Source organism: Demequina gelatinilytica, from assembly GCF_000971115.1.
GTDB lineage: Bacteria > Actinomycetota > Actinomycetes > Actinomycetales > Demequinaceae > Demequina > Demequina gelatinilytica.
This window is the reverse complement of sequence record NZ_BBLV01000002.1, coordinates 113014-168872: the sequence shown is the minus strand read 5'-3', so window position 1 is coordinate 168872 and position 55859 is coordinate 113014. Positions and strand designations below refer to the sequence as shown.

The 55859-nt window shown below is 72.4% G+C and carries 56 protein-coding genes (2 of these 56 only partly in view); 42 read left to right on the top strand and 14 right to left on the bottom strand.

Translation table 11 applies throughout. The features are described 5' to 3' along the window. A protein-coding gene (locus AOM00_RS02170) for a tyrosine-protein kinase domain-containing protein (protein ID WP_062516230.1) crosses the window boundary here: on the bottom strand, positions 1-821 show its 5' portion. 556 nt of this gene lie to the left of the window's left edge; only the first 821 of its 1377 coding nucleotides appear in the window; the start codon lies at positions 819-821; the stop codon falls past the left edge of the window. A gap of 161 nt (positions 822-982) precedes the next feature. Here AOM00_RS02170 and AOM00_RS02165 point away from each other — a divergent pair, with 161 nt between their 5' ends. Further along, positions 983-2404 carry a sugar transferase gene (locus AOM00_RS02165; protein ID WP_062516229.1) on the top strand — a complete coding sequence of 474 codons (1422 nt, stop codon included), beginning with the start codon at positions 983-985 and terminating at the stop codon, positions 2402-2404. Positions 2405-2458: 54 nt separating this feature from the next. Here AOM00_RS02165 and AOM00_RS02160 read toward each other — a convergent pair whose 3' ends face one another. Then, positions 2459-3820: a hypothetical protein gene (locus tag AOM00_RS02160; protein WP_062516228.1), complete on the bottom strand. Its 1362-nt coding sequence runs from the start codon at positions 3818-3820 to the stop codon at positions 2459-2461. A gap of 156 nt (positions 3821-3976) precedes the next feature. Here AOM00_RS02160 and AOM00_RS02155 point away from each other — a divergent pair, with 156 nt between their 5' ends. Both AOM00_RS02155 and AOM00_RS02150 read left to right on the top strand, forming a co-directional pair. Continuing rightward, positions 3977-5089 carry a glycosyltransferase gene (locus AOM00_RS02155; protein ID WP_062516227.1) on the top strand — a complete coding sequence of 371 codons (1113 nt, stop codon included), beginning with the start codon at positions 3977-3979 and terminating at the stop codon, positions 5087-5089. Beyond that, the gene (locus AOM00_RS02150; RefSeq protein ID WP_082096434.1) at positions 5086-6186 is read left to right on the top strand and encodes a glycosyltransferase family 4 protein; all 1101 of its coding nucleotides are present in this window, start codon (positions 5086-5088) and stop codon (positions 6184-6186) included. Before AOM00_RS02155 ends, AOM00_RS02150 begins: the two co-directional genes overlap by 4 nt. Here the strand turns inward: AOM00_RS02150 and AOM00_RS02145 are convergent. Further along, positions 6156-7319, bottom strand: a complete 1164-nt coding sequence (locus tag AOM00_RS02145; RefSeq protein ID WP_062516225.1) for a glycosyltransferase — start codon at positions 7317-7319, stop codon at positions 6156-6158. The two genes, AOM00_RS02150 and AOM00_RS02145, sit on opposite strands and share 31 nt — an antisense overlap. Positions 7320-7450: 131 nt before the next feature. Between AOM00_RS02145 and AOM00_RS02140 the strand changes: the two genes are divergently transcribed. Genes AOM00_RS02140 through AOM00_RS02120 form a run of 5 tightly spaced genes read left to right on the top strand, consistent with a single transcriptional unit; the run spans position 7451 to position 11787 of the window. Further along, a complete protein-coding gene (locus AOM00_RS02140; protein ID WP_062516224.1) occupies positions 7451-8377 on the top strand; it encodes a sulfotransferase domain-containing protein in 927 nt (308 codons plus the stop codon). Between the two features lies 1 nt (position 8378). Then, positions 8379-9302, top strand: coding sequence for a sulfotransferase (locus tag AOM00_RS02135; protein WP_062516223.1), 924 nt, complete (start codon positions 8379-8381; stop codon positions 9300-9302). 43 nt (positions 9303-9345) lie between these two features. After that, complete coding sequence (locus AOM00_RS02130) at positions 9346-10164, top strand: sulfotransferase domain-containing protein (RefSeq protein ID WP_062516222.1); 819 nt, start codon at positions 9346-9348, stop codon at positions 10162-10164. Continuing rightward, positions 10161-11069, top strand: coding sequence for a sulfotransferase family protein (locus AOM00_RS02125; RefSeq protein ID WP_156158985.1), 909 nt, complete (start codon positions 10161-10163; stop codon positions 11067-11069). The genes AOM00_RS02130 and AOM00_RS02125 overlap by 4 nt, the downstream gene beginning before the upstream one ends. A gap of 1 nt (position 11070) precedes the next feature. Then, positions 11071-11787, top strand: a complete 717-nt coding sequence (locus AOM00_RS02120) for a sulfotransferase family protein (RefSeq protein ID WP_062516220.1) — start codon at positions 11071-11073, stop codon at positions 11785-11787. A gap of 92 nt (positions 11788-11879) precedes the next feature. Here the strand turns inward: AOM00_RS02120 and AOM00_RS02115 are convergent, their stop codons facing one another. Together AOM00_RS02115 and AOM00_RS02110 are read right to left on the bottom strand one after the other, a co-directional pair. Further along, on the bottom strand, positions 11880-12809 hold the full coding sequence (locus tag AOM00_RS02115) for a putative endonuclease domain-containing protein (RefSeq protein WP_062516219.1): 930 nt from the start codon (positions 12807-12809) through the stop codon (positions 11880-11882). Between the two features lie 136 nt (positions 12810-12945). Continuing rightward, positions 12946-14412 carry an oligosaccharide flippase family protein gene (locus AOM00_RS02110; protein ID WP_062516218.1) on the bottom strand — a complete coding sequence of 489 codons (1467 nt, stop codon included), beginning with the start codon at positions 14410-14412 and terminating at the stop codon, positions 12946-12948. Positions 14413-14572: 160 nt separating this feature from the next. On the opposite strand from AOM00_RS02110, the gene AOM00_RS02105 reads away from it, so the two are divergent. From AOM00_RS02105 to AOM00_RS02060, 10 genes are all read left to right on the top strand, one after another. Then, positions 14573-15535, top strand: coding sequence for a nucleotidyltransferase family protein (locus AOM00_RS02105; RefSeq protein WP_169746796.1), 963 nt, complete (start codon positions 14573-14575; stop codon positions 15533-15535). Next, positions 15532-15828, top strand: coding sequence for a PqqD family protein (locus AOM00_RS15555; RefSeq protein WP_062516216.1), 297 nt, complete (start codon positions 15532-15534; stop codon positions 15826-15828). Before AOM00_RS02105 ends, AOM00_RS15555 begins: the two co-directional genes overlap by 4 nt. A gap of 28 nt (positions 15829-15856) precedes the next feature. Beyond that, positions 15857-17413 (top strand): tyrosine-protein kinase domain-containing protein, encoded by a 1557-nt coding sequence (locus AOM00_RS02095; RefSeq protein ID WP_062516215.1) that lies wholly within the window; start codon positions 15857-15859, stop codon positions 17411-17413. 4 nt (positions 17414-17417) lie between these two features. Next, a complete protein-coding gene (locus AOM00_RS02090) occupies positions 17418-18812 on the top strand; it encodes an arsenate reductase/protein-tyrosine-phosphatase family protein (RefSeq protein ID WP_062516214.1) in 1395 nt (464 codons plus the stop codon). Beyond that, entirely contained in the window at positions 18809-19108 is a 300-nt protein-coding gene (locus AOM00_RS02085) for a PqqD family protein (RefSeq protein WP_156158984.1), read from the top strand. The genes AOM00_RS02090 and AOM00_RS02085 overlap by 4 nt, the downstream gene beginning before the upstream one ends. A 134-nt stretch (positions 19109-19242) precedes the next feature. Next, the gene (locus tag AOM00_RS02080; RefSeq protein WP_156158983.1) at positions 19243-20121 is read left to right on the top strand and encodes a hypothetical protein; all 879 of its coding nucleotides are present in this window, start codon (positions 19243-19245) and stop codon (positions 20119-20121) included. A gap of 116 nt (positions 20122-20237) precedes the next feature. After that, positions 20238-20711, top strand: coding sequence for a hypothetical protein (locus AOM00_RS02075; protein WP_062516211.1), 474 nt, complete (start codon positions 20238-20240; stop codon positions 20709-20711). Positions 20712-20773: 62 nt separating this feature from the next. Continuing rightward, positions 20774-21274: a hypothetical protein gene (locus AOM00_RS02070; RefSeq protein ID WP_062516210.1), complete on the top strand. Its 501-nt coding sequence runs from the start codon at positions 20774-20776 to the stop codon at positions 21272-21274. 119 nt (positions 21275-21393) lie between these two features. Then, positions 21394-22152, top strand: coding sequence for a hypothetical protein (locus AOM00_RS02065; protein ID WP_156158982.1), 759 nt, complete (start codon positions 21394-21396; stop codon positions 22150-22152). Between the two features lie 91 nt (positions 22153-22243). Then, a complete protein-coding gene (locus AOM00_RS02060) occupies positions 22244-22750 on the top strand; it encodes a hypothetical protein (RefSeq protein ID WP_156158981.1) in 507 nt (168 codons plus the stop codon). On the opposite strand, the gene metX (AOM00_RS02055) is transcribed toward AOM00_RS02060, so the two are convergent. Together metX (AOM00_RS02055) and AOM00_RS02050 are read right to left on the bottom strand one after the other, a co-directional pair. Beyond that, the gene (metX, locus tag AOM00_RS02055) at positions 22740-23966 is read right to left on the bottom strand and encodes a homoserine O-acetyltransferase MetX (RefSeq protein ID WP_062516207.1); all 1227 of its coding nucleotides are present in this window, start codon (positions 23964-23966) and stop codon (positions 22740-22742) included. The genes AOM00_RS02060 and metX (AOM00_RS02055) overlap by 11 nt on opposite strands. After that, positions 23963-25318, bottom strand: a complete 1356-nt coding sequence (locus AOM00_RS02050; protein WP_062516206.1) for a bifunctional o-acetylhomoserine/o-acetylserine sulfhydrylase — start codon at positions 25316-25318, stop codon at positions 23963-23965. Before AOM00_RS02050 ends, metX (AOM00_RS02055) begins: the two co-directional genes overlap by 4 nt. A 349-nt stretch (positions 25319-25667) precedes the next feature. Between AOM00_RS02050 and AOM00_RS02045 the strand changes: the two genes are divergently transcribed. Then, on the top strand, positions 25668-26174 hold the full coding sequence (locus AOM00_RS02045; protein WP_156158980.1) for a hypothetical protein: 507 nt from the start codon (positions 25668-25670) through the stop codon (positions 26172-26174). Between the two features lie 23 nt (positions 26175-26197). Here AOM00_RS02045 and AOM00_RS15550 read toward each other — a convergent pair whose 3' ends face one another. Next, positions 26198-27193, bottom strand: coding sequence for an acyltransferase family protein (locus AOM00_RS15550; RefSeq protein WP_169746795.1), 996 nt, complete (start codon positions 27191-27193; stop codon positions 26198-26200). 253 nt (positions 27194-27446) lie between these two features. Here AOM00_RS15550 and AOM00_RS15545 point away from each other — a divergent pair, with 253 nt between their 5' ends. Then, the gene (locus AOM00_RS15545) at positions 27447-28241 is read left to right on the top strand and encodes a hypothetical protein (protein ID WP_062516203.1); all 795 of its coding nucleotides are present in this window, start codon (positions 27447-27449) and stop codon (positions 28239-28241) included. Positions 28242-28260: 19 nt separating this feature from the next. Here the strand turns inward: AOM00_RS15545 and metX (AOM00_RS02030) are convergent, their stop codons facing one another. After that, positions 28261-29457: a homoserine O-acetyltransferase MetX gene (metX, locus tag AOM00_RS02030; RefSeq protein ID WP_082096426.1), complete on the bottom strand. Its 1197-nt coding sequence runs from the start codon at positions 29455-29457 to the stop codon at positions 28261-28263. A gap of 180 nt (positions 29458-29637) precedes the next feature. On the opposite strand from metX (AOM00_RS02030), the gene AOM00_RS02025 reads away from it, so the two are divergent. Continuing rightward, the gene (locus AOM00_RS02025; RefSeq protein WP_156158979.1) at positions 29638-31074 is read left to right on the top strand and encodes a C40 family peptidase; all 1437 of its coding nucleotides are present in this window, start codon (positions 29638-29640) and stop codon (positions 31072-31074) included. A 123-nt stretch (positions 31075-31197) separates the two neighbouring features. Here AOM00_RS02025 and AOM00_RS02020 read toward each other — a convergent pair whose 3' ends face one another. After that, positions 31198-31719 carry an inorganic diphosphatase gene (locus tag AOM00_RS02020; RefSeq protein WP_062304568.1) on the bottom strand — a complete coding sequence of 174 codons (522 nt, stop codon included), beginning with the start codon at positions 31717-31719 and terminating at the stop codon, positions 31198-31200. Between the two features lie 76 nt (positions 31720-31795). Between AOM00_RS02020 and dacB the strand changes: the two genes are divergently transcribed. From dacB to AOM00_RS01940, 16 genes are all read left to right on the top strand, one after another. After that, positions 31796-33232: a D-alanyl-D-alanine carboxypeptidase/D-alanyl-D-alanine endopeptidase gene (dacB, locus tag AOM00_RS02015; RefSeq protein WP_169746794.1), complete on the top strand. Its 1437-nt coding sequence runs from the start codon at positions 31796-31798 to the stop codon at positions 33230-33232. Continuing rightward, the gene (gene tilS, locus AOM00_RS02010) at positions 33222-34292 is read left to right on the top strand and encodes a tRNA lysidine(34) synthetase TilS (RefSeq protein ID WP_228373376.1); all 1071 of its coding nucleotides are present in this window, start codon (positions 33222-33224) and stop codon (positions 34290-34292) included. The genes dacB and tilS overlap by 11 nt, the downstream gene beginning before the upstream one ends. A 14-nt stretch (positions 34293-34306) precedes the next feature. Continuing rightward, positions 34307-34846: a hypoxanthine phosphoribosyltransferase gene (gene hpt / locus AOM00_RS02005; RefSeq protein ID WP_062516309.1), complete on the top strand. Its 540-nt coding sequence runs from the start codon at positions 34307-34309 to the stop codon at positions 34844-34846. 209 nt (positions 34847-35055) lie between these two features. After that, a complete protein-coding gene (locus tag AOM00_RS02000; RefSeq protein WP_062516200.1) occupies positions 35056-35895 on the top strand; it encodes a type IV toxin-antitoxin system AbiEi family antitoxin domain-containing protein in 840 nt (279 codons plus the stop codon). 174 nt (positions 35896-36069) lie between these two features. Continuing rightward, complete coding sequence (gene ftsH, locus AOM00_RS01995) at positions 36070-38121, top strand: ATP-dependent zinc metalloprotease FtsH (RefSeq protein WP_082096424.1); 2052 nt, start codon at positions 36070-36072, stop codon at positions 38119-38121. A 2-nt stretch (positions 38122-38123) separates the two neighbouring features. Beyond that, positions 38124-38690: a GTP cyclohydrolase I FolE gene (gene folE, locus AOM00_RS01990; RefSeq protein WP_228373375.1), complete on the top strand. Its 567-nt coding sequence runs from the start codon at positions 38124-38126 to the stop codon at positions 38688-38690. Between the two features lie 13 nt (positions 38691-38703). Beyond that, positions 38704-39531: a dihydropteroate synthase gene (folP, locus tag AOM00_RS01985; RefSeq protein WP_062516198.1), complete on the top strand. Its 828-nt coding sequence runs from the start codon at positions 38704-38706 to the stop codon at positions 39529-39531. After that, positions 39528-40562: a 2-amino-4-hydroxy-6-hydroxymethyldihydropteridine diphosphokinase gene (gene folK, locus AOM00_RS01980; protein WP_062516197.1), complete on the top strand. Its 1035-nt coding sequence runs from the start codon at positions 39528-39530 to the stop codon at positions 40560-40562. Before folP ends, folK begins: the two co-directional genes overlap by 4 nt. A 34-nt stretch (positions 40563-40596) precedes the next feature. After that, positions 40597-41064, top strand: a complete 468-nt coding sequence (locus AOM00_RS01975) for a DUF3180 domain-containing protein (RefSeq protein WP_062516196.1) — start codon at positions 40597-40599, stop codon at positions 41062-41064. 122 nt (positions 41065-41186) lie between these two features. After that, positions 41187-42323 (top strand): glycosyltransferase, encoded by a 1137-nt coding sequence (locus AOM00_RS01970; RefSeq protein ID WP_062516195.1) that lies wholly within the window; start codon positions 41187-41189, stop codon positions 42321-42323. Beyond that, the gene (locus AOM00_RS01965) at positions 42320-42802 is read left to right on the top strand and encodes a PH domain-containing protein (RefSeq protein ID WP_062516194.1); all 483 of its coding nucleotides are present in this window, start codon (positions 42320-42322) and stop codon (positions 42800-42802) included. The genes AOM00_RS01970 and AOM00_RS01965 overlap by 4 nt, the downstream gene beginning before the upstream one ends. Further along, a complete protein-coding gene (locus AOM00_RS01960; RefSeq protein WP_062516193.1) occupies positions 42799-44445 on the top strand; it encodes a PH domain-containing protein in 1647 nt (548 codons plus the stop codon). Before AOM00_RS01965 ends, AOM00_RS01960 begins: the two co-directional genes overlap by 4 nt. Then, complete coding sequence (locus tag AOM00_RS01955; RefSeq protein ID WP_062516192.1) at positions 44438-45367, top strand: Rossmann-like and DUF2520 domain-containing protein; 930 nt, start codon at positions 44438-44440, stop codon at positions 45365-45367. The genes AOM00_RS01960 and AOM00_RS01955 overlap by 8 nt, the downstream gene beginning before the upstream one ends. After that, positions 45367-46227, top strand: coding sequence for a pantoate--beta-alanine ligase (panC, locus tag AOM00_RS01950; protein WP_062516191.1), 861 nt, complete (start codon positions 45367-45369; stop codon positions 46225-46227). The genes AOM00_RS01955 and panC overlap by 1 nt, the downstream gene beginning before the upstream one ends. 135 nt (positions 46228-46362) lie before the next feature. Then, positions 46363-46836, top strand: coding sequence for an aspartate 1-decarboxylase (gene panD, locus AOM00_RS01945; protein ID WP_062516190.1), 474 nt, complete (start codon positions 46363-46365; stop codon positions 46834-46836). A 148-nt stretch (positions 46837-46984) separates the two neighbouring features. Further along, positions 46985-48679 (top strand): L-aspartate oxidase, encoded by a 1695-nt coding sequence (locus AOM00_RS01940; protein WP_062516189.1) that lies wholly within the window; start codon positions 46985-46987, stop codon positions 48677-48679. 135 nt (positions 48680-48814) lie between these two features. Here AOM00_RS01940 and AOM00_RS01935 read toward each other — a convergent pair whose 3' ends face one another. After that, entirely contained in the window at positions 48815-50497 is a 1683-nt protein-coding gene (locus AOM00_RS01935) for an FAD-dependent oxidoreductase (protein ID WP_062516188.1), read from the bottom strand. 151 nt (positions 50498-50648) lie between these two features. After that, positions 50649-50909 (bottom strand): metal-sensitive transcriptional regulator, encoded by a 261-nt coding sequence (locus AOM00_RS01930; RefSeq protein ID WP_062304715.1) that lies wholly within the window; start codon positions 50907-50909, stop codon positions 50649-50651. Positions 50910-51014: 105 nt separating this feature from the next. Here AOM00_RS01930 and nadC point away from each other — a divergent pair, with 105 nt between their 5' ends. The 3 genes from nadC (at position 51015) to AOM00_RS01915 (ending at position 53791) form a co-directional block, all read left to right on the top strand. Further along, positions 51015-51956 (top strand): carboxylating nicotinate-nucleotide diphosphorylase, encoded by a 942-nt coding sequence (gene nadC, locus AOM00_RS01925; protein ID WP_062516187.1) that lies wholly within the window; start codon positions 51015-51017, stop codon positions 51954-51956. A gap of 178 nt (positions 51957-52134) precedes the next feature. After that, positions 52135-53598 carry a lysine--tRNA ligase gene (gene lysS / locus AOM00_RS01920; protein ID WP_082096450.1) on the top strand — a complete coding sequence of 488 codons (1464 nt, stop codon included), beginning with the start codon at positions 52135-52137 and terminating at the stop codon, positions 53596-53598. A gap of 1 nt (position 53599) precedes the next feature. Next, positions 53600-53791: a hypothetical protein gene (locus tag AOM00_RS01915; RefSeq protein ID WP_062516185.1), complete on the top strand. Its 192-nt coding sequence runs from the start codon at positions 53600-53602 to the stop codon at positions 53789-53791. Between the two features lie 19 nt (positions 53792-53810). Here the strand turns inward: AOM00_RS01915 and AOM00_RS01910 are convergent, their stop codons facing one another. Further along, positions 53811-53999 carry a hypothetical protein gene (locus AOM00_RS01910; RefSeq protein WP_062516184.1) on the bottom strand — a complete coding sequence of 63 codons (189 nt, stop codon included), beginning with the start codon at positions 53997-53999 and terminating at the stop codon, positions 53811-53813. Between the two features lie 267 nt (positions 54000-54266). Here AOM00_RS01910 and AOM00_RS01905 point away from each other — a divergent pair, with 267 nt between their 5' ends. Continuing rightward, positions 54267-54590, top strand: coding sequence for a histone-like nucleoid-structuring protein Lsr2 (locus AOM00_RS01905; protein ID WP_062516183.1), 324 nt, complete (start codon positions 54267-54269; stop codon positions 54588-54590). Then, the gene (locus AOM00_RS01900; protein ID WP_062516182.1) at positions 54587-55654 is read left to right on the top strand and encodes a lactonase family protein; all 1068 of its coding nucleotides are present in this window, start codon (positions 54587-54589) and stop codon (positions 55652-55654) included. Before AOM00_RS01905 ends, AOM00_RS01900 begins: the two co-directional genes overlap by 4 nt. 29 nt (positions 55655-55683) lie before the next feature. Here AOM00_RS01900 and AOM00_RS01895 read toward each other — a convergent pair whose 3' ends face one another. Continuing rightward, positions 55684-55859 carry the 3' portion of a thioredoxin family protein gene (locus tag AOM00_RS01895; protein ID WP_062516181.1) on the bottom strand. Its footprint extends 64 nt past the window's final position, so the window shows 176 of its 240 coding nt (coding positions 65-240); its start codon lies off the right edge, out of view; it ends in the stop codon at positions 55684-55686.

The window sequence follows — 55859 nt, the reverse complement described above, 5'->3', positions numbered from 1 at the left end:
CCCTCCGAGGGCACGGAGGACGTCAGCACGAACCTCTTCTCCGCGCGGTCGGCGTCCAGGAACTGGAGGTTGGTCCGCAACGTGCGGAAGGACTCGGCGCGGATGCTCAGCGCGTCCTCATGCACGATGAGCGGCCGCTGCCGTGCCCTCGGATCGAAGGCGATGCCGCCCAGCACCGGAGCATCGGTGATGCGCTCGAGGTCGCGTTCGTTGCGCACGCGCGTGTCGAGCGCGGCCCGCAGCAGCGCCACGCCCACACCGATCGCGATCCCGATCACCAGGCCCAGGGCCACGTTGAGCGACTTCTTGGGCGACTGCGGGTGCACGGGGACCTCGGCCTCCTGCACCACGGTGAGGCGCACGGGTGATCCCGCCTCGGCGTCGGTGGTCTCGATCTCCTGGACCGTCTCGATGAGCTGGTTGGCGGTGGCCGTCGCGAGCGAGGCCGCGAACACGGGATCCGCGTCGACGGCCGTCACGTCGATCACCGTCGTGTCCAGCGGTGCGCTCGCGCTCACCTGCGCGCGCGCCTTCGAGACCGGCCAGTGCAGCGCGAGGTCGTCGATCACGGGCTGCAGCACGGCCGAGGTCTTCACCAGGTCCGCATACGTCTTCACCCGCTGCTGCGTGAAGGAGTTGCCCTGCGCCAGGTCGCCGATGCTCTCCGAGTCCGAGGTCGAGACGAACACCGTCGCTGTGGCGCCGTAGGTGGGCGTCGCGAGCAGCGCGTAGGTGAGGCCCACGCCGCCGCCGAGCACCGTCAGCACCACGAGCAGCACCCAGTTCTTGCGCAGGATGCGGATGTAGTCGCCGAGCTCCACGCGTGCCTCCCGGGGCCGGTTGGTGGCAATTGCGGCAATTGTCACACGTGGCGGGCCGATGCGGGAGGAGCGGGGCCGTTCCGGTGGTCGTTCCGATTCATCCAGGTATGGTGAGGTTTGTGACGACGGGTGCATCTCACCGGGTAGACGCCGCCGAACGCATGTACGGCGGTCACGGCTGGGCGGGCAGGTACCAGCGCCGGCTGTTCGTCTCGGATGTCTTCGTGGTCGCGCTGGTCATGGTCGGCGCGCACGCCGCCCGGTTCGGCTGGGACCCGCTCTACCGCGTCGCCGGACCCTCCGCCCCCGCGTACGGCGTGGTGAGCCTGGTGATCGCGACGCTGTGGGTGGTCGCGCTCGGTTCCACCAAGTCCCGCGAGCCGCGCGTGCTCGGCCACGGGCCCCAGGAGTTCCAGCGGGTGGTCGCCGCCGGCTGGTGGACCTTCGCGGTGGTGGCGATCGTGGGCTTCCTCACCCAATGGGACGTGAGCCGCGGGTACCTGGTCTTCGCGATCCCCGTGGGCACCGTGATCCTGCTCATCTACCGTCTGGTGTGGCGCAAGTGGATCCACGCGCAACGCGACCTGGGGAACCTCCGGGCGCAGGTGCTGGTGGTCGGGCCCGTGAAGATGTCCGAGCAGATGATCGCGCGCCTGCGCCGCAAGCCCCGCGCCGGCTACGCCGTGATCGGCGCGTGCGTCCCCGACGGCACCGAGCCGTCCGTCGAGGAGGTGGGCGGCGTGCCGGTGCTGGGCTTCGTGGGCGAGGCGGTCGACGTCGCCAAGCGCATGAACGCGGAGTTCGTGCTGATCTCCGGGACGGATCAGGTGTCGCTCGGGGACGCGCGCCGCATCGGCTGGCAGCTCGAGAACACCGGCATCGGGCTCATCGTGGCCCCCGCGATGGTGGACGTCGCCGGCCCGCGCGTGCTCATGAGCCCCGTCGAGGGCCTCCCTCTGCTCCACGTGGACACCGCGCAGTTCCGCGGTGCCAAGTACATCGCCAAGACCATCTACGACCGTGTCTCCGCCGCGCTGCTCCTCGCTGCCATCTCCTTGCCGATGCTCGCGGTCGCGATCGCGATCAAGGTCACCAGCCCCGGTCCCGTCCTCTTCATCCAGCAGCGCATCGGGAAGGACGGCTCGCCGTTCGGCATGTACAAGTTCCGCTCGATGGTGGCCGATGCCGAGGCCAAGGCGGCGGACGTCATGGGTGGCGAGCTCACGCCCTTCTACAAGAACGAGGACGACCCCCGCATCACGCCGCTGGGCCGCTTCATGCGCCGCTACTCGGTCGACGAGCTCCCGCAGCTGATCAACGTCCTCAAGGGCGACATGTCGATGGTCGGGCCTCGCCCCCAGGTCGCGGCGGAGGTGGCGCACTACGGCGACCTCGAGCGCCGCCGCCTGCTGGTCAAGCCCGGCATGACGGGGCTGTGGCAGGTGTCGGGCCGGTCCTCGCTCACGCCGGCCGAGTCGATCCGGCTCGACGCCTACTACGCGGAGAACTGGTCGATCGGCGGCGACGCGATCATCATCCTGCGCACGGTCGCGGCGGTCCTGGGCAAGTCCGGGGCGTACTGAACCGTCGCGCCGGCCGCCGCGCGACCCGGAGGGGCACGATGCGCGGCGTCCCGGTCAGCCGTGCCCCACGCGGTGCGTGGAGGCGGGCGCACCGGCCCTGCCTCGTCTCCCCGCGCCCCCGGCGCCTCCCGCGGCGAGCGCGAGGCGCCGTCCCCGACGTGGGCCCGTCCGCGCATCGTCCCGCGCCTTGCGCTCGACGGCGGCCAGGGCCTGCTCGACATCGAAGCGCGGCAGCAGGTACAGCGCCGCGAAGTAGGCGAGCACCACGAAGTTCTGGTTGGTGGTGGGGGAGACCGCGACCGTGGCCCCGAGGATGTACACCACCGAGGTGGTCGAGCCCCCGAGCGCATGCACCGCGAGCAGCCACAGCGCGACGCCCACGATGCCGTGCGCGAGCAGGAACCCGCCGGTGCCGGCGAACTCCTCGAAGCGGACGCCGGCGGTGGTCGCGACATCGCCGCTGTACGCGCTGATCGACCCCTCGCCCCACAGCAGCTGGCCGGGGTCCATCTGGGACACCACGGTGTACGCCCCGAAGCGGTGCAGGAAGGATCTGTTGCCCTGCTCGACCAGCGTCGACTCGTTGGTGACGGCCCACCCGGCGCTCACCGCGAAGAACGCGAGGACGGCGAGCCCCGACGGGATGTGGTTGATGAGCCGCCGCGCGCGCACCAGGAGGTAGAGGCCGGGCAGCACGAAGGTGGTCTTCGACAGCGACAGCATGATGCCCAGCCCCGCGGTGAGGGCGTGCCGCGTGCGGTACCTGCTGCGCGGATCGAGGTAGATCACCATGAGCGTGCCCACCAGGAGCGACGCGAAGAACCCGCCCTCGCGCGACAGCCCGGAGACGCGGACGCTGTCGCCGATCACGGCGTAGAAGTTGGTGAACGTCTGCGTCGCGTGCTCGCCCCACACGGCCTCCGACAGCGCCTTGGGGCCAAGCGTGCGTGCGAGCTCGCGCGAGCCCGCGGTGCCGATGGTGACCAGCGTCCACTGCACCACGGCGAGCGCGACGCTCACCGTGATCCAGCGGTACAGGTGGAACAGCCCGCTGCGATGCGCGAACACCAGGTAGAGCACGCTGATGATCAGGGCCGCCACCTTGACCAGGTTGGACAGGGAGTGCACGGACAGCACTGCAGCCGTCACGACCGTGATCGCGAGCGGGTAGGGCGCGGGCTTGAGGTTCCACACCCAGCGCACGAACCTCGGGTGGAGCACCGCGACCACCACCTCGAGGTACAGCGTCACTCCGCCGAACAGCGGGGAGAAGATCTGCGCGACGAAGAGGAAGAAGAACAGGTGCGACATCACGTGGTCGACCGGGCGCAGCGAGTCCGCGCCGGGGGCGCGGCGAGCGCGTGAACGGGTGAGCGCGGCGGCGCGCTCGCGGCGGGTGGCGGCGCGGCTACCCATCGCCCCGGGCACGCCCACGCGCGGTGACGGTGCGATCCAGGGGGCATCCGGCCATGCGGTCAGGCTAGCCGCGAACGGTGCGTCCGTCATCCTGGTTTGGGCTGGTTTGCGCACGTATGTGACTAGCATGGGCGGGACGGAACGGAGGCGCGAGCGATGACCGGTCTCATCGTCCATGAGTGGATCGCACGGCTCGGCGGCTCCGAGAAGGTGGTCTCCGAGCTGGTCGCGATGCGCCCCGGCTCCGACGTCGAGGTCCTGTGGGTGGACGACCCTGGCGCGCTCGCAGGCGTCCAGGGCCGCATCGTCGAGAGCCCCCTCGCGCGCACGCCGCTGCGACGCTCGAAGGCGGCCTCGGTGCTCGCGATGCCCGCGGTGTGGCGCATGGGCGCCCGCCGGCGCGACTACGACTGGGTGCTGGTGAGCACGCACGCCTTCGCTCACCACATCAAGGTGCCCGACGGCGTGCCCAAGCTGGTCTACGTGCACAGTCCCGCGCGCTACCTGTGGGTCCCCGAGCTGGACCCCCGCGGCAGCGGCCTGGTGGCACGCACGCTCGCCCCGCCGCTCAAGGCGCTCGACCGCGCCCGCGCCCAGGAGGCCACGTCCATCGTCGCCAACAGCAGGTTCGTGAGCGAGCGCATCCAGCATGCCTGGCAGCGCGAGTCCGGCGTCATCTACCCGCCCGTCGCGGTCGCGCGCATCCAGGGCACGGACTGGGACGCGCGGCTGAGCGAGGGCGAGGCCCGCGCGCTCGCGGCGCTGCCCGGGCCGTTCGTGCTGGGCATGTCCCGCTTCATCGACTACAAGCGGCTCGACCGCGTCATCGAGATCGCGGAGGCCGCCGGCATGCCCGCCGTCATCGCGGGGGACGGGCCCAACCGCGCTGCCCTCGAGGCGCAGGCGCGCGCGGCCGCGGTGCCCGTGCGGGTGGTGATCGCGCCCTCCGACGCGATGCTCTACGGGCTCTTCGCGCGTGCCGCGGCGCTGGTGTTCCCCGCGGTGGAGGACTTCGGCATCGTCCCCGTGGAGGCCATGGCGGTGGGCACCCCGGTGATCGCGAACCGTGTGGGCGGGACCGGTGAGTCCGTCGAGCACGGGGTGAGCGGGTTCCTGGTGGACCCCGACGACACGGCGGAGGTGGTGGCCGCGCTCGACGCCGCGGGCACGCTGGACCGCGTCGCGATCGCCGCCTCCGCGCGCCGCTTCGACACCGCGGTGTTCCACCAGCGCATCGAGGGCTGGGTGGGCGAGAGGGTGGTGGCATGAGGCCCGTGCGGCGCCTGGTGGTCAACGGCGCCTTCCTCGCACAGAAGGTCACCGGCCAGCAGCGCTACGCGCATGAGCTCCTGCGCGCGCTCCAGCGCGAGTACCCCGGGCGCGTCACGGTCGCGCGGCCTCCTGGCTGGGTGGGCGGGAGCAAGGTGGGGGCGTGGCTGTGGGTGCAGTCGCTCGGGCTGCGCGCGGGACGTGGCGCGGCGCTGCTGTCCCTGACCAGCCGCGGGCCGGTGCTCGCGCGGCGCCACGTGGTGGTGGTCCACGACCTCTTCCCGCTCGACCACCCCGAGTGGTACACGGCGCTGTACGGCATCCTGCACCGCGCCGTGCTGCGCCTCCACCTGCGCCGCAGCGCCGCCATCGTCACCGTGAGCGAGCCTGTCGCCGCTCAGGTCCGGGCGCTGGCGCCCGAGGGCACGCCCGTCATCGTCGCCCCCAACGCCGCTGCCGACGTGTTCCTGCGCCACCTGCCGTCGGACGCGACGGTCGCGCGGGTCGAGGCGCTCGGGCTGGTCCCAGGCGCGTATGCGCTCGCGGTCGGCTCGCGCGACCCCCGCAAGAACGTGGCCGTCCTGCTCGAGGCGCTCGCCTCCCTTCCGGACGATGCGGTGCGGCCCGGCATGCTCGCGCTCGTGGGCAGCGGGGACGGCTCGGTCTACGCGTCCTCCGGCGACGTCACGGACGCCCGCGGCTGCGCCGTCGCGACCGGGTACGTGAGCGACGACGACCTCGCGGCGCTCTACGCCCACGCCGGCGCGGTCGCGTTCCCCAGCCTCGACGAGGGCTTCGGGCTGCCCGCGGTCGAGGCCCTCGCATGCGGTGCGCCCCTGGTGGTCTCCGACATCCCCGTGTTCCGCTGGGTCTGCGGCGAGGACGCGACCTACGTCGCACCGGACGATGCGCGGGGTTGGGCGGCGGCGCTCGTGGATGCCGCCGCGGGGCGCCTTCCGCGCCCGAACGTCGAGACCATCCACGCCTTCCAGCTGCGGTTCTCGTGGACCCGCAGCGCGCACGCCGTCGGCGAGGCGCTGCTGACCGAGGAGGATCAGGTCCCCGCTCAGGCCTCGACGCCCAGCGCCTCCCGGTAGCGGTCGAGCAGCGCCTCGACGTGCGCGTCCATGTCGAGCTGTGCGGCGGTCGCGCGGGCCCCGGCCGCGAGCCGGTCCTGGAGCGCCGGGTCCGCGAGGAAGCACGTGAGGATCGCGCGCAGCGCCGCGGGGCTCGGGTCGGGCGCCACGAGCCCGTTGACGCCGTCCTCGATGAGCGGCCCGGCGGCGAGCGCGTTGGTGAGCACGGGCGTGCCCGCGAGCATCGCCTCGGCCGTGACGAGCGGGAAGTTCTCCGGCCACGTCGACGGCATCACCAGCGCCTGGGCGTGCGCGACCGCCTCCTCCTTGGCCGCCCCGTCCAGCCAGCCGAGCGCCGTGACCCCCGCATCGGCCTCCCGCACGCGGGGCTCGAGCGGGCCCGCGCCCGCGATCGCGAGGCGTGCGTCGCCGATCCCGTCGCCCCACGCCTCGAGCAGCTCCGCGACGCCCTTGCGCTCGGAGAGCTTGCCCAGGAACAGCAGCCCGCCATCGCGTGGACCCTCCTGCGCGCGTGCCGACCATGGCCAACCGTGGGGGATCACCGCGACGCGCTCGGGAGGCACGTCGAGCCCGAGCGCGAGGTTGCGGTCCCGCGTCCGGGCAGACGGGAAGATCAGCAGGGACGCGCGTGCCGCGGCACGCGAGTGCACCGCCGTCCGGAGGCGTTGGAGCGCCCCGAGCCGGTCGACCGCGACGCCGCCGCGCGCCCCGGTCGCGCGCGTGTCCACCAGCGCGTAGTCGTGCACCGTGTGGAGCACCGGCCGTCCGGGGAGCGCGCGGAGCACCCCGGCGCCCACGCCCTGGAAGCGATGGACGTGGACCACATCGGCGTCGAGCGCGCCGCGCCGGTAGCCCCGCGGCGCGCGCACCGCCGCCCAGGTGTCGAGCGCGTGGAACAGCGCCCGGGCGGCGGGGTGGGGTCCGCGGCCGTCGGACGGGTACGGGCGCCAGACGGGCCGGACCTCGACGCGTACATCCGCGGCCTCGAGCCGGTCCCGGGTCGCCTGGTCGATGGTCGGCGTCGCCACCGCGACGTCGGCCACGCGCGCCTGCGCGATCGCGAGCTCGACGCAGTAGAGCTCGGCGCCGCCCAGCGGCGCGCGGAGGCTGCTCGCGACGTGGATGATCCGCATCGGTCCCTCGCTGACGTGCCTGGGCTGACGGGCATCGGCAGTCTAGCCACGCGCGTCGCGGGCTGGCTAGAGTCGGGACGAAGGGGACGAACCGACGCCCGCACCGGGCGCGACTGGAGGTGGATCCGCGCGTGGTGGACAAGGTGCCGGTCGTGTACGTCGCCGGGTGGGGCCGCAGCGGGACCACGCTCATCGACCGCATCCTGGGCCAGTCGCCCGATCTCATGTCGCTGGGCGAGGTGGGGCTGCTGCCCGAGCGCGGGATCATGGGCGGCGAGCTCTGCGGATGCGGGCTCGCGTTCCAGGGCTGCCCATTCTGGACCGCGGTCGGGGAGCGCGCCTTCGGCGGCTGGGACCAGGTCGACGCGCCCCGGATGAAGGTGCTGTTCCACGACCTGGGCCGCGTGCGCCACGACCTGCTGCCACGATTCCTGGTCGAGCGCGGCGACTACCTGGAGCGGGTGCGCGAGTACCTCGACTTCTACACCGCGGTGCTGGTCGCGGCGCATCAGGAGAGCGGGCGCATCCCTATCGACTCGAGCAAGCACCCCACCGTCGCGAGCGTGCTCGCGCGCTCCGAGCGGCTCGACGTGCGCGTGCTGCACGTGGTCCGCGATCCGCGGGGCGTCGCGTACTCGTGGACCAAGGCCGTGACGCGGACCGATGCGGGTGCCGGCTCGCATGAGGAGATCACGCGCCTGGTGCCCGAGCGCAGCGGGTGGATCTGGCTGCGCATGAACGCCGTCGCGGGGTCGCTCGCCCGCAAGGCCTCGGGCTACGTCCGCGTCCGCTACGAGGATGCCGTGGCGGATCCCGCCGGGGTGCTCGGGGGCGCGCTCGAGCGGCTCGGGCTGCCGAGCGACGGCGTGCCGGGCATCGGCCCCGCCGGGGAGATCGACCTCGCGGCCTGCCACACGGTGGCCGGCAACCCCTCCCGCATGCGGGTGGGCGCGACGCGGCTGCGGCTCGACTCGGAGTGGCGCACCGCGCTGCCGGCGGGGACGCGGCGCCGCGTCGGCCTGGTCACCGCGCCCCTGCGGAAGCGCTACGGGTACTGAGATGGCGCGTGCGCATCGGACCATCCTGGTGACCGGGGTGCCGCGCTCGGGCACCACGCCCATCGGCGAGGTGCTCGGCTTCGCGCCCAGCACGCGGTTCCTCTACGAGCCGCTCAACTACGAGTCGGGGCTGCGCTCCATCGAGGCTTACTTCCCCACGGTGGGCGACACCCGCGACCACGACGAGGACATCCAGGCGATCCTCGACCTCCGGCTGCGCCTGCGCAGCGGGGTGTTCCCGGAGGACCGCGGGCTGCGGCGTCTGGGCAAGTACGTGGTCGGGGGGCAGAGCCGTGTCTCGGCACGCGCGCTGCGCTGGGGGCCCACGCCCGATCATGTGATCTGGAAGGACCCGTTCGCGATCTTCCTGGTCGCGCGCATCGCGACGCGCTTCGCGGTGCCCACCGTCATCACGATGCGCGACCCGCACGCCGTAGCGGCCAGCTTCAAGCGGCTCGGGTGGAGCTTCGACATCCGTGGGATCCAGCGACGCCTGGACCCCGGGGGCGACGCCCCCTGGGCGCTGTCCGAGGACGCGCTCACGCTCGCCGAGTCGGGCTCCGCGGCCACGGGCGCCGCGCTGTGGAGGCTCGGCTACGGCCACGCGAGCGCGACCACCGCGGGGCTGGCCAACATCGCATGGGTGTCCGTCGAGGACGTGCTCGAGCAGCCGCGCGCGGTCTACGAGCGGCTCTACGAGTTCTGCGGGCTCGAGCTCTCCGAGGACGCCGTGCGCGCGCTCGAGGACAAGTACCGCGCCGGCGGGCGCGAGACGCCCACGCGCACCCACGACCGGCATCGTGACGTGGGCGCCGTCGCCACCTACTGGCACGGAAGCCTCACGGAGGAGGAGAACGCCGCCGTCGACGCGCTCACCGCGGACGTGCGCGTGGGGGTGCCCGCCTCGCGTTCGGGGCTCCCGTGAGCGCGTCCGGTATGCCGGGATTGCACTGTTATATGGTGGCGCCATGCTCGACGGGCTGAGGAGTACCACGGAGTTCATGGCGCGCAGCGCGACCTCCGGCGCGCGCGTCCTGCCGGACTTCCTCATCATCGGCGCGCAGAAGGCCGGCACCACGTCCCTGAGCGAGTACCTCGAGCAGCTCGACGCGGTGCGCCCGGCCTTCCGCAAGGAGGTCCACTACTTCGACCACCACCACACGCGCGGCGAGGCCTGGTACCGCGCGCACTTCCCACGCGCGGGGGAGTCCCGCGACTGGCTCGCCGGAGACGCCTCGCCGTTCTACCTCGCGCATCCGAAGGCGCCCGAGCGCGCCGCGGCGCTCCTGCCGGACGCGCGCATCGTCGCGCTGCTGCGAGACCCCGTCGAGCGCGCGTTCTCGCACTTCCATCACGAGCGTGCGCTCGGGCATGAGGACGTCGAGACCTTCCGCGAGGCGGTCGACCGCGAGGAGGAGCGCACCGCCGCCGCGTGGGAGGCGCTCGCGGCCGGCGCTCAGCGCCGCGTGGTCGCCGAGCGATGCAGCTACGTGCGCCGCGGCCTCTACGCCCCGCAGCTGCGCCGCTGGCTCGCGAGCTACCCGCGCGAGCAGGTGTTCGTGGGGCTCTCGAGCGACATGTTCGCGGACCCCGCCGGCTTCCTCACCGAGGTGACCGGCTTCCTGGGCCTGGGCGGGGCGAGCCTCGCGGGCCTCGACCTCGCACCGCGCAACGCACGCCAGTACAAGGGGATCCCCGAGGAGGACGTCGCGTACGTGCGACCGATGTTCGAGCAGGATGCAGCCGAGCTCGCGCAGCTGCTCGGCAGGGAGATCCCGTGGGCGTGAGCGATCCGCACCGGATGGTGTTCGTGGGCGGCGCGCACCGCTCGGGCACCACGGTGCTCGCCAAGGTGATGGCGGCATCGTCCGAGATCGCGGGCCTGGTGGGCACCGGGGTCCCGGAGGACGAGGGCCAGCACCTCCAGACCGTCCTGCCGATCGCGATGGAGCTGGGAGGCCCCACGCGCTGGGCGCTCCATCCCGAGGCCCACGAGGACGCGGCGCCCGAGCCGATGCGCGAGGACATGCGCCGGACCATCGAGGAGGCGTGGGAGCCGTACTGGTCCTCCGATGCCTCGCTCAGGGTGGAGAAGTCGCCGCCCAACGTCGCGAGGCTGCCGTTCCTCCAGTCGGTGTGGCCGGATGCGCGGTTCATCGTCATCACGCGCCATCCGCTCATCCAGGCGCTCGCGGTGCACAAGTGGGACCGGTCGCTGCCGATGCTGCTTCCCACGCTCGGGCTGCGGTTCGAGGGCACGCTCGACAACTGGTTCGCCATCCACGAGGGGCTCGCGGCCGACGCCCCGGGGATCCGCAACCTCCTGGTCCTGCGCTACGAGCACCTCATGCGCGATCCCGCACGGGAGCTGGGCAAGGTCTCCGAGTTCCTGGGGCTCTCCGAGCCGCTGGACGCCTCGATGATCGACGCGGCACGCTCCGACGCCTACCGGGGGTTCGTGGAGAGCCAGCGCACACGCCGCTGGGGTCCGCACCCGCCCGTGATGTCGCCCACGCGCCAGCGTTCCGGCCTCAAGTGGTCGATGTACGGCTCGAGCTGGGCCGTGGTGAGCCGCGTCGACTCCCTCACCGGGCGGTACACGCGCATCGCCGAGCGCTACGAGGACCGGGCGCGCGCGCTCGGCTACTCGATGCATGACCTCGACGACGTCCGCGAGTTCGTGGGGAGCTGACGTGGCTGTGGAGACCTCGGTGACCGCGCGGGTGCTGCCTCCCGCGCGCCGTCTCAAGTGGCGCATCGGCGCCACCGCGTGGGGGACCGGCGCGATCGCGCGCCTGCGCCGCCACACGCGGGGGCTGACGATGCGCGACACGGCGCTGGTGGTCGAGGGCTTCCCGCGCTCGGGCAACTCCTTCCTGGTGCGGTACCTGCGGACCTGCGATCCGGAGCTCCGGCTGGGCCACCACCTCCACGTGGTGGGCCAGTACGCGCGCGCCGCCCGGTGGGACGTGCCCGCCGTGCTGGTGGTGCGCCGACCGCTGGACGCGGTGCTGTCGCTCCTGGTCGCGGACCCGCGCATGGATGCGGCGCTGGCGGTCGAGTGGTGGCGCTTCTACCACCAGCGGATGCTCCCGTACCTGGACCAGGTGATGGTGCTGCCGTTCGAGCGATTCACGGCGGACCCCGAGGGCGCCGCCCACGCGATCGAGCAGCGCTACGGGCTCGACCTCCACGCGGAGCCGTACGACGAGGAGCTGCAGGAGCGCATCCGCGCCCGCCTGCTCGAGACCCCGGGCTACCAGCGCAAGGGCATGGCCGGGCTGGTGCCGGTGCCCACGGAGGAGAAGAAGGCGCGCCGCCGCGAGCTCGAGGACCAGGCGGTCGCGGCGCTCGCGGGCAGCGGTTGCGAGGAGCTCCACGCGCGGATCCTGGAGCGCGCCGGGTTCTAGCCCCCCTTGCGCCCCGCCCCCTTGCGTCCCGCCCCCTTGCGTCCCGCTGACACATGGATGCTCGCACACGGACCTGTGCGCACCTCCATGTGTCAGCGAGGCGCGAGCCGGGCGCCGATGGTGAGCCGCAGCATGCGGCGGCACCACGCTGGTCGCCCGCTCAGGTCCTGGAACGAGAACCTGACCGTGTGCCATCCCGCCGAGCCGAACTCGGTATCGCGCTCGCGATCACGCCTCCTACCGGCGCGGCTGCCGTGATACGCCTCGCCGTCGCACTCGATCACGGTGCGCGAGCTCCGATGAACGGCATCGGCGGTGCGGTCCCGTCCCTCGACGACCATCGCGACCTGCCACTCGAGCTCCGCGAACTCCGGTCCGACGAACACCTCACGCCGTGCCATCACCTCGGTCGGCGAGGTCGCCCCGGTCACGAACTCGCCCATGATCCCGTCGAACACCCGGCGATCCGGCAGGCGCGAACGTCGCTTCGCCGCATCGATCAGGCGCCGGGGTCCCGCGATCCTGAGCCACAGCGCGCGGTAGAGCACGTCCTTGCGACGCCACCTTGGGGCGCACGCCCAGGCGTCGAGCAGCGCCGCCTCTGCCGGGAGGCATCGCACTCCGCCGCGGGATGACGTCACGCGCGGGAGCCGCGTGCGCGTGAGGTCCACCCATGCGGGAGCGCGTGCGTTCCAGGACGACGGACCGAGGCAGCGGACCGTGTCGGGAGCCGGGTAGCGGGTGTCGAGCAGGTGCAGCGCTGACTCTCCCGCGATCAGCACGCGCCCCTTCGACCACGCCTGCACCGCCTCGCACCGCACCGCGTGGGAATCGGCGCACGCCGCCGCGACGTAGACGCCGGGGAGCAGCGCGACGATGCGTCCCCGCCGCGCAGCGTTCTCCAGCCCGCGTCGTCCGACGGCCGTGAGCACCGCGCTGCGAGTCATGGCTCCCGGCGCACGCCACTCGAGCCGCGTGACCAGCTGGTCCACGCGACGATCGAGCTCGAGGGACCGGGGCACTCGCGCATCGTGCCTCGCCTGCGAGGACGAGCGTCGCGGCGGGCCTCGACCTGTGGAAGGGAGGGCGGGCGTGAGGGACCGTGCGCCCCGCTGACACACGGGTGCTCGCACACGTCCCTGTGCGCACCTTCATGTGTCAGCGGGGCGAAGAGGAGGACCGCCGCAGCGAGCCCGTCACCTGCCTCACGAATCGCATGAAGGTCCGCCGCAGGCGTCCGTTGACGGCGAGCATCAGGCCCGCTACCGCCAGCCCGGCGGCGGTACCCGCGAGGATCTGCGGCACGTTCCCGTCGACCCAGAGCCGCGGCAGCGCCGCCGCGACCGCGATGGGCGCCGCGAACAGCGCCGTCGCATAGGCCGTCCCGCCCAGCACGGACCGTGCCGACACCCCCACGGCCCTCCCGGCGAACACCGCGCCTACCGGCCAGAACACCAGCCACGCCGCCGCGTTCATCACCGACACCCCGACCACGCCCCACGGCAGCCCCGCGAGCGACAGCGCGACCACCGCCGGCTGGCTCCAGAGGCTGAAGCGCAGCCCCGCGGCCGTGGCCTCGCCCGCGATGAACAGCCACTGCTGGACCGTCGCGACCAGCCGGAAGCCGGCCCCGATGGTGACCAGCTGGAAGACCATGCCGGCGACCTGCCAGTCCTCGCCCAGCAGCACCACCACCAGCGGCTCGCCTATCGCAGCCGCGAGCCACATGGCGGAGACCATCGACATCACTATCGCGACCTGGAGGCTGTCGAAGGCGCGCATCATGCGCTCGCGGTCGTCGCGGACCCGCGCGAGCAGGGGGATCGCGACCTGCTGGAGGCCGTCGGTGAGCGAGTTGACGGGCGTGGCGGACAGCTGCGATGCGCGGTCGTACTGGCCCACCATCGCGGCAGGCTGGAACAGGCCCATCACCGGCACCAGGATGCTGCGCGTGAGGCTGCGGACCATGGTGAGCCCGAAGATGTGCGCGCCTACGCGGATCAGCCCCCCGGCCTCGCGCCACTCGCCTGGCAGCCCGGGGCGCCACCGCGCGGCGAAGGCGAGCCACGGCAGCTGCAGCGCCTGCGGCACCACCGCGAGCACCACCAGCGCGTACGGGCTGCCGGTCGCCGCGGCGAAGGCGACCGCCGCGCCCACGCCGATCACGCGCGTGGCCGCCACGATCGCCTGCGAGGACGCCGCCTTGAGATCCACCATGAGCTGCCCGCGGAACTGCGCGGTGAGCCCCGCGAGCAGCGGCACCAGGGCGAGCCAGCGGGTGAGGGGCACGATGCGCGGCTCGTCGTAGAGCGCGGCGATCGCGTCCGCGCCCAGGAAGAAGGCGAGCGCGAACACCACGCCCAGCCCCGCGTTGACCGCGAACAGCGAGCTGCGCGCCTTGTGCGACAGCCCGGGCGCCTGCGCGACCGCCATCGGCAGCCCGAGCCCGATGATCGCGACCGCGATGTCGGACAGGCTCACCACGATCGCGACCAGGCCGAAGTACTCCGGCGCGATCCACCGCGCCAGCAGGATCACCGAGACCAGGCGGGCGGCCATGGTGACCGCCTGCGTGACGATCGCGACCACGCCGCCGCGCGCGCCGACGCGCGCCAGGTCCGTCATGCCGGGACCCGGCTTACGGGGACGATGCGGGGCGGTGCGATGCGGTGCGCGAGCCGACCTGCCATCCTCACCCCCGGGTGCGATCACATGTGCTCGCACTCTACCTGGCGGGCCGCTCGCGTCCCCGGGGAGCGCACGCGCGGGCGATAGTGTGGCGCGCGTGGAGCCCAGCGCGCTGGCCGCGGCGGATGCGGTGGAGCTCGCCCACGCCCTCGTGGACAGCGTGGGGCGTGCGCGCGGCATCCGCGTGCTGTTCCTCAAGGGACCTGGCTCCGCCCACCACGGCCTGCGACCCGCGCGGGTCAGCGCCGATGCCGATGCGATGGTGGCGCCCCAGGACCTCGCCGCGATGCTCGACGGCCTCGCCGCGGCCGGCTGGCACGAGCGCGAGCACTCCGACCTCGCCCATCTGTTCGCGACGCACTCCGTGACGCTCATCCACGACTCCTGGCCGTGCGACATCGACGTGCACGTGCGCTTCCCGGGATTCCTCCGGGAGCCCGCGGACGTGTTCGAGGCGCTGTGGGAGCGCCGCGTCCCGCTCACCCTGGCCGGCGTCGAGGTGTGCATCCCCGACCGCATCGGCGCCATCCTCATCGCCGCGCTGCACAGCCTGCGCACGCCCGCGCAGACCACGCGTCACGCCATCGAGGTCCGGATGCTGCTCGACACCGTCCTGCCGTCGCTCTCGGAGACGGAGCGCGCGGACCTCGCGAGCCTCGCCTCCCTCACCGGGTGCCAGGACACCGCGCGACCGGTGCTCGAGCGCTTCGTCGCGCTCCCGCCCCCGACGCCCGCGCGCGTGGACCCTGACCTCGACGCGTGGCGGGTGCGCACGGGCGCGCAGGGCTCGTCGACGGTCCAGCACTGGCAGATCATCGCGGGCTCGCCGCTGCGGCGCCGTCCGCGACTGATCTGGAACGCGTTCTGGCGCTCCGAGCAGGACCTGCGGCGCGACCATCCGGAGATCCGTCCCGGTCGAGCCGCGCTGGTGCGGGCACGCTTCGAGCGCTGGGGCCGCGGGCTTCGAGCCGCGCCCGGGGTGGTGTCCTCGTTGGCCCGCGCGCGCCGCGGCGAGACGGACCGCACCCTCACCCGCCCCGACAAGGACGGCGCGCCGTGACCCGCGCATCGTCCCTGCGTCAGGCGCCAGGGCTCGCAGAGGTCAGGCACGCCGACCACGCCGTGGTGCTCAACCTGCCGCGGGTCGAGCAGCAGCAGTCGCCGTACCTGTTCGAGGGCGTGGCCTTCGAGATCTGGACCCGCATCGACGGCGCGCGGACCATCGACGACGTGGCCGGGGAGCTCGCCGCGGCGCACGGTGGCGGTGCCGAGGAGATCACTGAGGCGGTCGCCGCGTTCGTGGCCGAGTTGACCGCGCTGGGACTGGTGGAGAGGGTCGCGCCCCTAAACTGACCAGACGAGGGACAGGAAAGAGGGATCCATGGAGCTCCAGGACTACCTGCGGGTGTTCCGCGCACACTGGATCGTGATCGTCATGGTCACCGTGCTGGGCGGCCTGCTCGCATTCGGGTGGACCCTCACGCAGCCGAAGGTCTACACGGCCACCGGCTCCGCGATCATCACCACGGGCGCGAGCCAGGACCTGGGCAGCGCGCTGGTGGGCGACAACTACGCGAAGTCCCGCGTGAAGAGCTACCTGGACATCGCGAAGTCCCGCAAGGTCGCGGAGCATGCCGCGGAGGAGCTGGGCCTGTCCTCGAGCGCGGATGCGCTGGTCGCCCGCGTGTCCGTCACGAATCCGCTCGACACGGCCGTGCTGCGCGTCGCCGCGAACGGGCCCACGCCCGAGGCCGCGCGCGACCTTGCCGAGGCCTGGATCGCGGGCATGACCGCGGTGGTCTCGGACCTCGAGAACGAGGGCTCCGCGGACGGTGAGACCACCTCGGTGGTGAGCCTCCAGACCCTCGACAGCGCGGTGCTGCCGTCCGCTCCCACCTCCCCGAACGTCAAGCTCGCGGTGGTGCTGGGCGTGCTCGTGGGCCTCGCGCTCGGCATCGGCTACGCGCTGGTCAAGGCCGCGCTCGACCGCCGGCTGCGCAAGACCGAGGACGTGGAGCGGGAGTTCGACGCGCCGGTCGTGGGCGCGCTGCCCTTCGACCCGTCCTTCGCGCGCTCGGCGATGAAGGTGGACACGAGCGACTTCGCCATGAAGGAGGCGGTCCGCCAGCTGCGCACCAACCTCCAGTTCATGGACGTCGACAACCCGCCGCGCGTCATCGTGGTGACCTCCGCGCTGCCCGGCGACGGCAAGTCCACCGCGGCGATCACGCTCGCAGAGGCGATCGCGGACTCCGGCCACGACGTGGTGCTCGTCGACGCCGACCTGCGCCGGCCGGTGATCGCCAAGAAGCTGGGCCTGGTCGAGGGCGCGGGCCTCACCGACGTGCTCGTGGGCCGCGCCTCGACGCGCGACGTGCTGCAGGCCTACGGCGAGACGGGCCACCTGTTCGTGCTCGCCTCGGGCGTCATCCCGCCCAACCCGTCCGAGCTGCTCGCCTCCGACGCGATGAAGACCCTGCTCTACGGGTTCCCCGAGCACGCGATGGTGATCATCGACACCCCGCCGCTGATCCCGGTGACGGACGCCGCGGTGCTGACGGCGCGCACCGACGGCGCGCTCGTGGTCGCCCGGTCCGGCAAGACCACCATCGACGTGCTCGACCGCGCCTTCCAGAACCTCGACAAGGTCAAGGGACGCGCGCTCGGCGTGATCCTCAACTCGGTCCCGCGCCGCGGGGCGCACAAGGACCGCTACGCCTACGCGTACGAGTACCAGCACAAGCAGGGCCGGGGCGAGGCGAAGGCTGCCCCGGCGGAATCCGTCGCGGCACCGCGCGCGGCCGGCACGGGCGGACCCAAGCATGCCGCGGCAGGCCGGCCGTCCGACCAGCGGCGCGAGGGCCGCCCCGAGGGCATCCTCGACTGGGACCACGTGGTCAGCGGGGAGTCGGGGGCGCGCACGCCCGGCGAGGCCTGACGCGATGCGGGAGGTCCCGGCACGCCTGCGCGTGCTCATCGTCGACTCCGACAACGCGGGCCGCTCCGCGGCGGGGGAGCGCATGCTCCGGCGCCATCTCGCGAGCCATGGCGTGAGCGCGGAGGCGATCCGCGTCACCAGCGCGGGTCTCGACGCCGCGGACGGCGAGCCGATGCTCGATCTGGCGCGCGCCGAGATCGAGCGCAAGGGGGCGAACCCGGCGGGCTTCCGCACGCGGTCGCTCAGCGCGGCGATCGTCGACGCCGCGGACCTCATCGTGACGGGCACCAAGGCCGAGTGGGAGACGCTGGTGCAGCGCCATCCCCACGTCGCGCGCCGGGCCTTCACCCTCTCGGAGCTCGCCTTCCTGTACGACGGCGCCGTGCGCGCGGCGCCGCTCGCGGAGCATCCGGCGCTGCTCGGCCGCCGCCGCGATGCCGCCACCCGGATCCCGCTCGACTTCGAGCTCCCGCCCCTCGAGGCCATCGAGGAGCATGTCCACCAGCTGGGCGACCGCATCGACGCCGCGTGCGCGTGGATGGCGGCGGTGTGGGCGGCGCTGCTGCCGGCATCCTCCCACCCGGAGCCGAGCGAGGACGCGATGCGGCTCGACGCCTTCGGCGTGCGCCTCGCGGTGGACTTCGCGGGCGCCGGGGTGGCACCTGTCGCCGCCGCGGCGCGGCGCATGTGGAGCCGCTGCCTGGTGCCGGGGGCGGACGATGCGCCGGTCGAGTCCGCGATCGAGGTCACGGTGGATCCCGACCCTGCCGTGATCGCGGCCGCGCGCGTGGCGGGCGGCCTCGCGTACGGCGACCCGTCCCACGCGATCCACTTCCTCACGAGCGCCATCACCGTGCGGGCCATCGAGCAGCGCGTGGGCGGGATGGTGATGCTGCACGCCGCCGGGATCGCGGCACCCACCGGGGAGGTGGTCGGCTTCATCGCGCCCTCCGGTACGGGGAAGACCACGCTCGCACGCACGCTCGGCGCGCACTACGGCTACGTCACCGACGAGACGCTGGCGGTCGACGCCGACCGCCGCGTCCTCCCGTACCCGAAGCCGCTGTCGATCCTCGAGCGCAAGGCGGGTGGCCTCAAGGAGGAGTGGGGGCCCGAGTCGCTCGACCTGGTGCCGGTGCCGGGCGCGCCGCTGAGGCTCGTCCGCCTGATGCTGATCGAGCGCGACATCTACGCCGACAGGCCCGTGATCGAGGAGCTGCCGCTCCTCGAGGGCCTCGCGCACCTGGCCGAGCAGATCTCCTTCCTCGCGCGCCTGCCCCGCAAGCTCCACACGCTCGCGGACCTGGTCGAGTCCGTGGGCGGCGTCTCACGCCTGCGGTACCGGGAGGCGCGGGACGTGATCCCGCTCATGCCTCGCCTGCTCGGGGCGACCGCGTGAGCCCGGCCGAGGTCCCCCCGGTGCCGGCCCTCATGGACGATGCGCGCGTGAGGTCCGTGTGGGACGACGCGATCGAGCGCGACGGCCAGATGCTGGTGCTCGCGGGCAACGAGGTGTCGCTGCTGTCCCCGGTCGCCACCGAGCTGGTACGCGCGGCCCGCGAGGACATCACGGTCGCGGAGCTGGGCGAGCACCTGGCCGAGGTCTTCGGTGCGCCGCCGGGACAGGACCCCGCGGCGGCCGTCCGAGAGTTCCTCGCGGCCCTGCTGCAGAGAGGCGTCATCGAGGTCGACTGATGCCGGGTTCGTCCCTGTTCGTCCCGGTATGACGGCGGGTCGGACCGGTCCTCGCTTTACGAGGATCCCCGGGCGGCCGTACCCTGATCCCGCGTTGGGGGAGGGCCCGGCGCGTATGAGCTGAGGGGTTCATGATGAGCGTTGCTGAGAGCGGTGTATCGCGCCGCCGCATTGTCCAGGGAGCGGCGTGGGCCACGCCCGCGGTCCTGATCGCGACGGCCTCGCCGCCGGCCGCGGCATCGCAGACGCCCGGTGCGGTCTCGCTCGCGACCTCGACCTTCGTCGCAAGCGGCGTCAACAGCGTCCTCACGCTTGTGGTGACCAATTCCGGCGTCGCCGGCTCCGAGCCGCTCACGGGCACGCAGGTGACGGTCACCGTCCCCGCGTCGCAGGTGACCGCGGCGCCCGTGTCCTCCTCGGGTTCCGGCTGGGTCCTCACCGGCCCCACCACCAGCGGCACGTCGGTCATCTACACCGCCACGTACGCGGCCTCGATCGCGACGTCGACCTCGTCGACCGCGTTCGCGCTCACGCTCGCCCCGGCAGGCGAGGACCCGTACCCGCTCAACGCGGCGCTCGCGGCGTCCGCCACGTCGAACGGTGCGACCGTGACCGGGAGCCGCACGGTGACCCGTGCCGGCAGCGTCAACGCGTTCAGCGCGACCGTCGCCGACCCGGTTGCCGGGACCGGCAGCTCGTACTCCTACCAGGTCACGTCGAGCGCGTCCGTCACCAACGCCAAGATCGTGGTGACGTGGACGCCCGAGGGGCTCCAGGGCCAGAGCTCGACCGTCGACATCTCCGGGTGGACCAAGGCCTCCGCAGTCAACGACTCGCCGTCGACCGGCATGCGCACCACCACCTTCACGTACACGGGGACGCTCGCCCCCGGCGCCATCGTGCTGTCGTTCAAGAAGCCCAAGGTCGGGAGCACCTTCACGCTCGTCGCGACCGGCACCGAGGTCACCTCCACCACGGTCTTCACGCGCACCGTGGGCGGCCAGTTCCACTGAGCCTCGCCGTCACGCACCGGCACCGGTGATCGCGGGGCGCCGTGCCTGGGCCCTCGCAGCCGACGGACGCCGCACCTATCCTGAAGGTGCGGAATGTCCGAAGGTGAAGGTGCGGCATGGGTGCAGAGCGTGATCGCGACGGGCCGTCCCGTCGAGGCGCACTGATCGCTGCCGCATGGACGGCGCCCGCCATCGTGATCGCGGCATCGTCCCCCGCGGCGGCGACCTCCCCGGAGAACCCTCTCGACGGCTCGTTCATCGAGAACCTCGAGTCCGGCAACGACGACCTCTACCGCGTCACGGTGCACCTGCCCGAGGGCGTGGTGCTCGAGAACGCCACCCTCGCCATCCATTGGGAGCCCACGAACGCGCCCGACGCCTCGGTCGAGGTCAGCACCGGCGGCAGCGCGTGGAGCCCGGGCGCCACGGGTGACGCGGACGTGGTGTTCGTCGCTCCCGGTCCCATCTCCGACTCCGACCAGTTCGTGGTCGCGTTCAATAAGGGGGTCAACGGGTCGACCTTCACGGCGACGCTGTCGGGGACCGTGGGCGAGGACGATGCGTCGGTGACCTTCGTCGGCGAGCTCTGAGACGCACGGTTGTTGCGCGAAACCGTGCAATCGCGACAATCTGCGCTTAGCCTGAGGCGTACGTGACCGCTCCGCTCCTGACCGAGGAGGATGCCATGGCCGAGTCCAACATCGATGGGATGAACCGCCGACGCGTCCTGCAGGGCGCCGCCTGGACCGCTCCGGCGGTGCTGATCGCGAGCGCCTCCCCGGCGATCGCCGCGAGCTCGGTGGTGCTCGAGTTCGTCAACGCCCAGCTCAACGACGTGGGTGGCGACCGCGCGCAGATCCAGTTCCTGGTCCAGAACTTCAGCACGCCCGACACCCCGATCGAGAACGTCTACGTCGAGGTGGTCTACAACGGCAGCGGCAGCCCCACGCTCGAGGAGCCGGGCGATCCGTGGACCGTGAGCGGGTCGAGCCCCGCCTGGGTGTTCTCCGACGGCGACCTGTCGAACAACGGGGCGACGCTGTTCTGCCTCTTCTACCTCAACGGTGTCGCGGCGGGGGACACGGTGACCATCACCGCCCACGGGACGGTCGACGGCAGCGACCTCGCGTCCACCCCGGTCACCATCCCGTAGGCGTCGCGCGCGAGGTTTGCGAGGTTCGTCCGCGATTGCTCGTGTGAGGTGCGTCACACCGCTTCGCACCAGGTGACATTCCGGCCCGGATGCGGGACCTTGGCCCGTAACGTCACGGTGTGACGGACATCTCGAGGCGACGTGTGGTGGTCGGTGCGGCGTGGGCCACGCCGGCGATCCTGGTCGCGACCAGCTCCCCTCCGGCGGCCGCCTCGGGCGGCGCGCCCGCGACCTCCGCATGCTCGGACGCGGACAACGGCACCGCCGCAGTGGTGACCGCGCTCGGCTGGGAGGTCAAGAGCGGCAGCGTCGACGCGCAGTACGGCACCAACGGATGGACGCCCGCCGTCGCCGGGGACAGCATGACCATCACCAACGACTGGATGGGCATCGGGACCGCCGAGGGCTTCAAGTCGATGGACGACAATGCGACCACCACCACGCCCGCCGTGCTGGTCGCTCGCTACGCCTTCACCGCTGTTCGTGGGGCGGTGTACACCGTCGACTTCACCTCGAAGGTGCAGTACGGCGGCGGCAGCAACTCCAGCTCGCGCCAGAGCATGGTGCTCACCGTGGACGATGCGGCGGGATCCTCGACGCTGACCAAGCTCTCGATCCCCCACACCAGCGCTTACGGCGGCTGGAGGGCCATGCCTCCCGGGAACACCTCTGATGCCCAGATGGCGGAGGCCGGGTACGACCTCCAGGCGCATGAGAGCAGCAGGGCGCGCTCCGTGCAGGTGACAGGCAACGGTGGTCAGGCGGTCCTCACCTTCACGTTCACCGTCGAGCCGATCGCGACCGGCGAGGCGAACCCCGTCAGCGACGACATCTGGGTGTCGCTGCCCACGGTCACGCAGGTCGCCTGCGCATCCTGACGTCGCCGCAGGTCCGGGGGCGAATCGGACCTTTCGTACGGACGTGGGAGAAGGTTCTCGAACGGTCCGAACGTGCCGCATACTGATCTGTGTGACGGAGATCTCACGGAGGCGCGTGATCGCCGGGGCGGCCTGGGCCACCCCGGCGATTCTTGTCGCGACCAGCTCGCCGCCCGCCGCGGCGTCCGGCGGCGCGAGCAGCACCACGCCGCCGGTGACCGGCGCCGCCCTGACGCAGCACCACTTCGGAGGTGGGTCGGGCTGGGACGGGCAGCCGTCGGCCCTCACCTTCCAGCTCCAGTACGCGCTCAAGTACATGGCCGGCTGGCCGGCGACGCTCGTGGTGCCGACCACGTGGGTCATCACGCTGCGCAACGCCGCCGGTGCGGTGGTCGGCTCGGCGACCGGCACGGCCGCGGTGAGCCAGACCGCCGCCGCCCAGGTCCGCACCACGCTGTCTGTCACGGCGACCGGCACCTACTCCGCGACCTACCTGGTCACCTCCGGCTCGGCCACGGTCGACGGTGTGACCTACAAGCCCGACGACCTCATGAGCGAGCAGCCGGTCACCATCAGGGTGGACCGCCTCACCTGGTAGGCGCGGGCGCCTCGACCCGGGCGAGGATGTCGCGCACCGCATCGTCCAGCCCAGAGCCCTCCACCAGGAAGCCGTCGTGGCCCACCTCCGAGTGGAGCAGCGTGACGCCCTCGCAGCGCGGCAGGGCAGCGGCGAGCCGCTCGGAGTCGGAGAGCGGGTAGAGCCGGTCGGAGTCGATCGCGACCACCAGCGCCTCGCCCTGGTACTCGGCCAGAGCCGCCTCGACGCCTCCTCGCCCGCGCCCCACGTCGTGCGTGTTGATCGCATGGAGCATGCGCAGGTACGTGTTGGCGTCGAAGCGCCGCGCGAGCTTCTCCGCGTGGTGGTCCAGGTAGGACTCCACCGCGAACACGCCCCCCGGCCGCAGCACGTCGCCCTCCTGCGCGCCGCGCCCGAAGCGCCCGTTGAGCTCCGGTCCGGAGCGGTACGTGGTGTGCGCGATCGCGCGCGCGATGCCTAGGCCCGTGTGCGGCCCCTCGCCGGCGGCCGCGTCGTAGTAGTCGCCGCCGCGGAACGCCGGGTCGAGCCGGATGGCGGCCCCCTGGGTCGCGTGCCACGCGATCTGGTCCGCCGTGGTCGCCGCCGTGGACCCGATCGCGCCGATCGCACGCACCCGCTCGGGGAACGTCGCGGCCCACTCGACCGCACGCATCCCGCCCATGCTCGGCCCGATCACCAGCGCCCACGCGTCGATCCCCAGGTGGTCCGCGAGACGGGACTCCGCGATCACCATGTCGTGCAGCGTGACGTACGGGAACTCGGACCCCCACGGGTGGCCGTCGGACGGATGCGGATGAGCCGGCCCGGTGCTGCCCTGGCACCCGCCCACCACGTTCGCGCTCACCACGAACCAGCGGTCGGTGTCGATGGGGTGGCCCGGGCCCACGAGCCCGTTCCACCAGCCGCCGGTGAGATGGCCCTCGCCTGCGTCGCCGAGCACGTGGCTGTCGCCCGTGAACGCGTGCGCGACGTACACCGCGTTGTCCCGTTCCGCGTTGAGCGTCCCCCAGGTCTCGTACGCGAGCGTGACGTCCAGCCCGCCTCGCGGGTCGGCCTCGAGCGGCAGCCAGCCGATGTCGACGAACCGCCGCTCGCCGGGGTGGTCGCCGGGTCTCCACGCGGCCGATGCGGGGATCGGGCCCAGCGCGGCGCGGCTCTCCGCGCGTGTCGGGGTCGAGCCCGGCGCCCAGCCGGTCTCGACGTGGTCGCCGCTCATGCGTGCGCGACCTCCGCATCGTCCGTGGTGGCGACGCGGGCGGCGGCCTCGAAGCCGCGACCCAGGTCCGTGAGGATGTCGTCGATGTGCTCGATCCCCACGGAGAGCCGGACCAGCCCGGGGGTGACGCCCGCCTCGGCCTGCTCCTCGGGGGTGAGCTGCGAGTGCGTGGTGGTCGCCGGGTGGATCGCGAGCGAGCGCACGTCGCCGATGTTCGCCACCAGGGAGTGGAGCTCGAGCGCGTCGACGAACGCCTGACCTGCGTCCTTGCCGCCCGCGATCTCGAACGCGAGGACGGCGCCGCCGCCGCGCGGAGCGTACTTGCGCTGAAGGTGGTGCCACGGGCTGCTCGCGAGGCCGCTGTAGGCGACCGCGAGCACCTGCGGGTGCCCCTCGAGGAAGTCCGCGACGCGCACGGCGTTCTCGACGTGGCGCTCGACGCGCAGGCTCAGGGTCTCGATGCCCTGGGCGATGAGGAACGCGTTGAAGGGGCTGATCGCGGCGCCGGTGTCCCGCAGGAGCTGGACGCGGGCCTTGAGGATGAAGGCCAGGTTCGCGCCGAGCGGCGAGCCCACGCCCAGGTCGCGCGCGTAGACCAGGCCGTTGTAGCTGGGATCGGGGGAGTTGAAGCCCGGGAAGCGGTCGGGGTGGAGCGCATAGTCGAACGCGCCGCCGTCGACGATGACGCCGCCGATCGCGGTGCCGTGGCCGCCCAGGTACTTGGTGGCCGAGTGGGTGACGATGTCCGCGCCCCATGCGAGCGGGTTGACCAGGTAGGGCGACGCGACAGTGTTGTCCACGATGAGCGGTACGCCCACCTCATGCGCGACGGCCGCCACGGCCTCGATGTCGAGGAGGTCCTGCTTGGGGTTGGAGATCGACTCGCCGAAGAACGCCTTGGTGGTGGGGCGGACGGCCGCGCGCCAGCTCTCCGGGTCGTCCGGGTCCTCCACGAAGGTGACCTCGATGCCGAAGCGGGGAAGCGTGTGGCGGAACAGGTTCGACGTGCCGCCGTAGAGCGACGGAGAGGCGACGATGTGGTCGCCGGCGTGCGCGAGGTTCTGGATCGCGAGCGTGTTCGCCGCGGAGCCGGAGCTCACCAGCAGCGCGCCTACGCCGCCCTCGAGCGCCGCGATACGGGTCTCGACGGCCTCGGTGGTGGGGTTGCCCAGGCGCGTGTAGATGGGGCCCAGCTCGCCGAGCGCGAAGCGGGCGGCAGCCTGGGTGGTGTCCTCGAACACGAAGGACGTGGTCTGGTAGATCGGCAGCGCGCGGGCGCCGGTCTCGGCGTCGGGGGTCTGGCCGGCGTGGACCTGCAGCGTCTCGAAGGCCCAGGTGGGGGTGGTGGTCATGGTGGCTCCTGTGTCGGGATCGTTCTCGGGGATGAGGCGGATCCGCGGCCCCAGGTCTGGTGCCACCGGCCATCGGGCGTGCAAGCGCGCCGACCGCCCGCGACCCTGGGGGCGCGGTGCGACACGTGGCGTGTGGGCCCGGAGGTGCTACGGCTCGCGGGGCTCAGGCCTTCTCGCGAGCGGCGCCCTCACGGGCGCACGCCGAACGTGCGCTGGTCAGCGGCACATTCGACGGAGCATGGGAGCGACTGTAGGGGGCGATCCGGCCGCGGTCAACCCAGGATCGCTCGACATGCCGATGCGCATCGCCGGACATACGCTGGCGGGAAGGGTGACGTCTGGGGGCGGCATGCACGAGCAGGGTCGAGGCGCGGGTCCGGCGCGTCGGGGAGTGATCATCGGTGCCGCGTGGGCCGCGCCCGCGATCGTGATCGCAGCCTCCGCGCCGGCTGCGGCCACGTCGAACGTGGTGAACAGCGACGTCACGGTGATCTCGAGCGTGAGCATCGGCGTCGGGTGGGGGGCCACGCCCAACAGCGTGGGCGCGGAGATCAGCTACTACCTCGCGTACGACGCGGACTGGACGGCGGCGGGGATCACCGAGATCCCCGCGACCCTGACCATCACCGCCGTGCGCACCGACGTCGACCCGAACGAGACCTACACCAGCACGCAGCCGATCACCATCATCGGCTCGGGGCAGGCGGTGCAGATCATCATCGACGACATCCCGCCGGGCGAGTACCAGGTCAGCTACTCGATCATCGCGGACGCCGTGGTGGGCAGCGACGGCGTGACCTACCAGGCGAACCCGGCCTCAGGCGGGCCCACGTCCGTCACCGTGCCGTCGCCGTGACCACGCGACGGTAGCGGGAGCGCCTAGGCTGCGACGGTCTCGCGCGGGGCGCGCGCCTTCTCGCCGAGCGCGACCCGTCCTGCCATGAAGGTGCGCAGGAGCACGACCCCCAGGATCGAGCCGAAGATGCCGAGCGCGGCGGTGACCAGGAGGCTCGGGATCAGCGCGTCGACGCCGGCCTTGTCGAGGACGAACCTCGAGGCGAGGATCGCGAACGGGTGCAGCAGGAAGATCCCCGACGAGTAGCCGCCCACCCAGGCGAGGAACCTCGAGCTGAGCCCCAACGCGAGGAAGGCGAGCGGGAAGGCGACTCCGAGCGCGATGCCCAGGATGTCCATCCGCTGCGACGTGTAGGACCAGATGCCGTTGACCGGCACCTGCGTGTACGCGAAGAGCACGAGCGTCGCGATCGCCATCACGATGCCGCCGCGCAGGCCCGTGCGGCGCCAGTCGAACCGGGTGGCCGCGAGTCCTGCAACGAAGAAGAGGCCCAGGTAGCAGGCCTGTGCGAGCTGGAGCAGGTGGCTCGACCCCTCGAGGTCGACCGTCACGTTGACCAGCAGCAGCGCGCCGATCAGGATCCCCACCCGCGCGGGGGTCTCGATCAGGTGGAACGCATCCAGCAGCGCCACCACGGCGAAGACCCAGAAGCTCGCCAGCAGGAACCAGTACGGCGCGATCGAGTACAGCAGCCAGTGCAGGGGGCCCGCCTCGGGCGGCGAGCCCATGAGGATCCCCGCAAGCCCGACGGCGGGGACGAAGATCGCATAGGGCACCAGCAGGCGGCGCACCTTCTTGGACAGGAACTGCCCGTAGAGCGCGCGGTCGGTGAGCGGACGCCATGCGTAGACCAGCCCCGCGAGGAAGGCGAAGAGCGGCATGCGGATGTACGTGAAGGTGTCCGCGTACCATTCGAGCCAGCCGGCGGCGCCCCACTGGCTATGGGAGACGTGCAGGGTCACCAGCAGGATGCAGGCGATGCCTCGCAACGAGTCGACATTCGTATCCCGTCCGCCCATGGCGCGCCCCCCTGGCGTCGTGTCGTGCAAGCAGGAACCCTCGGGCTCACCGTAACCCGGCGGCGGTTGCGATGTCACACAAATCGGGACAATTCGTACGTGGACGTGCGTCGACGGGCGCAGGGACGGCCCATCGATGCGTCCTGAAGCGCCTGCACGCCAGTTTTTCCTATTTGCCCCTTGTGCCCGACCTACGAGGCAGTTGTATGTTTGCAGTGCAGCAAGACGGACACCCCGGACCGTGGAGCCACCGATGACGACTTCAGCCGACCGCCGCCTCGCCTTCTTCGTGCACTTCCACAAGGCTGGAGGCACAAGCGTGGTGGAGCTCGCCCACCGCAACGGCGAGACGCTGTACCCGCGCCATGCGAACGGCAACCCGCTCGACGAGCGCGGCAAGGTGCATCGTCCGTGGGACCTCTCCGCCGAGGCGCTCCACGCGTATGTCGACGACCTCCTCGACTCCGGCGTCACCTTCATCGCGACCGAGTGGGCGGTGCCGGCGCTCGAGGTGCTCGGCGCGCGCCCGGACGTGCAGATCGTCACCGTGATGCGGGAGCCCGTCGCACGCCTCATCAGCAACTTCCGCTACGACTACGCGAACGGCTACACCGAGCACACCGACATCATCGACTACGTGGACGACCACATCGCGCCGCACACCTCGACCTCGTACTACACGAAGATGCTGCTCGGGGCGGACTGGCAGGAGGACGCCGAGCCGGAGGAGCTGCTGACGGTCGCTCAGCAGCGCCTCGAGCAGATGGACGTGGTCGGGGTGCTGGAGCAGTCCGGGTGGGTCGACGAGATCTGCGAGACGCTGGGATGGGAGCCCGCCGACGTGAAGGCCAACCCGCATCGGCAGGGGTGGAGCTCCCGCCTCAAGCGTGCGGTGAAGTCCGCCCGCGGCGGCCGGACGGACCTCGCGATGCGGGAGTTCCGTCCCGTCCCCGAGGTCTCGGACGTGCAGAAGGCGCGCCTTCGCGAGTGGTGCGACCTGGACCGCGAGCTCTACGCGCGCGTGGTGAGCGCACGCGTCGCCGCGTAGCGCGCACTCGGGCAGCGGCTCACAGGCGCCGCTCGAACTCCTCCATGAAGGCGTTCATCTGCGCGGTCTCGACCAGGAAGCCGTCGTGGCCCACGGGGGAGTGCACCACCTTGACCCCCTCAGACCCCGACAGCGCGGCGTCGAGCCGCTGCGAGTTCGCGAGCGGGTAGAGGCGGTCCGAGTCGATCGCGATCACCAGAGCCGGGTCCGTGTACCGCGCCAGCGCGGTCTCGACGCCGCCACGGCCCCGTCCCACATCGTGCGACTGGATCGCCTGGGCGAGCCTCACGTACGTGTTCGCGTCGAAGCGCCGCGCGAGCTTGCGCGCGTGGTGCTCGAGGTACGACTGCACCGAGAACAGGCCGCCCTTGCCCAGCGGATCGGAGCCGCCCTGGTAGCCGCGGTCGAAGCGCTCGTTGAGCTCCCCCGCGCTGCGGTAGGTGGTGTGCGCGATCATGCGCGCGATCCCGATGCCCACGTGCGGGCCGTCGCCGTCCGCCGCGTCGTAGTAGTCGCCGTCGCGGAACCGGGGATCCGCCTTGATCGCGGCGAGCTGAGCGGTGGACCACGCGATCTGGTCGGCCGTGGTCGCGCCCGTCGAGCCCACCGGGGCCACCGCGCCCACGCGCTCGGGTGCCATCGCGACCCACTCGAGCGCACGCATGCCGCCCATCGACGGGCCGGTCATGAGCTTCCAGCGGTCGATCCCCAGGTGGTCCGCGAGGAGCATCTCGGCGCGTGCCATATCGCGCATCGTCACGTAGGGGAACCGCGAGCCCCACGGGCGACCGTCCTCGGGGTGCGCGCTGGCCGGGCCCGTCGAGCCCTGGCAGCCGCCGATGACGTTCGCGCACACGATGAAGTGGCGTGCGGGGTCGATGGGCTTGCCCGGGCCCACCATCGCGTTCCACCAGCCGCCGGTATGGTGGCCAGGCTCGGCCGGGCCGAACACGTGGCTGTCTCCCGTGAGCGCGTGCGCGACGTACACCGCGTTGCTCCGGTCGGGGGCGAGCTCGCCCCACGTCTCGTAGGCGAGCACCGTGCCCGGGAGCACGCCTGACGGATCGGCCTCGAGCGGGAGGTCGCCCAGCGGGAGGAAGATGCGGCGCCCCGGGTGGTCGCCCTCGCGCCATGCGGCGCTGGCGGGGATGGGCGCGCCGGCGCCCGGGCCTTCGTCCGCGGCCTTGGCGTCGGTCTCGATCCCGTCGTCGTCCATGGCGCTCAGCCTAGAGGGCGCGCGGGGTGCCGCTGCGGCACCTCATGTCGGGCGCCGGAGGTGCCGATGCCAGAGGTAGGCCCGAAAGCGTGTGCGGCACGGGGTTCCGCAATCCGTCCCTCGGGCCTAGGATCAGTGGCGGAAGTTACTGATGTGACAAACGTGACCAGGGCGGTGGATGTGACGGCAGGGGTTCGGCGGGCGCTCGCGCTTGTGACGATGTTCGCGATCGCCAGCGCCGTGGTGGTGGCGGGCCCGACGCATCGTGCGCGCGCCGAGGACTACCCCGGCCAGGCGGAGATCGACGCGGCGCGCGCCGCTGCGGAGGACCTCGCCTCGGGCATCGACGAGCTCGACAACGCGATCGCCGCGCTCGCGGCCGCGCGCGACGAGGCCACCGCGAACGCCCTGCTGGCCGGCGAGGACTACATCGAGGCGCAGGATGCCGCCGATGCGGCCCAGGACACGCTCGCCGCCGCGAACGAGCGCGCCGAGCAGGCGGAGAAGGAGCTCGCCGTCGCACGCGAGAACCTCGCCGCCGTCGCGCAGGCCGCGTACCGCGACTCGGGCTCGATGAGCCAGATCGGTGCCGTCGTGGGCGCGGAGTCCGTCGACGACGTCATCGCGCGCACCGAGGCCTTCGAGCGCGGCTCCGACGAGGCGGATGTGTGGGTGCAGCGCGTGCAGGCGGCCGAGCTGGTCGCGAGCACGATGCGCGAGTACGCGGACGACGCCGCGACCGAGGCCGATGCCGCCGCGACGGAGGCGCGCTCCGCGTACGCGGAGGCGCAGGACGCGCAGGACCACGCCGAGCAGGCGGTGGCCGAGGCCGACGCGACGCGCGCCGACGCCGTGACCCGCCTCGCCGAGCTGCGTGGCGTCACCGTCGCGCTCGAGGAGGAGCGGCAGGCCGGTCTCGAGGCGGAGCGCGCGGCGCGCGAGCAGGCCGAGGCCGAGGAGCGCCAGCGGGCCGCGGAGGAGGCCGCTCAGGCCGAGGAGACGGCGCGCCCGCGTCCCACCTCGACCGCGACGTCCACCTCGACGCCCAAGCCCACCACCACATCGTCCCCGAAGCCGACGACCACGTCGACGCCCAAGCCCACCACGACCTCGACTCCCAAGCCGACCGAGACCTCCGAGCCCGAGGAGACGCAGACCTCGGAGCCCGAGGAGACGTCGACCCCCAAGCCGACCGCCACGAGCGAGCCGGAGACGCCGGCCACCGCGTGGAAGTCGACCGCCGCGCAGGGTGTCGCGGCGTCCAACGCCGCCCTGGGCCTGTCCGGCAAGCCGTACCAGCTGGGCGCCTCGGGTCCCACGTACTTCGACTGCTCGGGCCTCACGTCCACGGCGTGGTCCTCCGCGGGGCACTGGATCACGCGCTCGTCGCGGAGCCAGTACTCGTACACCACGCACCTGTCGTACTCGCAGATCCGCCCGGGAGACCTGGTCTTCTACGCGACCAACACCTCGGATCCGTCGACCATCTACCACGTGGCCATGTATGTGGGCAACGGCATGGTGATGGAGGCGGTGAACCCCTCCAAGGTCTCCGGTACCCGCGGCCTCTACGCATGGATGGCGTCGAACATGATGCCGTACATCGGCCGCCCCTGACCCCCGTCCGACAGTCCCAACGGATCTCGGCGCGACACGCCGTGGATCGGACGCAAGAAGCCCCCGACACGCCGCGGAACCGGGATCGGTTCCGTTGGGAGTGTCGGGGGCTTCTGCGCGAGCTCAGTGCTGCGGCGGGTGCAGCGGGTTGAGGGTCGCGAAGGGCGTGCCCTTGGCGCGCTCGAACGACGAGCGGATCTCCTCCTCGGCCTCCTCGCGCGACACCCAGTGGGCGCCCTCGACGGACTTGCCGGGCTCGAGGTCCTTGTAGACCTCGAAGAAGTGCTGGACCTCGAGGCGGTGGAAGTCGGAGACGTCCGTGAGCTCCTGGCGCCAGGTCTGACGCTGGTCGCCGACCGGCACGCACAGGACCTTGTCGTCGCCGCCGGCCTCGTCGCGCATGCGGAACATCCCGAGCGCACGGCAGCGGATCTGGCAGCCGGGGAACGTGGGCTCCTCGAGCAGCACGAGCGCGTCCAGCGGGTCCCCGTCCTCACCGAGCGTGCCGTCGATGAAGCCATAATCGTCCGGGTAGCGCGTCGAGGTGAACAGCATGCGGTCGAGCACGATGCGGCCGGTGTGGTGATCCACCTCGTACTTGTTGCGCGAGCCCTTGGGGATCTCGATGGTGACGTCGAATTCCATGCCTGGCGTCCTTAGCGTTAGGTCTGAGGTCCTGGTGCGGTCCGGTACTAGTGTGGCGCATGTTCGGAGGTCGTGGGTGCGAAGAATCGTCGCGGGTGTGCTGGTCACCCTGCTGGTCCTGGCTGGCGGCTACCTGTACGCCGACGCGCAGGACTGGGTGCCGGGCTGGATCACCGCCGCACCCGTGGACGAGCCCCAGGCGCCGTTCATCACGCAGCAGCCCGTGACCGCGGAGAGCCCCGCGGGGACCGATGCGGTCTCGGACCTCGACGTCGACGCGCCGCGCCCCTCGGCCGCCGAGGTGCAGGAGCTCGCCGAGGCGGTGCGGGCAGACTCCCGCACGGGCGAGTCCACCAACATCTCCGTGGTCGACTACCTCGACGGCACCGTCTATGCGGACGTCGACGCCTCCGACCCGCAGGTGCCCGCGTCCACCACCAAGCTCATCACGGTGGTCGCCGCGGTCTCGCAGCTGGGCGCCGACTTCACCACGTCGACCACGGTGCGCTGGAACCCGAGGTCGCGCACGCTCACCCTTGTCGCGGGCGGCGACTCGCTGCTCGCCGCGGACCAGGGCCACCACGGCGACGTGGACGATGCGGAGGACGCGGCCCAGGGGTGGGCCGGGCTCGGCGACCTCGCCGACCAGGTGCTCGAGTCCCTCGGGGACGATGCGGCGGGCGCCGTGCGGGTCGAGGTCGACGACTCGGACTTCCCCGGACCGGCCTGGCCCAAGGAGTGGCCCCAGTACGCGTTCGACATGGGGTACGCCGGACCCGTGTCCGGGCTGGCGGTCGACGGAGCGCGCCTCACCGACGACAACTACGCGCAGCGAGCCGCCGACCCGTCGCTGCACGCGGGCGGCCTGTTCGTCACCGCGCTCGAGGCGCGCGGCCTCACCGTGAAGGGGGAGGCGACCCGCGCCTCGTCCCCCGTGGCGGACGATGCGCGGGCCCAGGAGATCGCCGCCGTCGAGTCGGCGCCGCTGTCCGAGGTCTCCCGCCACCTGCTGTCGGTGTCCGACAACACGGTGGCGGAGCAGGTCGCGCGGGTGCTCGCGCTCGAGATGGGCTACAAGGCCACGCCCACGGGCGAGGCGAAGGCGATCCGCCGGGCGCTCGACCAGATCGGGGTCGACATCGAGGGGCTCGAGCTCCACGACGGCGCCGGCTTCTCCGACCGCAACCAGATCTCCCCGGCGACCATGACGAGCGCGCTGCTCGCCGCGCGGGACGTTCCCGCGCTCGAGGGCCTGCTCGACTGGCTCCCGCTCGCGGGCCTCGAGGGGACCGTCGAGACGCGCTACACGGACACCTCTCCGGCCGGGTACTGGCGAGCGAAGACCGGTTCGCTCACGGGCGTCACCGCGATCTCCGGCGTGATCGTGACCGCGGACGGCCGTCCCCTGGCGGTGTCGATCCTCGCGGACGGCATGCCCTACGGGCAGGTCGAGCCGAAGGCCGCGTTCGACGTGCTGCTCGGCGCGCTGGCAGAATGCGGCTGTGCAGGATGAGGCCGGGCCGGACCAGGGACACGTGGTGACGGGTCCGCACCCCGCGGTCGCGGCGTGCAGGGTCGCCGTCCGCGACGCCCTGGGCGACCTCGAGCTCGGCACCCGCGTGTGGGTCGCCTGCTCCGGCGGTCCCGACTCGCTCGCGCTCGCCGCCGCCGTCGCGTTCGTCGCGCGCAAGCAGGGGCTGTTCGCCGGCGCGATCATCGTCGACCACGGTCTCCAGCCCGACTCCGCCGTGGTCGCGGAGCGCGCCGCGCATGAGGTCCGCAGGGCCGGCATCCACACCGTCCACATCGAGCGGGTGGTGGTCGGGCGCGCCGGAGGCATGGAGGCGGCCGCGCGCGAGGCCCGCTACGCCGCGCTCGAGGCGCGCATCGACGCCGAGGGCGGGCTCGACCCCGTCCTGCTGACCGGCCACACCATGGACGACCAGGCGGAGACCGTCCTGCTCGCGCTCGCGCGCGGCTCGGGTGCGCGCGCCCTGTCGGGCATCCCCGCCCGCCGCGGGCGCATCGTCCGCCCCTTCCTCACGGTGCGGCGCAAGGACACCCTGGCCGCGTGCCAGGCGCTCGACCTCGACCCGTGGCACGACCCCACGAACGTCAGCGAGGACGGCCCGCGGCGCTCCGCGCTGCGCACCCGCGTGATGCCCGCGCTCGTCGAGGTGCTGGGCCCCGGGGTGGTGTCGGGGCTTGCCCGCTCGGCCGCGCTGCTCCAGGCCGACGCGGACGAGCTCGACCGGCAGGCGCGCTCCCACGCCGCCGCCGCATCGTCCTGGGCGACCGCCCCGGCGGCCTCCGCGGCGGCCGGACGCGCGGACGAGTGGCGCTGCGACATGCTCGCCGCCCTGCCCGATGCGATCCGCACGCGCATGCTCAAGATGATGGCGGAGAACAAGGGCGCCGGGCCCCTGACCGCGACCCACGTGGCGGCCCTCGACTCGCTGGTCATGCAGTGGAAGGGGCAGGGCGCGATCTCGCTTCCCGGCGGATACGAGGCCCGCCGCGAGTATGGCAGGCTGGTCATCAGCCACCCGGGACATAAGGAGAGGCCAGCGTGAGCTTCCAGTACGACATGAGCGACTTCTCCGAGGTGCTCGTGAGCGAGAACGCGATCGGGCGCAAGCTCGACGAGATGGCGGCGGAGATCCGCGCCGACTACGCGGACAAGGACCTGCTGCTCGTGGGCGTCCTCAAGGGTGCGGTCATGGTCATGGCGGACCTCGCGCGGCGCATGCCGCCGGCCGTGCAGATGGACTGGATGGCGGTGTCCTCCTACGGCTCGGGCACCAAGTCCTCGGGCGTGGTGCGCATCCTCAAGGACCTCGACGCGGACCTCACGGGCCGCCACGTCCTGATCGTCGAGGACATCATCGACACCGGCGTCACGCTGTCGTGGCTCACCGGCAACCTGCGCTCGCGCGGCGCGGCCTCGGTCGAGGTCGCCGCGCTGCTGCGCAAGCCCGCGGCCGCCGTGGTGGACGTGCCCGTCAAGTACCTGGGCTTCGACATCCCGAACCAGTTCGTGGTCGGCTACGGACTCGACTTCGCGGAGGACTACCGCACGCTGCCGTTCGTGGCGGTGCTCAAGCCCGAGGTCTACGGCGACAAGTAACCCGCCCTGACAGTCGCAACGGACCGAGTCCCGGGTGCGCGGCGTGTCGGGCGGGTTTCGCTGAGGATCGTCGGCGTGTCGGTCTGAGATCCGTTGCCGCTGTCACGGGTGGACGGCGTGAGGTCCACGGCCCCCGTGCGCCCGCGCGTCCTCCCCCGATCGAGATCGCTGCGTCGCGCCGTGGAGCGCCGCGCGCGACCGTCCCATCCATGGATCCGGTGCGCGCCCTTCTCATGGCCGGCGGCGCCGCGCGGTGGACCGATCTCGCGGATGCCGGGGTGTCGCGCGGCGCGCTGCTCCATGCGGTGACCGAGGGCACGGTGGTCCGCCCGCATCGTGGCTGCTTCGCGCTGCCGCAGGCGCCGTACGAAGAGGTCGATGCCGTGATCTTCCGCGGCGAGCCCGCGTGCGTGAGCGTGCTGGCGGCCAACGACGTGCCCGTGCTGCCTGCACCGATGATCGCCCACATCGCGGTGCCGGACTCGCGGAGCCTCTCCAACCTCGGTGCCAGGCCGCTCGATCGGGTGGCGATCCACCGGACCACCCGGTACCCGCTGGAGCGGATGCGCGAGGTTCCCATCGCGCTCGACCTGGCGTCCCGTTGCCTGCCGCCTGCTGAGCACCTCGCAGCGATCGAGGGTGCGATCCGCGGTGAGAAGGCCGCGCCCGATGTGATCGAGCGGTTCAGGATCTGCAGCGAGGAGCGCCGGGCCTGGCTTCTCGCGCGGCTGGACCTCTCGTCCGAGTCGCCCACGGAGACGCTGGCGCGGGTGACGATGCGCGACGCGGGCCTCGACGTGAGGACCCAGGTCGAGCTCGAGGGGGTGGGACGGGTCGACTTCGTGGTCGGGGGAGTGGTCGTGGTCGAGTGCGACGGCTTCAGCTACCACCGCGATAAGCCGCAGTTCAGGAGGGACCGCGATCGTGGTCGCGCCGCGACCACCTGGGGACGTGCTGAGCTGCGCTACACGTACGACGACGTCGTGTGGAACCGCGACCTGATCGTGCCCGACGTGCGCGCGACCTTGTGGCGGCTGGCGAACCGCTGACCCGGCACCGTGACACCCGCAACGGAACTCGGTTCGACACGCCGACGTTGTGCCCGGTATGGGCCCAGAACTCCGGTGTGTCGTTCTCAACTCCGTTGCCGCTGTCAGAGAACGGCAAGCCGTGAGCGAAACCTTTACGTTCCGTCTGAACCAACGCGTAGAGTCGGGGGCACGATGAAGAACGTCCTCAACATCCGCCTGATCATCTTCTATGTCGCCGCGGCGCTGCTTGTCGCCTGGGTCGTGTCAGGGCTGCTGTCGCCGCGCACGCAGCAGGTCGACACCTCGGTCGGCCTCGACATGCTCGAGCAGCAGGTCGCGGACCAGGTCAAGATCGTCGACGGCGACCAGCGCGTCGAGATCACCCTGATCGACTCCGAGGACTTCCCGGAGGGCACGCCCGAGGAGTGGGCGGACTACCGCGGCAAGGTGGAGTTCTTCTACGTCGCGCCGCAGGGCGAGGAGATCGTCGCCGCCGTCAAGGCCGCCGATCCCGCCCAGGGCTACAACTCCGAGGTGCCGCAGAGCTCGATCTGGGCGTCGATCGCGTTCACGTTCCTCCCGATCCTGCTGCTCGTCGGCCTGTTCTGGTTCCTCATGTCGAACATGCAGGGCGGCGGGGGCGGCCGCCTCATGAGCTTCGGCAAGTCGAAGGCGTCGATGGTGACGCCCGACACCCCGACCGTGAAGTTCGAGGACGTCGCGGGCGTGGACGAGGCCGTCGAGGAGCTCAAGGAGATCGAGGAGTTCCTCGAGAACCCCGCCAAGTTCCAGGCCGTGGGCGCCAAGATCCCCAAGGGCGTCCTGCTGTACGGCCCTCCCGGCACCGGCAAGACCCTCCTCGCGCGCGCCGTCGCGGGTGAGGCGGGCGTGCCGTTCTTCTCGATCTCCGGATCCGACTTCGTCGAGATGTTCGTCGGCGTCGGAGCGAGCCGTGTCCGCGACCTCTTCGAGCAGGCCAAGAAGAACAGCCCCGCGATCATCTTCGTCGACGAGATCGACGCGGTCGGCCGCCACCGCGGCGCCGGCCTGGGCGGCGGCCACGACGAGCGCGAGCAGACGCTCAACCAGATGCTGGTCGAGATGGACGGCTTCGACATCCACACCAACATCATCATGATCGCGGCGACCAACCGCCCCGACATCCTCGACCCCGCGCTGCTGCGCCCCGGGCGCTTCGACCGTCAGGTGGGCGTCGACGCGCCCGACCTCAAGGGCCGCGTCAAGGTGCTCGAGGTCCACGCGAAGGGCAAGCCCATCTCGCCCGAGGTCGACCTGGACGCGCTCGCGCGCCGCACGCCCGGCTTCACGGGTGCGGACCTCGCGAACGTGCTCAACGAGGCCGCGCTGCTCACGGCCCGCCGCGAGAAGCAGCTCATCGGCCCGTCCGAGATGGACGAGGCGATCGACCGCGTCATCGCGGGCCCGCAGAAGCGCACGCGCGTGATGAACGACCACGACAAGCGGGTGACCGCGTACCACGAGGGCGGCCACGCGCTCGTGGCGGCCGCGATGCGCCACACCGACCCCGTCACCAAGGTGACGATCCTTCCGCGCGGTCGTGCGCTCGGCTACACGATGGTGATGCCGCAGGAGGACCGGTACTCCAAGACCCGCAACCAGCTGCTCGACAACCTCGCGTACGCGATGGGCGGCCGGATCGCGGAGGAGCTCGTGTTCGGCGACCCGTCGACGGGTGCGTCGAACGACATCTCGCAGGCCACCGAGATCGCCAAGCAGATGGTGACCGAGTACGGCATGTCGACCCGCATCGGCTCGGTGCGTCTCACGGGCAGCTCCGGCGAGGTCTTCCTGGGCCGCGACATGGGGCACGGACGCGAGTTCTCCGAGTCCGTGGCGTCCACCGTGGACCAGGAGGTCCGCGAGCTCATGGACAACGCCATGGCCGAGGCCACGCTCGCGCTCACCCAGAACCGTGCGATCCTGGACGCGCTCGCCGAGGCGCTCCTGGAGAAGGAGACGCTGGGCGAGACCGAGCTCGCGGAGATCTTCGCCGACGTGCACCGCATCGCGGCGCGCGACGAGTGGATCTCCGGGCACTGGATCGAGGCCGCGCCCGCGATCGCCAAGGGCAGCGCGATCGAGGTCCCCGCCAAGGAGGCCGCCGCGGACGATGCGGCGCAGGGCGAGGACCCCGCGCGCGACCCCGAGATCGACGAGGACGCCGTTCCCGCGCCCGACCTGGTCGAGCCGAAGGACGAGTGACGGTGCCGGTCGACAAGCCACGGATCGAGAGCGCGGTCAGGGAGATCCTGGCCGCCGTCGGTGAGGACCCGGACCGCGACGGGCTCAAGGACACCCCCAGCCGGGTGGCGCGTGCGTACGAGGAGTTCTTCAAGGGCCTCCACGAGGACCCCGCCGACGTGCTCAGCGCGGTGTTCGAGCTGGGCCACGAGGAGATGATCCTGGTCAAGGACATCGAGCTCTACTCGATGTGCGAGCACCATCTGGTGCCGTTCCACGGTGTGGCGCATGTCGCCTACATCCCCGGCACCGACGGCCGGATCACGGGGCTCTCCAAGCTCGCGCGCCTGGTCGACGTCTACGCCAAGCGACCCCAGGTGCAGGAGCGGCTCACCACGCAGGTGGCCGATGCGCTGGTGGACGAGCTCGGCGCGCGCGGCGTGATCGTCGTGGTCGAGGCCGAGCACCTGTGCATGTCGATGCGCGGCGTCCGCAAGCCCGGCTCCCGCACGGTCACGAGCGCGGTGCGCGGCATCATGAGGGACGCCGCGACGCGTGCCGAGGCGATGAGCCTCATCGTCGGCAAGTAGGGGGTCGGCGCGCATGACGCTCGTCATGGGGATCCTCAACGTCACGCCGGACAGCTTCAGCGACGGCGGGATGTACGCCGAGGTCGACGCGGCGATCGCACGCGGTGTCCAGCTCGCGCACGACGGCGCGCACCTGGTCGACGTGGGCGGCGAGTCGACGCGTCCGGGCGCGGATCCCGTGCCTCCCGAGGAGGAGCGCCGCCGCGTGGTGCCGGTGATCCGTGCCCTCGCGCAGGCGGGGATCGCGACCAGCATCGACACGATGCATGCCGCGACGGCGCGCGCCGCCGTCGAGGCCGGCGCGAGCATCGTCAACGACGTCTCCGGCGGGCTCGCGGACCCGGCGATGGCCGCCACGGTCGCGGATCTCGACGTCGACTACGTCGCGATGCACTGGCGGGCCCACTCGACGCGGATGGACAGCCTCGACGCGTACGCGGACGTGGTCGCCGAGGTCGCGGGGGAGCTCGACGCGCGCGTCGACGCCCTGGTCGCGGCCGGCGTCCGCGAGGAGCGCATCGTGCTCGATCCCGGCCTGGGCTTCTCCAAGGTGACGGCCTCCAACTGGCCGCTGCTGGCGAACCTCGAGGCGTGGTCGCGCGGACGCCGTGTGCTGGTCGGCGCGAGCCGCAAGCGGTTCCTCGGTGCCGCGATCGCGCGGCCAGGTGTGGACGCCGCCGATCCGACGGCGCGCGAGCACGCCACCACCGCGGTGACGGCCCTGGCGGCCGCGCACGGCGTATGGGCGGTGCGCGTGCACGATGCTGCGGCGGCCGTCGACGCGACGCGCGTCGTGTCGGCTTGGGAGAACGCGCGTCGACCGGAAGGATGGGCCCCATGACGACGCCGACCATCACCCCGTACCTCAAGGACGGGATCGAGCTCGACCAGATCATCGTCCAGGGCATTCGTGTCACGGGCTTCCACGGGGTGTACGCCCCGGAGAAGGAGTCCGGGCAGCTGTTCCTCGCCGATGTGGTGGCCCACGTGTCCACGCGCATCGCCGCCGACAAGGACGACCTCCTCCGCACCGTCAACTACTCCGAGATCGCCGACCGCACCGCCGAGGTGCTGGGTGGCGACCCCTCCGATCTGCTCGAGACGGTCGCCGAGCACATCGCTCGCGCGATCCTCGAGATGCCCGGCGTGCAGGCCGTCGACGTCACGGTCCACAAGCCGCAGGCCCCGCTGCATGTCGAGTTCCGCGACGTCATGGTGAAGATCCGCCGCGATCTGCGCTCGGGCACGCTGTGGGCCGACAAGCGCATCGGCTCCTCCGCGGGCGGCTCGGGCGACCCGTTCGCCCCCGGGCCGCGCACCGGGGACCCCGCGGACCTTCAGCCCCTCCAGCCGGTGACCGCGTTCCTGGGCCTGGGCGGCAACATCGGCGACGTCGACGCCTCGTTCCGCGAGGCGCTGTGGGAGCTGCACCGCATCCCGGGCATCGAGGTGCTGCGCGCCTCCTCGCTTTTCCGGACCCGCCCGGTGGGCGGGCCCGAGCAGGCCGACTTCCTCAACGTCGTGGTCGCGGTCGAGACCTCGCTCGCTCCGCGCGCGCTGCTCGCCGCGTGCCAGGGCGTCGAGGTCCTGCACGGCCGTGAGCGGCTCGAGGCGAACGGCCCCCGCACGCTCGACATCGACGTGCTCGCGTACGACGCGATGACGCTCGACACCGAGGACCTGGTGGTCCCGCATCCGCGCGCCTCCGAGCGGGCCTTCGTGCTCCAGCCGTGGGCGACGCTCGCCCCCGACTTCGACCTCCCGGGTGCGGGCCGCATCGGCGACCTCGCCGCGGCGATCGGCACCGACGGCGTCGAGCTGGTGGCGGAGCGCTGGCCCGCGGCCCAGGAGAGCGCGAACCCGCAGGCGTGAGCGGCATGGGCGCCAGGGCCGCAGCGAGGTCGCGATGACCCCGCTGAGCCGCACGCGCCTTGTGGTGCTCGCCGCCGTCATGGGCCTGGTGGCGTGGGCGATCGCCCGCATGGCGGTCGCCTCCGGCTCGACGCCCCTCGCGGTGCCCTGGACGGTGCTGGTGGTCGCGGGTCTGGTGGGGGTGCTGGTCCTGTGGCTCGGCTGGGCGGTGCGCCAGTACCGGCGCGGCAAGAACCCGGGGCTCAGCGGGCTGCGCGCGGCGCGGACCGCGGTGCTCGCGCAGGCGTGCGCGTACACGGGATCCATCATCGCGGGCACCTTCGCGGGCTACGGCCTCGCGATCGCGCTCGAGTGGTCGCATGCGCCGCGGCGCGAGGTCGCGATCTCCGCCTTCGTGGCGGTGCTCGGCGGGCTCGTGCTCGTCGTCGCGGCGCTGATCGCGGAGCACTGGTGCAAGGACGGTCGCGACGACGACAACGAGGGCGGCTCGGCGCCGGCCTGACACCCGCGTTCGGCCGCGAACCGCGGCTTCGCCTAGGCGCATCGTGCCTGGCTGGGGCATCATCGGAACAGTCCCCGCTTCGCGCGCGGCCCTGCCGCGCCTGTGCTGGGGGCGTGAGCGACATGCGGGTGCTGGTGCTGGGGAACCATCCGGACGACGGCTGGAGCATGCGCCGCTACGGTCCGCTGCTCGCGGCGGCGTACCGCCATGCGGGTGCCGACGTCCGGCTCGTCGAGCCCGCGCGGCTGGTGAGCCATCGCCTCCGCCGAGGGCCCTTGCGCAAGCTCGCGGTGTACGTCGAGTGCCTGGTCGCCTTCCCGCCGATCGCCTTCGGATGCACCGGCGACACCGATGTGGTGCATCTCGCCGACCACTCGAACGCGCTGTGGCTGCTGGGCCCCCTGGCGCGACGGCGCACGGTGGTGACGTGCCACGACCTCGTGGCGGTACGCGCCGCGCTCGGCGAGCTCGAGGAGCACCGGGCGCGTGCGAGCGGGCGCCTCTACCAAGGCGCGGTGCGACGCGGTCTGGCGCGCGCGGATCTGGTGGAATGCGTGTCCGCCGCGACCGAGGGGGACGTCAGGCGGCTGGTCCGGCCGCGTGCGACCCAGGTGCTCCACAACCCCGTCTCCCCGGAGCTCGGACGGCTTGCGAGCGCCGCCAGCACCGCGAGCACCGCCAGCCACGAGCCCGCGCCGGGCCCCGGCTACGCGCTCATCGTCAGCACCGTCGGCTGGCGCAAGCGCCGCGACCACGCGATCCGCGTGTGGCAGCGGCTGCGCGCCGACGGCGTCCTCGCGGGCCTGGGGCTGCGCTTGGTGGGCCCGGCGCTCACGCCGGAGGAGCGCGCCCTGCTGGACGATGAGGAGCGGGCGGCGGTGGTCGCGGTCACCGACGTCTCGGACGCCGCGCTGTCGCACGAGTACGCGGGCGCGAGCGTCCTCATCCAGGCCTCGCGGCACGAGGGCTTCGGGTGGCCCATCCTCGAGGCGAACGCGCATGGCACGCCGGCGCTGTGCGCGGACCTGCCGGTCTTCCGCGAGGTCGCGGGGACGGCGGGCACGTTCGTCGGAGACGACCTCGATGCGGTCGACTGGCCCGCCGTCGCGGCGCACCTGACGGGGGACGCCGCACGCGCGCGTGCCCGGGGCAACGCGGCGCGCTTCGACTACGAAGGCTTCGCGGACGCGCTGGTGCGCCACGCGACCGCCGTCGCGGGTGCCGGGGCGCCCGCCACCCCTGGCACACTGAGGACATGAGCTGGTACGAGAACGCCGCTGCTCCGTGGGTCCCGGTCTCCCGCAGGCTCATCACCGCTCGGCTGGTGCCGGCGGGGATCGTCTTCGGGCTGCTGGTGCTCGCGAGCCTGGTGGTCGCGCTCGCGGTCGGCGAGCCGTGGCTGCTGCTCCTGTCCGTCGCGGTCCTGGCGATCGGCGCGTGGGTCGCCTGGGTGATCGTCCGTCAGGTCACCGCGCATGCATGGGCGGAAGGGGAGGACGACCTCCTGGTGCGCAAGGGACGCATGTTCCGCTCCGTCACCGTGGTGCCGTACGGCCGCATGCAGTTCGTCGACGTCAAGGCAGGCCCGCTGGACCGGGCTCTCGGCATCGCCACGGTGCAGCTGCACACCGCCTCGCCCGGCACGGACGCCTCGATCGCGGGCGTGCCCGCGGAGGAGGCCGCGCGCCTCCGTGACCGCCTCACCACACGCGGCGAGGCACGGCTGGCGGGGCTGTGACCAGCGACGGCCCGGTCTACCGGGCCCCTCGCGAGTGGACGCGCCTGCACGCGGTATCGCCGCTGCTGGGCGGATGGGCCGTGCTCGGCATCGTCCTCGCCTACGTCATCCATCAGCGCCTGCCCGACTGGGTGGCCGGCGACGAGGGTGGCTGGGACTTCTTCGACCAGTTCCCGCTGCTCGGTCTCATCATCGCCGCCGCGCTCGGCTTCGCCGCGACGCTCGCGATCTCGGTGTGGCAGTGGCGGCGCACCGAGTTCCGCATCGGCGACGATGCCGTCTACCTCCGCCACGGCATCGTCACCCAGCAGCAGCGCCAGGCGCGGCTCGACCGGCTCCAGGCCGTCGACGTGGTGCAGCCGCTGCTCGCGCGGCTGTTCGGCTTCGCGGCGCTCTCGGTCCAGGTCGCGGGCGGCGAGGGCTCGAGCGTCGAGCTCAAGTTCCTGCGCCTCGGGGACGCGGAGGCGCTGCGCAACGAGATCCTCTACCTCGCCGCCGGGCTCAGGTCCGGCGAGGCGCCGCCCGCCCCCGCCGGGGGCGAGGACGATGCGGGTGGTGCCGGGGCATCGTCCCTCCGCGATCTCGCGGCCGACCGGGCACGCGCGTTCGAGCGCCCCGAGGACGTGCTGACGGGACGCGAGCGCGTGCGGACGGCCGTCGCGGCGGCGGAGGAGCGCGAGGTGTACCGCGTGCCGTTCGGGCGGCTCGTGCTCTCGACGCTCTTCTCGGGCCCGGCGGTGTTCGTGGTGCTCGCGCCGCTCACGGGGATCCTTGCGACCGTGTTCCTGAAGATCGACGTGCTCGGCGGGGTCCTCGCCGCGATCGGTACCAGCCTGTTCGCGATCATCGGTGCGCTGGGCGCGCTGCTCGGCTTCTTCTGGACGCGCATCAACGGGGGCTTCGGCTTCACCGCGGCGCTGTCCGCGGACGGGCTGCGTCTGCGCCACGGCCTCATGGAGACGCGCCGCCAGACCGTGCCGCCGGGACGCGTGCAGGCCATCCGCCTGCACCAGCCGCTGCTGTGGCGCGGCCAGGACTGGTGGCGCATCACGCTCAACGTCGCCGGCTACGGCGCCACGGACGAGGCGGTCTCGGTGCTGCACCCGGTCGCGACGCGCGAGGAGGCCCTCACCGCCGTGTGGCTGGTGCTTCCCGACCTGGGCGAGCCCGACCCGTACGGCACCTTGGGCTACGCGCTCCACGGCACCGGGGCCGAGGGCGGCTTCCTCGCCAGCCCCGAGCGCGCGCGGCGCCTCGACCCCTTCCAGTGGCGGTTCCGCGGCGTGCGCGCCACCGAGCGTGCGCTGCTGATCCGGCGCGGACGGTGGTCGCGCGAGCTCATGATCGTCCCCCACGAGCGCACCCAGTCGCTCGGGCTCACCCAGGGCCCGCTGCGCCGCTCGCTGCGGCTCGCGAACGTCGAGGTCCACTCGACCGCGGGGCCGGTCACGCCGGTCGCGGCGCACCTGGACCTCGACGACGCGATCGCGCTGCTCGACGCGCAGGCGGCGAGGGCCGGCGAGGGCCGGAGGCGCCAGACCCCCGAGCAGTGGATGACCGCGGTCGGGCTCGCGCCGGCGGCGCCCGCCGGCCCCTCAGCTTCCTCTGCTCCCTCCGCTCCCGAAGGAGACCCGCATGGATGACGTCCGCGGACACGCGGTCAACGGCAACACGCGACGGCCCGGGCGCCTGCGCATCGGCGTGGTGGGGGCGGGCCGCGTGGGAGCGGTGCTCGCGGCCGCGCTGCGCGAGGCCGGCCATGAGATCGTCGCCGCATCCGGGGTCTCGGATGCGACGCTGTCGCGCATCGACGCGCTCCTGCCGGGTGTCCCGGTGGCCGACCCGGACGAGGTGGTGCGCGCCGCCGAGCTGGTGCTCCTCACCGTCCCGGACGATGCGATCGCGCCCGTGGCCGCGGGCCTTGCGAAGGTCGAGGCGTGGCGCCCCGGCCAGCTGGTGGTGCACACGTCCGGCCGGCACGGCATCGACGTGCTCGCGCAGTCGGGTGCCGCCGGGATCGTGCCGCTCGCGATCCACCCCGCGATGACCTTCACCGGCACGTCGATGGACCGTTCACGGCTCACCGACGCCGTGTTCGCGGTCACCGCGCCTCCGGGCATGCTGCCGATCGCGCAGGCGCTCGTGGTGGAGATGGGCGGCGAGCCCGTGGTCGTGGAGGAGTGGGACCGCCCGCTCTATCACGCGGCGCTGGTGCACGGCGCGAACCACGTGGTCACGGCCGTCGCGCAGGCGAGCGGGGTGCTCGCGCGCATCGGGATCGAGGAGCCCGCGCGTGTGCTCGGGCCGCTCATCCACGCGTCCGTCGACGGGGCCCTGCGCGACGCCCCGGGCGCCGTCTCCACCCTGACCGGGCCTGTGGTCCGCGGCGACGCCGGCACGGTCGCGGCGCACCTGCGGGCGCTCGAGGGGCAGCCCGAGGCGCTTTTCGCGTATCGTGCCATGGCGCGCGCCACGGCAGACCTGGCGCTCAGCGGCGGCCGCATCGGCCCCGCGCAGTACGCCGACCTCATCGCGACGCTCGGCACCGACGGAATGGGAGATTGATGCGCATCGTCCACACGGCGAGCGACCTCAGAGGTGCCGCGACGCGGCCCTCCAGGCGTGCGGGGGACCGCGCGTCGCGGGCGGTCGTCATGACCATGGGTGCGCTGCATGAGGGCCACCTGGCGCTGGTGCGCGCGGCCCGCGAGGGCGCCGACGAGGTGGTGGTGACCATCTTCGTCAACCCGCTCCAGTTCGACGATGCGGACGACCTCGACCGGTACCCGCGCACGCTCGACGAGGACTGCGCGCTGCTCGAACCGCTCGGCGTGGACGTGGTCTTCGCGCCGTCCGTCGAGGAGGTCTACGCGGGCGGCGAGCCGGTGGTGACGGTCTCCGCGGGCGCGATCGGCGAGGTCTTCGAGGGCGCGCATCGTCCCGGCCACTTCGACGGCGTGCTCACCGTGGTGGCGAAGCTTCTCAACCTCACCCAGCCGGACCTGGCGTTCTTCGGGCAGAAGGATGCGCAGCAGGTCATCGCCGTGCGGACCATGGTCCGCGACCTCAACTTCCCCGTCCAGGTGGTGGCCGTGCCGACCGTGCGCGACAAGGACGGCCTCGCGCTGTCCTCGCGCAACGTGTTCCTGTCGCCCGCCGAGCGGGAGCGCGCGCTCGCCCTCTCCGCGGCGCTGCGAGAGGCCGATGCGGCGGTCAGGTCGGGCGCGGGGGTGTCCGCCGCGCTCGCGGTCGGGCGTGCCGTGCTCGCCTCCGAGCCGGACGTCGACGTCGATTACCTCGAGTTCCAGGATCCCGTGACCGCCGATGTGGTGCCCGAGGGCTACCGTGGAGAGGCGGTGCTCGCCGTCGCTGCCCGCGTGGGCGAGACCCGGCTCATCGACAACCTGGTGACGCGGTTCGCCTGACGCGTACCGCCCACCCCGCCCGACAGCCCCAACGGAGCTGGTCCCGACACGCCGGGCCGGCCGGCGCATAGTGACCCGATCCCCGGCGTGTCACGGCGAACTCCGTTCGTGCTGTCCAGAGTCAGAAGGCTTCTCATGACCTCGCTTCAGCGCCCGATGATGATCTCCAAGATCCACCGGGCCACCGTGACCCAGGCGGACCTCCACTACGTGGGGTCCGTCACCATCGACGTCGACCTCATGGAGGCGGCGGATCTGCTGCCCGGGCAGCAGGTGGACATCGTCGACGTCACCAACGGCGCGCGGCTCACCACGTACGCGATCCCGGGTGAGCGCGGCTCGGGGGTGCTGTGCATCAACGGCGCGGCCGCGCACCTCATCACCGAGGGCGACCTGGTGATCATCATCGGTTACGGCATGCTGGCCGATGCCGAGGCGCGGACCTTCGAGCCGCATGTGGTCTTCGTCGACGGCGCCAACCGCGTGGTCGAGCTCTCCGACGAGCCCGGGCTGGTCCCGGACAACGCCGCCGGGCTCGAGCCCTCGGGCCTGCCGGTGCACGGGTTCCACACGCAGGGCTGGGACGCCTACCCCGCCTCCCCGTCCTGACAGCCGCAACGGATCTCGCCGCGACACGCGGGCCGTCCGGGCGCATCGTGCCGGCTGACGCGGCGTGTCGATCCGAGATCCGTTGCGACTGTCCGGAGAGGGAGGGGCGCGGCGAGGGTCCCGCATCGTCGCCGGTAGCCTGGCCCTCATGACCGCCTTCGTGCGCAGCCTTGCCGCGCCTCAGCCCGGCTGGACCATCGAGACCGACGTCATCGTGGTGGGGTCCGGCATCGCCGGGCTCACCACCGCGCTGGACCTGCGTGAGCGGGTGGACCGCGTGCTCGTGGTGACCAAGGGCCTGCTGAGCTCGGGATCCACCGTGTGGGCGCAGGGCGGCATCGCGGCGGCGCTGGACCCGGAGGACACCCCCGAGGAGCACCTCGAGGACACGCTCGTCGCCGGGGTGGGGCTGTGCTCCGAGGAGGCCGTGCGCGTCCTGGTGACCGAGGGGCCGCACTCCATCCGCAAGCTCCTGCGCCGCGGCGCGCAGTTCGACACCGGCCCCAACGGCGACCTCACCCTGACGCGCGAGGGCGGCCACCACCGCGACCGCATCGTCCACGCGGGAGGCGATGCGACCGGCGCGGAGGTCTCCCGCGCGCTGGTCGAGCAGCTCGAGGCCATCCGCAACGACCCCGGCATCGAGGTCATCGAGCACGCCATGGTGGTCGACCTGCTCACGGGCGCTCCCGACGCCGACGGCCGTCCCGGCCCGGTCTGCGGCGCGACCATCCACGTGATCGGCGAGGGATCGCGCGACGGCGTGGGGGCGGCGCTCGCCAAGGCCGTGGTGTTCGCGACAGGCGGCATCGGTCAGGTGTTCCGCTCGTCGACCAATCCCGCATCCTCCACGGGAGACGGCCTCGCGGCGGCGCTGCGCGCCGGTGCGGCGGTGGCGGACGTCGAGTTCGTGCAGTTCCACCCCACCGTGCTGTGGCAGGGTGCGAATGCGCGCGGCCAGCTCCCCCTCATCTCCGAGGCGGTCCGCGGGGAGGGCGCCTACCTGCTCAACGGCGCGGGCGAGCGGTTCATGGTCGGTCGCCACGAGCTCGCCGAGCTCGCGCCCCGCGACGTGGTGAGCCGCAACATCGTCGACGTGATGCGCGAGGAGGAGTCGGACTCGGTCTTCCTCGACTGCCGCCACCTCGAGCGGGGCTTCCTCAAGAAGCGCTTCCCGTCGATCTGGGCGTCGCTCAAGGAGCACGGCCTCGACATGGCCAACGACCTCATCCCGGTCGCGCCGGCGCAGCACTTCCACTCGGGCGGCATCCTCACCGACCTCTCCGGACGGTCGACCCAGAAGGGCCTCTACGCGATCGGCGAGGCGGCCTGCACCGGGGTCCACGGTGCCAACCGCCTCGCGTCGAACTCCCTGCTCGAGGGGCTCGTGTTCGCCCGCCGGGCGGCGCGCGACGCCGCCGCGATGGTCGCGGACGGCGTGCTCCCGCAGCTCGAACCCGTCGAGCGGGTGGGGGAGTCCGCCCTGGTCCCGGCGACGATGCGCCCGCGCGTCCAGGCGATCGCGCACGAGGGCGCAGGGCCGGTCCGCGACGGCGACGGGCTCGACGACGCCGTCGCGCGGCTGGATCGCATCCGTGCGCGGTTCCACACCGAGCCGGTCACCACCGTGATGCCGCAGGTGGCGGAGTGGGAGGCCACGAACATCGTCGCGACGGCGTCGGTGCTGTGCGAGGCGGCGCTGCGGCGCGAGGAGTCGCGCGGCGGGCATCAGCGGTCCGACTTCCCGGCGACCGATGACGAGTGGGCGGTGCGTCTCGCGGCTCGGCTGGATCCCGACGGCACGCTGGTGTTCGCGAAGGCGCCGCTCGAGCTGGGCGAGTAGCGGCGCGGTCGCCCGCCCCGCCCCGACAGGCGCAACGGAGCTGGTCCCGACACGCCGACGCCGCACCGCCCCCAGGGGGGACGATGCGGCGTGTCGGTTCGAGATCCGTTGCCGCTGTCGGGCTGTCGCGGAGGGTCAGGCGTTCGCCGGCTGGAACGCCCCCGTCGCGAGCTCGAGACCCGGGACCGCCTCGACCAGCGTGAACATGCCGCCGTCGAGCGTCGCGGAGTCGAGGCCGTGCTGCGCGAGCACGCGGTGCGCGTAGTAGGAGCGGACGCCCGAGGCGCACAGCACGCGCACCGGACGGCCGGCAGCCATCTGCTTGACGCCCTCGATGTACTCACGGATGTGCGTGTGCGGGAGGTTGAGCGCCTCGGGAAGGTGGCCCATCGCGTACTCGCGCTCCGAGCGGACGTCGATGAGCAGCGCGTTCTCGCGCGCCCAGTCGAGGTCCTGGAAGCGCCACACCTTGGTGGTGCCGTTGACCACGTTCTGCGCGAGGAAGCCGAGCATGTTGACCGGGTCCTTCGCCGAGCCGAACGGCGGCGCGTACGCGAGCTCGAGCTCCGCGATGTCGTCGACGTCCATGCCGGCGCGCAGCGCGGTCGCGAGCACATCGATGCGCTTGTCGGCGCCGTCGGGGCCCACGGCCTGCGCGCCGAGCAGCTTGCCCTCGGGTGAGAACACGCCCATGAGGTGCAGGATCTGCGAGCCGGGGTAGTAGCCGGCGTGGTTGCCCGGGTGGGTGTGGACCACGAAGTACTCGATGCCGGCCGCGTCGAGCATGCGGGGCGAGGCGCCCGTCATGGCAGCGGTGAGCCCGAAGGCGCGCACGATGGCGGTGCCCAGCACGGGCTGCGCCTGGTCGACGCGGCCCATGATCGAGTCCGCGGCGCGGCGGCCCTGGCGGTTCGCCGGTCCGGCGAGCGGCACGGGGCCCACCTGGCCGGTGACGCCGTGGCGCACGGCGATCGCGTCGCCGGCGGCCCAGATGTGCGGGTCGGACGTCTGCTGCAGCGAGTCGACCAGGATCGCGCCGCGGTCGGTCAGCTCGAGGCCGGCCTCGGCGGCGAGCGCGGTGTTGGGCCTCACGCCCACCGACATCACGACGATGTCGGCGGCTACCTCCGTGCCGTCGCCGAGCGTCACGGTGACCGCCGCATCGTCCCCGCCCTCGCGGATCCCCGTCGCGGCGACGCCGGTGCGGACGTCGACGCCGTGCGCGCGCAGCTCCTTCTCCACGAGCGCGCTCATCTCGGGCGCGAGCGGCGGGAGCACCTGAGGCGCGAGCTCGACGAGCGTGACCTCGAGGCCGCGGTGGCGGAACGCCTCGGCCGTCTCGAGGCCGATGAAGCCGGCGCCCATGACGACGGCGCGTTTGGCGGTCGCCGTGCGGGCGGCGAGCTCGCGCGCCTCGTCGACGGTGCGCAGGTGAGTGACCTGCGGGAGGTCGACGCCGGGGATGGGCGGGACGATGGCGTCCGCGCCGGGGGAGAGCACGAGCGCGTCGTACTCGAAGGTCTCGGTGCCGGCCGGGGTCGCGACCAGGACGGTCTGCGCCTCGCGGTCGATGCTGATGACCTCGTGCTCGATGCGGACGTCGAGGTCGAGCTCCGCCTTGAGCGAGGCGGGGGAGTGGAGCAGCAGGTACGAGTCCTGCTCGATCTCGCCGCCCACGTGGTACGGGAGCCCGCAGTTCGCGAAGGAGACGTACTTGCCCTTCTCGAACACGATGATCTCGGCCTGCTCGTTGAGCCGGCGTGCCCGGGCCGCGGCGCTCATGCCGCCCGCCACTCCACCGATCACCAGGATGCGCATGCGATGTCCTTCCGTCGAAAGTTCGTGAACCAGGCTAACAGATACCCCGGGGGGTATATTCCGACCTTGGTCCCGAGGGTTTCCTGACGGGGACGATGCGCCTGGTGGGGCGCCGTTCCAGGCTACGCCTGGCGACGCCGCGGCGCGGATCTCAGGCGAGCGACATGAACATCTTCTGGAGGCGCTCCTTGGCCTCCGCGGTGTCCTCGTCGGAGCGCACGCACTGCTCGAGGCCGGTCGCGATCATGGTGAAGCCGGCGCGGTCGATCGCCTTGGACACCGCGGCGAGCTGCGTCACCACGTCGGCGCACTCGCGGCCGTCCTCGATCATCTTCAGCACCCCGGCCAGCTGGCCGTGCGCGCGGCGCAGGCGCTTGACCACGGGGTCCATGTCCTCGGGGCTCAGGTGGATCTCGGCCATGGCAGTCCTCCCAGGTGCTCTCGGCGTCCCCTCAGCATACCCCTCGGGGGTATATGCCCACGAGGCCCAGGGTCCCGTGCATGCCACGATGGGCGCATGACCCGCACCCCGCACCCTGAGGAGGTCGCGCTCGCGGCCACCGCCCCGGCGCCGCTCGACCGCGAGGCCCTGGCGCGCATCGTGCGCCTCTCCCTCGACGAGGACCTGGGCGGATATCCCGGCCGCGACGTCACCACGCAGTCGACCATCCCGTCCGACGCTCGCGTCTCCGGCGTGGTCGCGGCGCGCGAGGCGTGCGTGCTCGCGGGGGTCGAGGCGATCGAGGAGACGATGCGCCAGGTCGCCGCGCGCCACGACCTCCCTGTGCCAGGCATCGTGCTCGAGGCCGCGGACGGCGACCGGCTCGCCGCGGGCGCGGTCATCGCGAGGCTCGAGGGCCCGGGCCATGTGGTCCTCATCGCCGAGCGCACGCTGCTCAACCTGATGTCCCGTGCCTCCGGCGTCGCGACGCACACGCGCCGGTGGGCCGATGCGCTCGACGGCACCGCCGCGTACGTGCTCGACACGCGCAAGACCACCCCGGGCCTGCGCGAGATCGAGAAGTACGCGGTGCGCGTGGGCGGCGGCGTCAACAAGCGCATGGGCCTGTTCGACTGCGCGATGGTCAAGGACAACCACATCGTCGCGGCCGGCTCGGTCGCGGCGGCGATCGCGCGCATCGGCGACGCCTACCCCGACGTGCCCGTGCAGGTCGAGGTCGAGGACGCGGTGCAGGCGCGCGAGGCGATCGCGGCCGGTGCGCGGTTCCTCATGCTCGACAACATGCCGCCGGAGACGATGCGCGCGCTGGTGGAGGCGGTGCGCGCCGGCGAGGACGGCACCGGCAAGGTCTGGCTCGAGGCGACGGGCGGCCTCACGCTCGCGAACGTGCGCGACGTGGCCGCGACGGGCGTGGACTTCATGTCGGTCGGCGCGCTCACGCACTCGAGCCCGATCGTGGACCTGGGCCTCGACCTCGCCGCGCCCCCGGCGCCCTGACATTCCCAACGGAGTTGGTCCCGGTTCCGCGGCGTGTCGGGTCTTCCGGCCCCGAATCCCCGGTGTGTCGTCGCGAACTCCGTCCTGACTGTCAGGGGGAGAGGCGGCACGTAGAATCGTCCGCGTGACTGAGCAGACCGCGCCCGCCCCCGAGACCACCGACGACATCCCTGAGCAGATGCGCGTGCGTCGCGAGAAGCGCGACCGCCTCATCGCTGAGGGCGGCGAGGCGTACCCGGTCACGGTGGACCGCACCCACGAGATCGCCGAGGTCAAGGCCGCGTACGCGGGGCTCGAGGACGGCGAGGAGACGCAGGACGTGGTCGGTGTCGCCGGCCGCGTGGTCTTCATCCGCAACACCGGCAAGCTGTGCTTCGCGTCCATCCAGGACGGCCAGGGCGAGCGTCTCCAGATCATGCTCTCGCTCGCGGAGGTCGGCGAGGAGTCCCTTGCCGCCTTCAAGAGCACCGTCGACCTGGGCGACCACCTGTTCGCCAAGGGCCGCGCCATCAAGTCGCGCCGCGGCGAGGTCTCCGTGTTCGCCTCCGAGTGGGCCATCGCGGCCAAGTCGCTGCGTCCGCTGCCCACGCTCCACAAGGAGCTCGCGGAGGACACCCGCGTGCGCCAGCGCTACGTCGACCTCATCGCGCGTCCCACCGCGCGCGACACGGTCCGCAACCGCGCGAAGCTCAACCGCAGCCTCCGCGAGAGCCTGCACGGCCGCGGCTTCATCGAGGTCGAGACCCCGATGCTCCAGACGCAGCCCGGCGGTGCCGCGGCCCGCCCGTTCGTCACGCACATGAACGCGTACGACATCGACCTCTACATGCGCATCGCGCCCGAGCTCTTCCTCAAGCGCGCGGCCGTGGGCGGCATCGAGAAGGTCTTCGAGATCAACCGCAACTTCCGCAACGAGGGCGCGGACAGCTCGCACAGCCCCGAGTTCTCGATGCTCGAGGCCTACGAGGCGTACGGCAGCTACGACACCATGGCCGAGCTCACCCAGAGCCTGGTGCAGGGCGCCGCGGACGACATCTTCGGCACGCAGGTGGTCACGCTCGCGGACGGCTCGGAGTACGACCTCTCCGGCGAGTGGCGCACCATCTCCATGTACGACTCGCTGTCCGAGGCGATCGGCGAGGAGATCACCCCCGAGACCTCGGTCGCGGCGCTCCAGGCGCTGTGCGACCGCTTCGAGGTCTCCGTCGACCCCAAGCGCGTCAACCACGGCAAGCTGGTCGAGGAGCTGTGGGAGCACCACCTGGGCGACACGCTGCACGAGCCCACGTTCGTGCGCGACTTCCCGGTCGAGACCTCGCCGCTGACGCGCGACCACCGCACCAAGGACGGCGTAGTCGAGAAGTGGGACCTCTACGTCCGCGGCTTCGAGCTCGCGACCGCGTACTCGGAGCTGGTCGATCCCGTCATCCAGCGCGAGCGCTTCGAGCAGCAGGCGCGCATGGCGGCGCAGGGCGACGACGAGGCGATGAGGCTCGACGAGGACTTCCTCACCGCGATGGAGTACGCGATGCCCCCGAGCGGCGGCATGGGCATGGGCATCGACCGCCTGCTCATGGCGCTCACGGGCCTGGGCATCCGCGAGACCATCCTGTTCCCGCTCGTGAAGCCCACGGAGGACTGACATGCCGATCTGGCAGCAGGTGCTGGTGGGTGTCATCCCGTCGATCGGCGTGGGTGCGCTGTTCTGGTACGTGATGCGCGCGGTGATCCGTGCGGATCGCAACGAGCGCGCGGCGCTCGCTGCTGCCGAGGCGGGGGACGAGGCGGGCGAGGCGCCCCGGTCGGCGCAGCCGGGGAGCCCCGCGCAGGCCTGAGGCTCGGGCGGGCCTCGGCTCAGCGAGCCGAGTGCCGAGGAGCCTGGTTCTCCGCGGCGTAGGCGAGCACCCCGGCGCCGACCACGCACGCGAAGGACAGGAGCCACAGCGCCGCCGCGACACCTTCGAGCGCAGGGATCTGGGAGAACGCGACGGAGATCGCCGCGATAAGGCTCAGGGCGCTCGCGGCGCGCAGCTCGGTCAGCATTCACCCTCCGTCAGATGCGTGGCCCCGGAATGGCCCGGCTCCGCACGCTACCGGGGCGATGCGCGTAAGGCAACGACCTGGCCGAACGCTGTGATCCCGCGCCGTTCGCGTGCGGGCGCGCCGCGATTATCGGCGTCCGTCGCCGCATTTTGGGAAATGCCGCGGATTCGCCTCCGAAACTCGACCCGATAATCGCCTGGAGCGCAATTGACGCGCACGTGTCCCGAATGCGAATATCAGGGGCACATGCTGAGGAAGGGAACTGCTGTGGCGCAGAAGGTTCAGGTGGTCCTGGTCGACGACATCGACGGCACCGCCGCATCCGAGACCGTGTCGTTCTCCCTCGACGGGTCGTCCTACGAGATCGACCTCACCGAGGGCAACGCTCAGAAGCTCCGTGACGCGCTCGCGCCGTGGATCGCTGCCGGCCGTCGCACGGCGACGCGCAAGGCTCCCGCCCGTGCGCGCAAGTCCGGATCGGGACCCGCGCCCGCCGCCGTCCGCGCATGGGCGAAGGAGAACGGCGTCGACGTCCCCGAGCGCGGGCGCATCCCGTCGAAGGTCCGCGAGGCCTACGACGCCGCGCAGTGACGCTCCTCTGGGGCACCTACCCGGTCGCGGGGCTCGGCACCCCGGCCGGGCTCGGGGAAGGCATCTGGCGGTCCGCCACCCCTGAGTCGGTCGCCTCGGAGCAGGTGCTCGCGCTGCCCGCGCCCTCCTTCCTGATCGCGCACCCGACGCTGCCGCTCGTCTACGCGGCATGCGAGCTGCCCGCGAGCGAGGTCGCCGTGCTCGACGTGAGCCGCCCTGCGGCCCCGCGCCTCGTCACCCGTCTGGTGACCGGAGGTGCTGATGCTTGCCACCTGCTCCTGTCGGTCGACGCGCGGACGCTGTACGTGAGCCACTACTCGAGCGGGCACCTCGCTGTGGTCCCGCTCGACCAGGACGGGCTGCCGGTGGGGGATGCTCCCGCCCAGCTGCTGGGGCACGCCGGCTCGGGGCCGAACGCCGACCGCCAAGAGGCGCCGCACGCGCACTCGGCGGCGCTCGCGCCGGGCGGGCGGCATGTGCTCGTCGCGGACCTCGGCACCGACCAGCTGCGCCGCTACCGGATCCTCGACGACGGCCTGCTCGAGCCGGACGGCATCGCCGCCGTGCTGCCGCCCGGTGCCGGACCGCGCCACCTCGCGGTGCGGGGCAGCCTGCTGTACGTCACGTGCGAGCTGGACCACCAGGTGCGGACGCTCCGCTGGGACGGTGCATCGTCCACCGCGGAGGTCATCGCCGAGCGGCCCTCCACCCTGGCCCCGCCCCGCAGCGCGGAGCTCCAGGACGCGCACGTCGCGCTCACGCGCGGGCACACGGGCGACGTGCTGCTCGTGTCCGTGCGCGGCGCGGACGTGATCTCGATCTTCGACGTCGCTCCCGAGGGCGAGCTCGCCTACCGCGGCGCCTTCGACGCCGGGCACTGGCCGCGGTACTTCGCGGCGCTGGGCGACAGGCTCGTGGTGGGGGAGGAGCGTGGGCACCGGGTGCGGTCGTACGCGCTCGCCGACGTCATCGGGATGCCGCCCGAGCTGGGGGTGGGCGAGGTCGTCGACCTGCCGCATGCGGTGGGCGAGGTCGCGAGCCCGGCCTGCGTCATCGAGGTCTGACCGCTCTTCCGCCCAGGTATCCGCCCGGATCAGGCGAGCGGCGCGAGCAGCTCCTTGACGGCCGATGCGGTGGGGACGCGGCCCGACATGAGCAGCGCCTCGTCGACCACCAGGCCGGGCGTGCGCATGACGCCGTAGCCGGCGATCGCGCCGTAGTCGGTGACCTTCTCGAAGGTGGCGTCGAGGCCCAGCTCCGCGGCGGCCT

Excerpts from the sequence above, each read along its gene's own strand:
- AOM00_RS02165 (WP_062516229.1), top strand. The coding sequence starts at position 983 with ATGTACGGCGGTCACGGCTGGGCGGGCAGGTACCAGCGCCGGCTGTTC.
- AOM00_RS02160 (WP_062516228.1), bottom strand. The coding sequence starts at position 3,820 with ATGGGTAGCCGCGCCGCCACCCGCCGCGAGCGCGCCGCCGCGCTCACC.
- AOM00_RS02155 (WP_062516227.1), top strand. The coding sequence starts at position 3,977 with ATGACCGGTCTCATCGTCCATGAGTGGATCGCACGGCTCGGCGGCTCC.
- AOM00_RS02150 (WP_082096434.1), top strand. The coding sequence starts at position 5,086 with ATGAGGCCCGTGCGGCGCCTGGTGGTCAACGGCGCCTTCCTCGCACAG.
- AOM00_RS02145 (WP_062516225.1), bottom strand. The coding sequence starts at position 7,319 with ATGCGGATCATCCACGTCGCGAGCAGCCTCCGCGCGCCGCTGGGCGGC.
- AOM00_RS02135 (WP_062516223.1), top strand. The coding sequence starts at position 8,379 with ATGGCGCGTGCGCATCGGACCATCCTGGTGACCGGGGTGCCGCGCTCG.
- AOM00_RS02130 (WP_062516222.1), top strand. The coding sequence starts at position 9,346 with ATGCTCGACGGGCTGAGGAGTACCACGGAGTTCATGGCGCGCAGCGCG.
- AOM00_RS02110 (WP_062516218.1), bottom strand. The coding sequence starts at position 14,412 with ATGACGGACCTGGCGCGCGTCGGCGCGCGCGGCGGCGTGGTCGCGATC.
- AOM00_RS02095 (WP_062516215.1), top strand. The coding sequence starts at position 15,857 with ATGGAGCTCCAGGACTACCTGCGGGTGTTCCGCGCACACTGGATCGTG.
- AOM00_RS02090 (WP_062516214.1), top strand. The coding sequence starts at position 17,418 with ATGCGGGAGGTCCCGGCACGCCTGCGCGTGCTCATCGTCGACTCCGAC.
- AOM00_RS02080 (WP_156158983.1), top strand. The coding sequence starts at position 19,243 with ATGAGCGTTGCTGAGAGCGGTGTATCGCGCCGCCGCATTGTCCAGGGA.
- AOM00_RS02075 (WP_062516211.1), top strand. The coding sequence starts at position 20,238 with ATGGGTGCAGAGCGTGATCGCGACGGGCCGTCCCGTCGAGGCGCACTG.
- metX (WP_062516207.1), bottom strand. The coding sequence starts at position 23,966 with ATGAGCGGCGACCACGTCGAGACCGGCTGGGCGCCGGGCTCGACCCCG.
- AOM00_RS02050 (WP_062516206.1), bottom strand. The coding sequence starts at position 25,318 with ATGACCACCACCCCCACCTGGGCCTTCGAGACGCTGCAGGTCCACGCC.
- AOM00_RS02045 (WP_156158980.1), top strand. The coding sequence starts at position 25,668 with ATGCACGAGCAGGGTCGAGGCGCGGGTCCGGCGCGTCGGGGAGTGATC.
- AOM00_RS15550 (WP_169746795.1), bottom strand. The coding sequence starts at position 27,193 with ATGGGCGGACGGGATACGAATGTCGACTCGTTGCGAGGCATCGCCTGC.
- AOM00_RS15545 (WP_062516203.1), top strand. The coding sequence starts at position 27,447 with ATGACGACTTCAGCCGACCGCCGCCTCGCCTTCTTCGTGCACTTCCAC.
- metX (WP_082096426.1), bottom strand. The coding sequence starts at position 29,457 with ATGGACGACGACGGGATCGAGACCGACGCCAAGGCCGCGGACGAAGGC.
- AOM00_RS02020 (WP_062304568.1), bottom strand. The coding sequence starts at position 31,719 with ATGGAATTCGACGTCACCATCGAGATCCCCAAGGGCTCGCGCAACAAG.
- hpt (WP_062516309.1), top strand. The coding sequence starts at position 34,307 with ATGAGCGACTTCTCCGAGGTGCTCGTGAGCGAGAACGCGATCGGGCGC.
- AOM00_RS02000 (WP_062516200.1), top strand. The coding sequence starts at position 35,056 with ATGGATCCGGTGCGCGCCCTTCTCATGGCCGGCGGCGCCGCGCGGTGG.
- ftsH (WP_082096424.1), top strand. The coding sequence starts at position 36,070 with ATGAAGAACGTCCTCAACATCCGCCTGATCATCTTCTATGTCGCCGCG.
- folP (WP_062516198.1), top strand. The coding sequence starts at position 38,704 with ATGACGCTCGTCATGGGGATCCTCAACGTCACGCCGGACAGCTTCAGC.
- folK (WP_062516197.1), top strand. The coding sequence starts at position 39,528 with ATGACGACGCCGACCATCACCCCGTACCTCAAGGACGGGATCGAGCTC.
- AOM00_RS01975 (WP_062516196.1), top strand. The coding sequence starts at position 40,597 with ATGACCCCGCTGAGCCGCACGCGCCTTGTGGTGCTCGCCGCCGTCATG.
- AOM00_RS01970 (WP_062516195.1), top strand. The coding sequence starts at position 41,187 with ATGCGGGTGCTGGTGCTGGGGAACCATCCGGACGACGGCTGGAGCATG.
- AOM00_RS01965 (WP_062516194.1), top strand. The coding sequence starts at position 42,320 with ATGAGCTGGTACGAGAACGCCGCTGCTCCGTGGGTCCCGGTCTCCCGC.
- AOM00_RS01955 (WP_062516192.1), top strand. The coding sequence starts at position 44,438 with ATGGATGACGTCCGCGGACACGCGGTCAACGGCAACACGCGACGGCCC.
- panC (WP_062516191.1), top strand. The coding sequence starts at position 45,367 with ATGCGCATCGTCCACACGGCGAGCGACCTCAGAGGTGCCGCGACGCGG.
- panD (WP_062516190.1), top strand. The coding sequence starts at position 46,363 with ATGACCTCGCTTCAGCGCCCGATGATGATCTCCAAGATCCACCGGGCC.
- AOM00_RS01940 (WP_062516189.1), top strand. The coding sequence starts at position 46,985 with ATGACCGCCTTCGTGCGCAGCCTTGCCGCGCCTCAGCCCGGCTGGACC.
- AOM00_RS01935 (WP_062516188.1), bottom strand. The coding sequence starts at position 50,497 with ATGCGCATCCTGGTGATCGGTGGAGTGGCGGGCGGCATGAGCGCCGCG.
- nadC (WP_062516187.1), top strand. The coding sequence starts at position 51,015 with ATGACCCGCACCCCGCACCCTGAGGAGGTCGCGCTCGCGGCCACCGCC.
- lysS (WP_082096450.1), top strand. The coding sequence starts at position 52,135 with ATGCGCGTGCGTCGCGAGAAGCGCGACCGCCTCATCGCTGAGGGCGGC.
- AOM00_RS01915 (WP_062516185.1), top strand. The coding sequence starts at position 53,600 with ATGCCGATCTGGCAGCAGGTGCTGGTGGGTGTCATCCCGTCGATCGGC.
- AOM00_RS01910 (WP_062516184.1), bottom strand. The coding sequence starts at position 53,999 with ATGCTGACCGAGCTGCGCGCCGCGAGCGCCCTGAGCCTTATCGCGGCG.